At 63.6% G+C, this 57671-nt stretch carries 43 protein-coding genes and 1 tRNA gene (2 of these 44 only partly in view); 2 read left to right on the top strand and 42 right to left on the bottom strand.

The genetic code is table 11. From position 1 onward, the window contains the following. From KO539_RS26380 to KO539_RS26395, 4 genes are all read right to left on the bottom strand, one after another. Positions 1–89: the beginning of a LuxR C-terminal-related transcriptional regulator gene (locus tag KO539_RS26380; protein WP_219313164.1), read on the bottom strand. Its footprint begins 586 nt before the window's first position; the window shows 89 of its 675 coding nt (coding positions 1–89); its start codon is at positions 87–89; the stop codon falls past the left edge of the window. Then, the gene (locus KO539_RS26385) at positions 89–799 is read right to left on the bottom strand and encodes a winged helix-turn-helix domain-containing protein (RefSeq protein WP_219313007.1); all 711 of its coding nucleotides are present in this window, start codon (positions 797–799) and stop codon (positions 89–91) included. Before KO539_RS26385 ends, KO539_RS26380 begins: the two co-directional genes overlap by 1 nt. A 137-nt stretch (positions 800–936) precedes the next feature. Further along, a complete protein-coding gene (locus tag KO539_RS26390) occupies positions 937–1575 on the bottom strand; it encodes an NF038129 family PEP-CTERM protein (RefSeq protein ID WP_219313009.1) in 639 nt (212 codons plus the stop codon). Between the two features lie 10 nt (positions 1576–1585). Continuing rightward, the gene (locus KO539_RS26395; protein WP_219313011.1) at positions 1586–4600 is read right to left on the bottom strand and encodes an ExeM/NucH family extracellular endonuclease; all 3015 of its coding nucleotides are present in this window, start codon (positions 4598–4600) and stop codon (positions 1586–1588) included. Between the two features lie 417 nt (positions 4601–5017). On the opposite strand from KO539_RS26395, the gene KO539_RS30435 reads away from it, so the two are divergent. Next, positions 5018–5740 (top strand): PEP-CTERM sorting domain-containing protein, encoded by a 723-nt coding sequence (locus tag KO539_RS30435; RefSeq protein WP_257626494.1) that lies wholly within the window; start codon positions 5018–5020, stop codon positions 5738–5740. A 66-nt stretch (positions 5741–5806) separates the two neighbouring features. Here the strand turns inward: KO539_RS30435 and KO539_RS26405 are convergent, their stop codons facing one another. The 9 genes from KO539_RS26405 to KO539_RS26445 all read right to left on the bottom strand — a co-directional run bounded on the left by KO539_RS26405 (position 5807) and on the right by KO539_RS26445 (position 18564). After that, a complete protein-coding gene (locus KO539_RS26405; protein ID WP_219313013.1) occupies positions 5807–6841 on the bottom strand; it encodes a TIGR03790 family protein in 1035 nt (344 codons plus the stop codon). A gap of 74 nt (positions 6842–6915) precedes the next feature. Beyond that, on the bottom strand, positions 6916–8370 hold the full coding sequence (locus KO539_RS26410; RefSeq protein ID WP_219313015.1) for a mannose-1-phosphate guanylyltransferase/mannose-6-phosphate isomerase: 1455 nt from the start codon (positions 8368–8370) through the stop codon (positions 6916–6918). Between the two features lie 46 nt (positions 8371–8416). Beyond that, on the bottom strand, positions 8417–9571 hold the full coding sequence (locus KO539_RS26415) for a sugar phosphate nucleotidyltransferase (RefSeq protein ID WP_219313017.1): 1155 nt from the start codon (positions 9569–9571) through the stop codon (positions 8417–8419). Positions 9572–9618: 47 nt separating this feature from the next. Further along, on the bottom strand, positions 9619–10881 hold the full coding sequence (locus KO539_RS26420) for a glycosyltransferase family 4 protein (RefSeq protein ID WP_219313019.1): 1263 nt from the start codon (positions 10879–10881) through the stop codon (positions 9619–9621). Further along, the gene (locus KO539_RS26425) at positions 10862–12172 is read right to left on the bottom strand and encodes a nucleotide sugar dehydrogenase (RefSeq protein ID WP_219313022.1); all 1311 of its coding nucleotides are present in this window, start codon (positions 12170–12172) and stop codon (positions 10862–10864) included. The genes KO539_RS26420 and KO539_RS26425 overlap by 20 nt, the downstream gene beginning before the upstream one ends. Beyond that, on the bottom strand, positions 12169–14184 hold the full coding sequence (locus tag KO539_RS26430; RefSeq protein WP_257626495.1) for an alginate lyase family protein: 2016 nt from the start codon (positions 14182–14184) through the stop codon (positions 12169–12171). Before KO539_RS26430 ends, KO539_RS26425 begins: the two co-directional genes overlap by 4 nt. Before the next feature lie 7 nt (positions 14185–14191). Continuing rightward, on the bottom strand, positions 14192–16060 hold the full coding sequence (gene asnB / locus KO539_RS26435) for an asparagine synthase (glutamine-hydrolyzing) (protein ID WP_219313024.1): 1869 nt from the start codon (positions 16058–16060) through the stop codon (positions 14192–14194). Positions 16061–16086: 26 nt separating this feature from the next. Beyond that, positions 16087–17121 carry a glycosyltransferase family 4 protein gene (locus tag KO539_RS26440; RefSeq protein ID WP_219313025.1) on the bottom strand — a complete coding sequence of 345 codons (1035 nt, stop codon included), beginning with the start codon at positions 17119–17121 and terminating at the stop codon, positions 16087–16089. Positions 17122–17352: 231 nt separating this feature from the next. After that, positions 17353–18564, bottom strand: coding sequence for a glycosyltransferase (locus KO539_RS26445; protein ID WP_219313027.1), 1212 nt, complete (start codon positions 18562–18564; stop codon positions 17353–17355). A gap of 315 nt (positions 18565–18879) precedes the next feature. On the opposite strand from KO539_RS26445, the gene KO539_RS26450 reads away from it, so the two are divergent. Next, entirely contained in the window at positions 18880–19866 is a 987-nt protein-coding gene (locus KO539_RS26450; protein WP_219313029.1) for a hypothetical protein, read from the top strand. A 50-nt stretch (positions 19867–19916) separates the two neighbouring features. Here the strand turns inward: KO539_RS26450 and KO539_RS26455 are convergent, their stop codons facing one another. The 29 genes from KO539_RS26455 to ggt form a co-directional block, all read right to left on the bottom strand. Beyond that, positions 19917–22148, bottom strand: a complete 2232-nt coding sequence (locus KO539_RS26455; protein WP_219313031.1) for a heparinase II/III family protein — start codon at positions 22146–22148, stop codon at positions 19917–19919. Between the two features lie 199 nt (positions 22149–22347). Beyond that, complete coding sequence (locus tag KO539_RS26460) at positions 22348–23292, bottom strand: glycosyltransferase family A protein (RefSeq protein ID WP_219313033.1); 945 nt, start codon at positions 23290–23292, stop codon at positions 22348–22350. Further along, positions 23292–24710 (bottom strand): O-antigen ligase, encoded by a 1419-nt coding sequence (locus KO539_RS26465; RefSeq protein WP_219313035.1) that lies wholly within the window; start codon positions 24708–24710, stop codon positions 23292–23294. The genes KO539_RS26460 and KO539_RS26465 overlap by 1 nt, the downstream gene beginning before the upstream one ends. Beyond that, a complete protein-coding gene (locus tag KO539_RS26470; RefSeq protein WP_219313037.1) occupies positions 24703–26241 on the bottom strand; it encodes a lipopolysaccharide biosynthesis protein in 1539 nt (512 codons plus the stop codon). Before KO539_RS26470 ends, KO539_RS26465 begins: the two co-directional genes overlap by 8 nt. A gap of 27 nt (positions 26242–26268) precedes the next feature. Beyond that, positions 26269–26955 carry an exosortase-associated protein EpsI, B-type gene (gene epsI, locus KO539_RS26475; protein WP_219313039.1) on the bottom strand — a complete coding sequence of 229 codons (687 nt, stop codon included), beginning with the start codon at positions 26953–26955 and terminating at the stop codon, positions 26269–26271. Then, positions 26952–27860: an exosortase B gene (xrtB, locus tag KO539_RS26480; protein WP_219313041.1), complete on the bottom strand. Its 909-nt coding sequence runs from the start codon at positions 27858–27860 to the stop codon at positions 26952–26954. Before xrtB ends, epsI begins: the two co-directional genes overlap by 4 nt. Continuing rightward, positions 27860–28738 carry a chain length determinant protein tyrosine kinase EpsG gene (epsG, locus tag KO539_RS26485; protein WP_035828798.1) on the bottom strand — a complete coding sequence of 293 codons (879 nt, stop codon included), beginning with the start codon at positions 28736–28738 and terminating at the stop codon, positions 27860–27862. Before epsG ends, xrtB begins: the two co-directional genes overlap by 1 nt. A 13-nt stretch (positions 28739–28751) precedes the next feature. Continuing rightward, on the bottom strand, positions 28752–30149 hold the full coding sequence (gene epsF, locus KO539_RS26490; RefSeq protein ID WP_035825815.1) for a chain length determinant protein EpsF: 1398 nt from the start codon (positions 30147–30149) through the stop codon (positions 28752–28754). 41 nt (positions 30150–30190) lie between these two features. Next, positions 30191–30979, bottom strand: a complete 789-nt coding sequence (epsE, locus tag KO539_RS26495; protein ID WP_219313043.1) for a polysaccharide export protein EpsE — start codon at positions 30977–30979, stop codon at positions 30191–30193. A 56-nt stretch (positions 30980–31035) separates the two neighbouring features. Beyond that, positions 31036–31977 (bottom strand): EpsD family peptidyl-prolyl cis-trans isomerase, encoded by a 942-nt coding sequence (locus KO539_RS26500; RefSeq protein ID WP_257626496.1) that lies wholly within the window; start codon positions 31975–31977, stop codon positions 31036–31038. Positions 31978–32520: 543 nt separating this feature from the next. After that, entirely contained in the window at positions 32521–33903 is a 1383-nt protein-coding gene (locus KO539_RS26505) for an undecaprenyl-phosphate glucose phosphotransferase (protein WP_219313048.1), read from the bottom strand. 8 nt (positions 33904–33911) lie between these two features. Next, on the bottom strand, positions 33912–35150 hold the full coding sequence (epsL, locus tag KO539_RS26510) for an XrtB/PEP-CTERM-associated polysaccharide biosynthesis outer membrane protein EpsL (RefSeq protein WP_219313050.1): 1239 nt from the start codon (positions 35148–35150) through the stop codon (positions 33912–33914). 39 nt (positions 35151–35189) lie between these two features. Further along, on the bottom strand, positions 35190–35852 hold the full coding sequence (locus KO539_RS26515; RefSeq protein WP_257626497.1) for a CAAX prenyl protease-related protein: 663 nt from the start codon (positions 35850–35852) through the stop codon (positions 35190–35192). A gap of 176 nt (positions 35853–36028) precedes the next feature. Next, positions 36029–37921: an ATP-binding cassette domain-containing protein gene (locus KO539_RS26520; protein ID WP_219313052.1), complete on the bottom strand. Its 1893-nt coding sequence runs from the start codon at positions 37919–37921 to the stop codon at positions 36029–36031. A 172-nt stretch (positions 37922–38093) separates the two neighbouring features. Then, positions 38094–38168, bottom strand: a tRNA-Arg gene (locus KO539_RS26525). A 76-nt stretch (positions 38169–38244) separates the two neighbouring features. Then, positions 38245–39261, bottom strand: coding sequence for a hypothetical protein (locus tag KO539_RS26530; protein WP_219313054.1), 1017 nt, complete (start codon positions 39259–39261; stop codon positions 38245–38247). A 59-nt stretch (positions 39262–39320) separates the two neighbouring features. Further along, positions 39321–40793, bottom strand: a complete 1473-nt coding sequence (locus KO539_RS26535; protein ID WP_035825799.1) for an MBOAT family protein — start codon at positions 40791–40793, stop codon at positions 39321–39323. Positions 40794–41028: 235 nt separating this feature from the next. Further along, complete coding sequence (locus KO539_RS26540) at positions 41029–41802, bottom strand: PEP_CTERM-anchored TLD domain-containing protein (protein WP_257626498.1); 774 nt, start codon at positions 41800–41802, stop codon at positions 41029–41031. A gap of 119 nt (positions 41803–41921) precedes the next feature. Beyond that, positions 41922–42314: a RidA family protein gene (locus KO539_RS26545; RefSeq protein ID WP_219313170.1), complete on the bottom strand. Its 393-nt coding sequence runs from the start codon at positions 42312–42314 to the stop codon at positions 41922–41924. A 26-nt stretch (positions 42315–42340) separates the two neighbouring features. Further along, positions 42341–43492, bottom strand: a complete 1152-nt coding sequence (locus tag KO539_RS26550) for an acyl-CoA dehydrogenase family protein (RefSeq protein ID WP_219313056.1) — start codon at positions 43490–43492, stop codon at positions 42341–42343. A 1-nt stretch (position 43493) separates the two neighbouring features. Next, entirely contained in the window at positions 43494–44348 is an 855-nt protein-coding gene (locus tag KO539_RS26555; RefSeq protein WP_219313058.1) for an enoyl-CoA hydratase family protein, read from the bottom strand. A gap of 2 nt (positions 44349–44350) precedes the next feature. After that, a complete protein-coding gene (locus KO539_RS26560; RefSeq protein WP_219313172.1) occupies positions 44351–44872 on the bottom strand; it encodes a MarR family winged helix-turn-helix transcriptional regulator in 522 nt (173 codons plus the stop codon). Positions 44873–44906: 34 nt separating this feature from the next. Continuing rightward, complete coding sequence (locus tag KO539_RS26565; RefSeq protein ID WP_257626499.1) at positions 44907–45707, bottom strand: SDR family NAD(P)-dependent oxidoreductase; 801 nt, start codon at positions 45705–45707, stop codon at positions 44907–44909. Between the two features lies 1 nt (position 45708). Next, entirely contained in the window at positions 45709–48096 is a 2388-nt protein-coding gene (locus KO539_RS26570) for a bifunctional salicylyl-CoA 5-hydroxylase/oxidoreductase (protein WP_219313060.1), read from the bottom strand. After that, a complete protein-coding gene (locus KO539_RS26575; RefSeq protein WP_219313062.1) occupies positions 48093–49712 on the bottom strand; it encodes an AMP-binding protein in 1620 nt (539 codons plus the stop codon). The genes KO539_RS26570 and KO539_RS26575 overlap by 4 nt, the downstream gene beginning before the upstream one ends. A gap of 92 nt (positions 49713–49804) precedes the next feature. Then, entirely contained in the window at positions 49805–50515 is a 711-nt protein-coding gene (locus tag KO539_RS26580) for a response regulator (RefSeq protein ID WP_219313064.1), read from the bottom strand. An 86-nt stretch (positions 50516–50601) separates the two neighbouring features. Then, positions 50602–54801, bottom strand: a complete 4200-nt coding sequence (locus KO539_RS26585) for a two-component regulator propeller domain-containing protein (protein ID WP_374106494.1) — start codon at positions 54799–54801, stop codon at positions 50602–50604. An 84-nt stretch (positions 54802–54885) separates the two neighbouring features. After that, positions 54886–56055 (bottom strand): patatin-like phospholipase family protein, encoded by a 1170-nt coding sequence (locus KO539_RS26590; protein ID WP_034751717.1) that lies wholly within the window; start codon positions 56053–56055, stop codon positions 54886–54888. Between the two features lie 51 nt (positions 56056–56106). Continuing rightward, a protein-coding gene (ggt, locus tag KO539_RS26595; RefSeq protein ID WP_176388664.1) for a gamma-glutamyltransferase crosses the window boundary here: on the bottom strand, positions 56107–57671 show its 3' portion. It continues 211 nt past the right edge of the window; only the last 1565 of its 1776 coding nucleotides appear in the window; the start codon falls outside the window, past its right edge — the gene reads right to left on this strand; the stop codon is at positions 56107–56109.

Consider the following 57671-nt stretch of genomic DNA (forward strand, 5'->3'; position numbering starts at 1 on the left):
CACAGGAAAAAATCGCCGGGCACGGCGATGCCATGCGCGCCGAGTATCGCGTGCAGCAAGTATTCCTGTTCCCGCCCCGTCAGCAGCATCAGGCGCACACGGCGGTGTCAAGGGCATCCAGCGCCAGATAGCGGTAGCCGCTGCCGCGCACGGTTTCGATGCGGTGGCCGCAGCCGCCCGGCTGCAAAGCTTGCCGCAAGCGTCCCACGTGGGCGTCGACCGTACGCTCGTCGAGATAGGCGGCATGGCCCCACACCTGGTCCAGCAATTGCGCGCGGCTATGCACCCTGCCTGGATGGTCCATGAGGAAATGCAGCAGCTTGAATTCCACGCGGCCCAGGTTGACTGGCACCTTGCCGGCCGTCACGCGCCGGGTGTGCGGATCGAGGCACAAGGTAGCGGCAGTGGCGGTGCGCAAGACCGATGGCGCGCGGCGGCGCAGCAGCGCGTGCACGCGGGCCAGCATTTCACGGGGGCCGACAGGCTTGCACAGATAATCGTCGGCGCCGCTGTCCAGCGCCAGCACCTTGTCTTGCTCACTGTCGCGGGCGCTGAGCATGATGATGGGCAAGTCGCACAGCACGCCATCCTGGCGCAGCTGGCGCAGCAGCGCGATGCCGGATGCATCCGGCAGATCCCATTCCAGCAACAGCACATCGGGCGGGTCAGCGGCCAGCAGCGCCAGCGCGCCGAGCGCATCCACGGCGCAGCTGACCCGGTAACCGGCCCCCGCCAGGTTATGCGCCAGCAGCGCTTGCATGGCGGGCGCAGGGTCCAGCACCAGGATATGGCCAGGCATCGATGCATCTCCCAAAAAAGTTGGCAGCAGTCCATGAAAAACTAGACTGCCCGACAAGTTTTTGACTATGCATCAAGCGTAAAACAGTGGCCAATACAATTTAGTTTCCTGATTTATAGCTATTACGAATAAATAGACTAGGCGCGTGTGGCAGCTTGACGGCGGCGCAGGGCAAAACCGATCAGCGCCAGGCCGCCCGTCAGCATCATCCATTCCGACGCTTCCGGCACGGCCGAGATCGTCGCGATGCTGGCGTAAGTGCTGCCCGTAATGCTGGCGGGCAAGCTGCCGTTCAGCGGCGTCAGTTCGAATTGCACGAGGTTGCCATTTGCATTGCCCAGGTAAGTGGTGCCGGTGTAGTCGAGCAAGCCTACGCCAAACGTCGTGCCCGCGTTGCCGGCCGTGTTCAGGAAGTCGCCGCCGAAGACGACGTTGAAACCGAACTTGCCGCCCAGGGTCACGTTGTGGAACCAGTCGTTGTAGGCGCCGCTGTTACCAAAGGTCAAGGTGCCGGGCACGCTGCCGCTGACGTTGCCTTCCAGCGATTCCAGCGCGCCAAACGCGCCCGAAAAATTGCTCAGCACGGCGCTGGCGCCCGGCGCCGGGCTGTTGCCGGCGATAAAGGCGAAGTCGAGGAAGCCGGCGCCCGAGAACTGGCTCGTGTCGATTTCCACGCGATAGCCGAGCGGGTCCGCCAGTGCCACGCTGGAGCTGGCGGCCAGTATGGCGGCCAGCATGGCGCGGCGCAGGGTCAGATTAAGTGTCGTTGTCAACATGATGGTGTCCTTAGAAGTTGCCGGCATAGATGCTGGCCGAGTAATTGATCGTCACTTTCGACGGATTGCTGAAACTGACGGCAAACGAGGCCGTCGCGCCCGGCGCCAGGCTGGCCGCGTTGACGGTGACGTAGGCGGCGCCCGCATGGCTGCCCGTGGCATTGGCCAGGGTCACGCCGGCAGGCAAGCCGCCAAACACCACCTGGAACGGACCGTTGAGCGTGCTCGTGCCCGTATTGGTGAACGAGAACGTGCCCGTGTATTTTTGCGTCGCGCGGTTGTACGCCAGGCCCGAGCTCGCTTGCGCCACGCCGGCCGTGATGTCGCGGTAGGCAGGCTGCAGGTCCAGGCTGATGACGACGGGATCGTGGTCCGAAGCGCGGTAGGGCAAGCCGTCGTACAAGTCTTGCGGCTTGGCCGAGTCGATGTTGTAGTCGATCACTTCCGGCTCGTCCGCATTCACATGCCATTCGGCCACGCCGGCCACTTGCGGGCTCAGCGACGCACTGGCCAGTGCATGGTCGAGGTAGCCGCTCTGGCCGCCGAATACGTACGAATACGGCATGCCGGACGGCCGCACAAAACGTTCGAGTTCGTTGACGAAACCGGCGCCCGTGATGGCCTGGATCGGGTCTTCCGCGCCATACGAATTCAAGTCGCCGATGACCAGCACGTCCGCGTCGCCGGCAGCGGCCGCCACCTGCGGCACGAAGCTGCCCACCAAACGCTGGGCTTGCTGCACGCGGGTGGCGTTCCAGCAACTCTGGCTATCGTTCTGGTCCGCGTCCAGCCCGCTCGACGGGCAGCTGCCCTTCGATTTCAGGTGGTTGACGATCAGCGAGAATTTTTCGCCATTGCTTGCAAGGAAAGTTTGCGCCATCGGCGGACGGTTGTTGATGGCGTTGGCGTCCGACAAGGCGCCGCCCACCAGGCCCAGCTTGGCAGGCTTGTAGATCATCGCTACGCGGATGGCGTCCGTACCCGTGGCGGCCGGTTTCGGCACGACGGCATACGTGACGCCGCCGATGGCCGCGTTGAGCTGCTCAACCAGGTAAGTGACGGCGATTTCGCCATTGTTCTGGATTTCCATCAAACCCACCACGTCCGCATCGATGGCTTTCAGTTCGGCGACGATCTTGTCACGCTGGCGCTCGAACTCGGCCAGGTTGTCGGCGCCACGGCAATTGCTCTTGGTGGTCGACGCGCCCACGGTACAGCCCTGCCCCGTTTGCCCAAAGATATTGTTGCCATTCGTAAAGGTCGTAAAGAAATTGAGCACGTTGGCGCTGGCCACCTTGACGTTGCCGGATGGCAGTTCCGGGCTGCCCGTGCGCGGATTGTCGCGCGAGAATTGCGGCGTCTGCGTCGGCTGCAATTTGTAGGCGGCGCCGCCACCGCCGATGGCGCCGAAATCCACCACGCCCGTCAGGTCGGCCAGCGTATCGCCGCTGCGCACGGTATTGTCCTGGCCGATGTACGGAATGGTCGCCGGCGCCACGAAAATACCATCATCGAGCACGATCAGGTTGTGCGCATTGGCGGCGATCAAGGCTAGCGCCTCGGCGGAACCGGCCGGATGGCGATTGGTCGGCACTTCGCGCCGTCCCGCCGACAGGCTCAGCTCGCCGCGCGCGCCCAAGTAGGCGTTTTGCGACACGGTCAACGGTTGCGCAAAGCGCACCAGCATGCCTTCCACGGCGGCCAGGTTTTCGTTCGGCAGCATCACATTCGCCGGCACGATGCTGTGGCCGGCGCTTTGCGTGAGGATGGCCGTCACGTCCTTGAATTCCGTATAGGAATTTTTCGCGCCCGAGGGCGTGTATTCGACCACCGTGCCCGTCACGCGCACCAGCTCGCCCGGCTGCACGGTGGTCGCCGTCGCGCCCGTGTACACGAAGATACCGTCCGACGTCGATGGGTCGCCATCACCGGCCGCATCCTGGATGAAGAAGCCGGTGCCCACTTTCAGGGTCACCACGCCTTGCGTCGTTTGCACGGAGTTGGCGTAGGGGCTGCTGGCAGTGCTGCCCTGGATTTGCGGAATCGTGTGGCTGACGGCGGCCAGGCCTTGCACGGCGACATCGATCTTGCAGCTGGCGCTTTGCAGCTGGTCATTGCTGAAGCTGACGATGACGGGATAATTGCCCACTGGCACGCCAGCGGCCACCAGCAGATTCACGCTGGCGCTCTCGCCCGCCACGCCGGCCGCGCTGAAATTGGCCAGGCTGATGCCGGCCACGGCGGGCGAGCTCAAGGTGGCGGCATTCACGACGCCATCGACGTCGGACGCGCGCAGCACGGCGTTGCCGCCATTGCCCACGGCCAGGGCCAGGCTGGCCGGGCAGCTGGTAATGATCTGGTGCACGACGGGGCCGCCGCACACATTCAGCGGTGACGCCGTATTGCGCGGCGTCACGCTGCCGGTGGCAAAATCCACGCTGTTATCGTCCGTGTCGCCGCAGCCGCCATTCGCGCGCAGGATAGACAAGGTATTCGATGGTGCTTGTGCCACGGCCCCTTCAAAGCCGTTGGCCGTGCCGAAGCCGACCAGGTCGATGACGGCCGCGCCCGTGGGGCTGGCGCCCGTTTGCACCGTCTTGCCATTGCTCAGCAATACCTTGCCTGCCGTGCCGGACATGGCCAGGCTGCCTGTGGCGTCCGGCGTGGGCAAGTCTTGCGTGCCGCCCGTGCCCTTGGCTTGCTGGACCAGCAAATACTGGCCAGCTTGCAAATCGATAGCCGGCAAGGCCGTCACGGACCAGCTCGTGCCTGCGGCGGACGCGTATTGCACGCTCCAGTTGCTCAGGTTGACGGGGCTGGCGCCACGATTGAACAGCTCGATGAAATCGTTGCGGTACACGGCGCCCGTGTTGCCGCCGCCCCCATACACCTGGCTGATGACGATGTCGGAGGCGGCCAGGGCAGGCAGCGACAGGCTGGCCAGCACGGCGGCCATGACCGTCAGGCGCAGCGGTTTGCCCAGGGACAGGGGTGAAACGGACACGGCGGCAAGGTGGGAAGTCATGGTTTTCCTGGTCAGTAAAATGACAACGAACTTATGATTTGCATACGAATGTACATACTAAACAGGCTGCATGACGAGTTGATGACATTTCATTAAGCTGAACGGAGTAACGCGCAGCCAGGAGCACGGCTGGCGGCCGCATGTCATCAGTATCCTTTCAACAACGCCATGCCTTGCAAAGCAATCCCGGCCGTTACACGTCCGCACAATATGATATAATTCAAACAAATAAGTTTAGTTCCTGACAATCAATTGAACGGCAACACCAGACCCAGTAGTGCAGGCCCCACCCATGCCTGACCTTGAAACGCACTCCCCACCTTGCTCGCAACGCTAGCCTGGACGGGAGCGGCAACAATCGCATGTGGACACACGCGCCGAGCGGCGCACCCTTCCATGCTTTTTGAGAGATCGATCATGCCAACACCAATTTTTACGCCAGCCTCTTCCCGTCCCTTGCTGCTGGCCGCGGCCTTGATGTTCTTCGGCGCCAGCGTCCAGGCGCAAACAGCCGCGCCTGCGCAAAAGAATGAAAAGAATTGCCAGGCCAGCACGCAGTCGGCGAATGGCAATACGAAAGATGCCAACCTCGACGGCACCTACAGCGCTTGCAGCCTGTCCAACGGCTTCATCGGCGCAGGCACGCGCACCAACGACGGCACGAACAAGACGCCGGAATTTGACGGCATCGCGTCCGGCCAGGAATTCCGCAATTCGTCATCGGCCGAGAATAATCACCGCCTGGCCGCGCGCCAGTTGCCTGACGGTGCCGGTGCCGGCGAACCGCGCAAGGTGCGTGCCAGCAGCGACCGCGACTTCAGCTTTACCACGCGCGACTTCGTCGCTTCCGAAGAAAACCGCCCCTTCGATGACGCAGCCGGCTACCGTGGCCCGGGCCGTTCGTACCAGGGCCGCAGCGGCGACACCCAGGCACCATTGATCGTTTCGTCGTCGCTGGGTGAAAACTTGCCCACAGGCAGCAACGGTGTCGGCGGCGGCGGTTCGGGTGGCGGCTTCACGGGCGGCAGCATCCTCCCCGTGACACCGGAAATCCCGGCCGTGCCGGAACCGGAAACCTATGCCATGCTGCTGGCCGGACTGGGCCTCGTCGCCCTGGCGCGCCGCCGCAAGAGCAAATAACGTTGCACATTGCAGCATAAAAAAAGGCCCGCGAGGGCCTTTTTTATTATCTGGAAGAATCAGGTATCAACGCCGGAAGCCCGCATACGGGGCGGCCAGCGGGTCGCCGATGAACAGGCCCTGGGCCGGCCACAGCACGCTGCCCCAGTACGCTTCCAGCGCCGTGCTGCCGGACAGGTAGCGGCGCAGCAGCACCGTCGGATTGGGAAACTTCTGCCAATAGCTGCACGGTTCGCTGACGGTGCCATAGCTGGCCGTCGCGCCCGCCTCCAGCCAGCGCTGGCTGCTCATCTGGCTATTGCCCTGCAAGTCGCCGCCAAACGAGGTCAAATGGTCGGCCAGGGCGCCGGGCAGGAAACGCAGGGTTTCCAGCTTGGCCACCTTGGCCTGCCCCGTCTGGTACACCATGATGTCTTGCACCCCTTCCAGGCTGTCCGCCTTGAGGTTCTTGACGGTCAGCTTGCGCTGGCGCACGACGCCGGCAGGCGGAAAGAAACTGGCCCGGCTGTTGCGCGCCGCGTCGCTGGTGGTCAGATAATACGCGCTGGCGGCCGGCACGGAAAAGCCGCTGACGGCGCCCCGGTCCACCACGGCCTTGGCCTCTTCCACGAAATCGATGGGCAGCAGCATCGACAGCCGCAAGCCCAGCTGCGTGTAAGGCTGCGCCACCTCGCTGTTGAAATACGCGCTGGGCTTGCCGGGATCGCACGTTTTCGCGCATTGATCCGCGTCATAGCCCAGGGTAAAAGCGGCCGTGATGGCATTGCATTCGACGGCATACGGCGCGCTCCACACCATCAGCACGGCCTGGATCTCGGGTTTCAGCTGCGCATTGATGCGTTCCTTCAACTGCGCGAACTGGTCGATGCTGAGCTTGCGGGGGCGGTTGGGAATGTTGACGTGCGCCACATTGGCGGCCGGAATGCCGTGCGCCTTGCGGTAATACTCGCCCACTTCGATACTGTTGGGCTCGGCGTCGTTGATGACGATGGCCAGCTGCGACGCCTGCAATCCAGGCGGGACCGCAGGTGGGACAGGTGCGACAGGCTCGGCATGGGCGGCGGCGGCCAGCGCCAGCGAAAGACAAAGGAAGTTGCGCAAGGGTCGGTGCACCGGTAAGGGAGGGATCGGAGGCAGGCGGCCAAGGGCGCGGCTGCCCTCCGATTATAGCGCCATCAGGCGCGCTGGTAGACATCCTCCAGGCGCACGATGTCGTCTTCGCCCAGGTAGCTGCCCGACTGTACTTCGATCAGGTGCAAGGGCAGCTTGCCCGGATTTTCCAGCCGGTGCGTCATGCCGATGGGGATGTAGGTCGATTCGTTTTCCGTCAGTAAAGTCACCTTCTCGCCGCACGTCACTTGCGCCGTGCCGCTGACCACCACCCAGTGTTCGGCGCGGTGATGGTGCATCTGCAGCGACAACTTGCCGCCCGGATTGACCGTGATGCGCTTGACCTGGAAGCGCTCGCCGATATCGATGCCTTCATAACTGCCCCACGGGCGGTACACCTTGCGGTGCTGCACGTGTTCACTGCGTCCCGCCTGCTTCAAGTGGTCGACCACCTGTTTCACGCGCTGCACCTGGTCCTTGTGCGCCACGAGGATGGCGTCGTCCGTTTCCACCACGATCAAGTCCTGCACGCCCAGCACGGCCACCATGCGGCGTTCGGCGCGCACCAGGCAATTGCTCACGCCGTCGAGGTACACGTCGCCGCGCACCACGTTGCCGTTGGCGTCCCCAGCTTGCACTTCCCACAGGGCCGACCATGATCCCACATCGCTCCAGCCGATGGCGGCCGGCAGCACCACCGCATGCGCCGTATGCTCCATCACGGCATAGTCGATCGAATCGGACGGGCAGGCGGCGAAGGCCTGCTCTTCCAGGCGGCAGAAATCGAGGTCGCGGTAGCCGTCGCGCACGGCCGTTTCGCAGGCGGCCAGCATGGCGGGCTGGAATTGCCCCAGCTCGCCCAGATAGCGTTCGGCGCGGAACATGAACATGCCGCTGTTCCAGGAATAATTACCGGCGGCAAGGAACGATTGCGCCGTGGCCAGGTCCGGCTTTTCCACGAAACGCTCGACCTTGCAGCCCACGGCGCCCGGACTGACGGGCGCGCCGCTGCGGATGTAGCCATAGCCCGTTTCCGGCGCCGTCGGCACGATGCCGAAGGTGGCCAGCGCGCCATCGGCCGCCAGCAGCGCCGCCTCGGCGATGGCCTGGTGAAACGCAGCCACGTCGGTGATGACATGGTCGGCCGGCAAGACCAGCATCAGCGCCTGCGGGTCGATGGCCAGCAGGTATTGCGCGGCCACGGCCACAGCCGGCGCCGTGTTGCGCCCCACGGGTTCAAGCAAAATGCCCAGCGGCGGCAAGCCGATTTCGCGCAATTGCTCGGCCACCATGAAGCGGTGTTCATTGCCGCACACCACCAGCGGCGGCATGACCTCGAAACCGGCCAGTCCGCTATCGCCGGCACGGCGGTTGGGCAGGCTGGTGACGCGCAGCGCCGTTTCCTGCAGCATGGTCTTGTCCGTTACCAGCGGCAATAGTTGCTTGGGCAGCACGGCGCGCGACAGCGGCCATAAACGGGTGCCCGAACCGCCGGACAGGATGACTGGGTAAATTTTCATGGTTTCACTTCACAAACGGTTTATTGGGCAGCATTATTGGGCAGCATTATTGGGCAGCATACAGGGCCGGCGGCGTTTCGTCGCGGCGCAGGCTGCGCCGGTCGCGCGCATTGCCCCAGGCATCTTTCTCATAGTCGGAGACATGGCGCATCTGGCCGGCACGGTCGACACTATAATCCTTGAAGACGATCATTTCATCAAGCCGCACGCCAGGCAGCACGCGCGTGTACTCGAACAGCACGCTGCGCACCACTTCGGCGCCGCCGCAGACATGGCTGCCATGGCCGATCCAGGCCGGCCCGATGATGGTCGTGCCCGCCTCGATGCGGCAGCCCGAGCCGATGTAGACGGGGCCTTCGATGCGTGTGCCGCCGCTCCAGTCGATGCTGGTGTTCAGGCCGGCCCACACGCCATCGGCGATCTGGGTGCCCGGCACGTGCAACTGAGCCACTTTTCCCATCAGCACGCTTTGCAGCACTTCCCAGTAATCCTTGATGCTGCCGATATCGATCCAGTTGTACTGGCGCTTTTGCGCATAGAAGGGCAAGCCTTGCGCGACCAGCAAGGGAAACAGTTGCGAACCGATATCAAAGGGCTGGCCGGCGGGAATCAGGTCCAGCACGGCCGGCTCGATAATATAGATGCCGGTACTGACGCAATTGGACTGCGCATCGGCCTGCGCCGGCTTTTCCTGGAAGGCGCGGATGCGCCCGTCTTCGTCGCTGACCACCACGCCATAACTCGATACCTTGTCCCAAGGCACTTCCAGGGTGATGACGGACGCCAGCGCGCCCTTGCTGCGGTGCTCGCGCAGGGCCGCTTCCAGGTCGAGGTCGATCAAGGCGTCGCCGCACAGCACGATCGTCGTGTCGTCGAAAAAGCCGCCGAACTCCTGGATCTTCTTCATGCCGCCGGCCGAACCGAGCGGTTGCGGCACGACCTCGCCCGCATCGTTCGTATAGCCTTCGAACGAGTAGCCGATGCGCACGCCGAACTGGTGGCCTTCGCCGAAATACTCCTCGATCTTTTCATGCAGGTAGCTGACGTTGACCATGATGTCGGTCACGCCATGCTGCGCCAGGTGTTCCACCAGGTAAGCCATCACGGGCTTGCCCAGGATGGGGATCATCGGCTTGGGCAAATCATAGGTCAGCGGCTGCACGCGCGTACCCTTGCCTGCCGCCAGTATCATTGCTTTCATCGTCACAGCTCCATCAGGGTTGGGGATGGCGGTCCAGGCAGCGCACTTCAGCGGCCATCCTTGCTCAAGGTCACGGGAACGGCGGGCGCGGCGGCGGGAAACAGGCGCGCATACGCGGCCAGCAGCTTGGGCGCTTCATACTCCCACTCCAGCTCGTTGATCACGCGATGGCGGCCGAACGCGCCCATCTGCTCGCGGCGGGCCGGGTCGTCGAGCAATTCGACGATCTTGCGCGCCATGTCGATGGGATCGTTCTTCAAGGCATACAAGGATGCCTGCTGCGCCGACACCTTGCCCTCGACCAGATCAAACTGCACGATCGGTTTACCCAGCGCCATGTATTCCATGATCTTGTTCATGGTCGACTTGTCGTTCATGTCGTTGGCCACGTCCGGATTCACGCACACGTCGGAGGTGTTGAGCATTTCCAGCAATTGCTGGTCCGGCACGCGCCCCGTAAACGTCACGTAGTCGGCGATGCCCATGTCCTGCGCCATCTGCTTCATCTGTTCCAGCGAGGTGCCGCCACCGACCAGGCCGAAGTGCACATCCTCGCGCTTGAGGGTCTGCACGATGTATTGCGCCGCCTGCAGCAGCAGATCGATGCCTTCCTGTGCCCCCATCACGCCCACGTAGCCGACCAGGTAAGTGCGGCCCTTCTTGAGTTCCGGCACGGGCGGCAGCACGCGCAGGCGGTCCAGCTTGGGTCCGCTGCGCACCACGTAGACATCCTCGGGCCGCATGCCGCCACGCTCGATGGCGATCTTTTTGTACGACTCGTTGGTGGCGATCGACACGTCGGCGCTCTGGAACGACCAGCGCTCGAACAGCACCATCAGCTTGTAAAAGAAATCGCGCCGGCCGAACTTGGCTTCGTACAGCTCCGGATTGATGTCATGGTGGTCGAACAGGAAACGCTTGCCCATCGTCAACTTGAAGAAGCCGCCGATGAGAAACAGCAAATCCGGCGGATTGCAGGCGTGGATGACGTCGAAGCCGCGCGCGAAATGCACTTTCCACGCCAGGCGGAAGGTGTGGAACAGCGCCAGTGTATATTCGACCAGGTATCCCTTGGCTCCTTCCGCTTCCAGCGGCAGGTTGTAGCGGTAGATATGGATGCCGTCGATGGCTTCGTAGCGCGACTCGTAGCCCTTGCCCGTCGGGCAGATGATCGACACTTCGTAGCCATTCGCATGCAGGGTGGTCGCTTCCTGCCACACGCGCCGGTCGAACGGCGACGGCAGGTTTTCCACCAGGATCAGCACACGCCGCGGCTGGCCTGCCACGGTGTTACCAGCAGATGCCGTCATATTGCTCTCCACTTTGTTCTTTGCTGATGCGCACCAGATCGACGATGTGCTGGTGCGGCTGCAAGCTGGCAGGCACCGTCTTGAATTCGGCCGCGCCGTTGCCGATGACGATGGTGTCGGCAAAATCGAGCACATCCTGCATGTTGTCCACCATCAGCTTGGAAATGTGCGGGATCATGTTCAGGATGTAATCCTGGTTGGCGCCCGTCAAGGCGGCCAGGTTGACGTTCTTGTCGTACAGCTTCAGCTCGTAGCCCTTGCCCAGCAGGTATTCGATGACGTCGACCAGCGGCGACTCGCGCAAGTCATCCGTGCCGGCCTTGAACGAGAAGCCCAGGATGCCCACCTTGCGCGCGCCCTTGTCGACGATCATCTTGATGCCTTTTTCCACTTGCTTCTGGTTCGATGGCAGGATGGAGTTAAGCAGCGGCAAATCGAGGTCCAGGCTGCGCGCCTTGTAGGTCAGCGCGCGCACGTCTTTCGGCAGGCACGAGCCGCCGAAGGCAAAGCCCGGCTTCATGTAGTACGGCGACAGGTTCAGTTTGGTGTCCTGGCAGAAAATCTCCATCACCGTGTGGCCATCGATGCCGACGGCCTTGCAGATGTTGCCGATCTCGTTCGCGAACGCCACCTTGACGGCGTGCCAGGTGTTGTCCGTGTACTTGACCATCTCGGCCGTCTCGACATCCGTGCGCACCAGCGGCGCATCCATCTTTTCATACAGCTGCACCAGCAGCGCGCCCGCCTTTTCATCGGATTCGCCAATCACCGTCTTCGGCGGATTGTAGTAATCGTAGACGGCCGTGCCTTCGCGCAGGAATTCCGGGTTGTTGCACACGCCAAAGTCGACGCCGGCCACCTTGCCCGAGGCCGCTTCCAGGGTCGGAATGACGAGCGAGCGCATGGAGCCGGGCAGCATGGTCGAGCGTGCCACGACGACGTGGAAAGTATCCTTTTCACGGATGGCGGCGCCGATTTCCTGGCACACCTTGCGCACGTGGCTCAGGTCCAGGTTGCCATTGAGCTGCGAGGGCGTGCCCACGCAGATGAGCGACATGTCCGAGCCGAAGACGGCGTCGCGCACGTCGAAGGTGGCGCGCAAGTGCCCGCTTTTCACGGTGGCGTCGATCATCTCGCCGATGTCTTTTTCAATGATGGGCGTGGTGCCCTGGTTGATCAGTTCCACCTTGGTCCTGTTCGGATCGACGCCGATAACTTCGTGTCCATCCGTTGCCAGGCAACCAGCCGAGACGGCACCCACATAACCCAAACCAAATATGCTAATTTTCATGTTTTCCTCGTATTTTCTGACAGATCAGGGGTAGCCAAACTCAGGTGAAACTCCGTGCGCAAGGTGGCCGCGCCTTGCAGCCGCCCGCGCCAGACCAACACAGGCGCAGCCTGTTTTTCATCGAAGCGGTGCGAGATCCAGCCCAGGGGCGGATCGTCGCTGCCGCACACCAGTTGCACGGAAGCCTCCTGCAACGGCGGCAAATGCATGTCCAGCGCGAAGGCGTCGCCCGCCACGCGCACTACCTGGCCATCCAGCCGCACGCGGCAGCGGGGATCGAAGTGCCAGAACAGCTCCACCTCGTGCGCGCCCTGGCATGCGAGCACGTCATCGACGACGATCCGCGCGGCGCCAGGTGCCACGCGCACGTCGCGCCGGTGCAGCACGGCATCTTTCAAGCCCAGATAGCCGTCATGGCTGGCGCTCCAGAATTGCCCATCGGCATCGTCACGCCACGCCAGGCACTGTGCCCTGGCCTTGCGCAGCCACAGGAAGTTGCCACCGGACTCGGACTGGTCGCGGCCATCGATGCGCACGGTGTTGTGCGCGCTGGTGCCGCGGAAATAATCGCGCCACTGTTTTTGCGTATGGTAGGCATAGGTGCCCGGATCGACCAGCACCATCTGGCCCGCCACGGACAAGGTCAGCGACAGCGCATCGGCGTGGCCGTGCGCGGCGATGCCCAGGTAGCCCAGCGGGCCGGCATCGGCGATCAGGCGCACTTCACGGGGCGTGCCGAAGCCGGCGCCCATCACGTAATAGCCGCCATCGGGGAAGGCGCGCGGCAAGGTATCGGGCGCGGCGTCCGGCAAGGCGTCAAACGCCTGGCTCCCCGCCGCGCCCAGCAGCCACGCGCTTTTCTCGTCGAAAGTGCGCGCCCTGGCCTTGAAGTCGGCGCGCCCGAACAGGGCCGCGCCGCTGGCCAGCAGCGAGGTGTAGGGATTGGCGTCCGGCGCCTTGTCCCAGTGCGCCAGCAGCGCGTCGTCGGCGTCGCCGATCATCGGCACTTCGCCCGCCACATTCGTCATGGCGGCGATAAATTCCAGCATGGCTTCCAGGCGCCGCAAAAAAGCGTCCGAGCGCGGCCGGCCATTCGCGCGGCCCGCCAGCACGCACAGCAGCATTTCGTCGGCCACCGTGTGCTGATAATAAATGGCTTGCTCGCGGTTCACGCCATCCGGGCCATTCTGTTTCAGCGCCTGCGCTTCCAGCTCGCGTTCCGTCTGCGCCAGCCAGCCGGCGCTTTCCGGCCAGCACGGCCATGTGAGCGCGGCGATATGCAAGCCCGTCAATTCGCCAAACAGGTGGTTGTTGGCCGACGAGTGGCGCGAAAAGTGTCCCGCGATGAAATGGCAATGCTGGTAGATGCTGTCGAGCCAGCGCTGCAGGAAGGCTTGCCCTTGCGCGCCCTGGAACAAGGGGCTGTTGATGCCACCGAGCAAGTGCCACGCATGCGACCAGCTGACCAGGCGCAAGGCCAGTTCCAGCGCGCTGCTCCAGTTCGGCCCCAGCGGATACGGGCATTGCTGCCACCACGATTCGAGCAGAGCTTGCGCGCCGAGCGCATGGCGCAGGTCGCCGCCGAGGCGGTAGGCCATCGCCAGGTCGGCCACGGCCAAGTGGCGGTTCGGTTCCCACAGGCATTTGATATCGCCCACCACGGTTTCATCGCGGTAATTGAGCGTCTTGCCAAAATCCAGCGGCGCCACGGTGCCCGTCTTCGGATCGCGGTTCCATTGCGGCGGGAAACCCAGGTCCACATCGCGCTGAGCGAACACGTCGAAGCGGCCCGCCAGGATGCGTTCGGCCGCCGCCAGGTGCGGCGCGGCATCGATGGGCAAACCCAGCCACGGCGCGCCGAAACGCTGGCGCGCGGCCGGCGGCGGCACAGTCGCCAGGCCATAGCCGCGCGCCTGCAGCCGCTGCTGCACGGCATCGCGCACGCGGTGCGCCACCTCGGGCGCCCCCATGGTGCGCAAGCGGTTCAGTTTCCAGGACAAGTTGCTCAGCATGGACGTCTCACAGATACTGGCGGTGCCAGATTTCCAGGGTGAGCAAACTCCACAGCAGCTTCTCGTGGTTTTGCCGCCCGGTCACGTGCTCGGCCAGCACCTGCTGCAGGGCTTGCGCATGGTAATAGTGGCGCGTGCGCGACTCGGCGCCCGTCAAGTGTTGGTACAGGTAATCTTTCATGGGGCCACGGAACCATTCATTGACGGGCACGCGGAAGCCCACTTTCGGCCGCGACAGGATATTTTCCGGCAACAACTGCTTCATGGCTTCGCGCAAGATCCACTTGGTGCTGCGGCCGCGCACGCGGTACTCGTCCGGCAGGCTCGACACATACGCGGCCAGTTCGTGGTCCATGAAGGGCATGCGCGCTTCCAGCGAGGCGGCCATGGTCATGCGGTCGCCCCGCTCGAGCAGGTTGTCGGGCAGCCAGCTCAACTGGTCGAAGCACAGGATGCGGCGCAAGGCGCTGTTGCCGGCGCTGCCGCAGCCCAGCGATGGATCGCGCTGGCGCGACGGCGCCGGCATGGCCACCAGGCGCGCGCGTTCCTGGTCGGACATCATGCCGAACCAGCGCGGCATGCGTTCGTCGAACGCTTCCAGGCCCAGGTTGACGATGGCCGTCTTGGCGCGGCGGAAACGGTAGGGCAAGGCGCCGATGGCCGGCTCGATCACGCCGCGGCGCAGCAAGCCCGGCAGCATCTGGTAATGGCCCGCATAGCGCTCGTACACGTGTTTCGGGTAGCCGCCGAGGATTTCATCGGAGCCCTCGCCCGTCAATACCATCTTGACCGTCTTGCGCGATTCTTTTGCCAGCAGGTAGATGGGAATGTCGGATGGTTCGGCCACGGGGGCGTCGCGGAAGCGCACGAGGTCGGGCAGCAAGGCGATGACTTGGTCGACGGACACTTCCAGTTCATGGTGTTCCGTGGAAAATTGCCGCGCGATATCGGCCGCATACGCCAGCTCGCTGAATCCGCCCTCCTTGAAACCGACGGAAAAAGTTTTCACGGGCACGCCCGCATGGCGCGACATCAGCGCCACGATGGCCGACGAGTCGATGCCGCCGGACAGGAAGGCGCCGAAGGGCACGTCGGAAATCATGCGGATGCGCACCGATTCATCGAGCTTGTCGAGGAAAGTGGCGACGGGGTCGGCCGGCAACGGGGCCGTCAGGCGGGGCCGGCTGTCGGGCGGCGTGTAATACACGCGCTCGCGCAGCACACCGTTTTCCCACGTGGCCGTGGAACCGGGCGCCAGCTTGCGGATGCCCTGGAACAAGGTGGCCGGGCCCGGCACGTAGCGGTAGGCGAAATAATCCCAGATGGCGGCCTCGTCCGCTTGCGGCGCCACGTCCGGCAAGGCCAGCAGCGCCTTGATTTCCGAGCCGAAAGCCAGCTTGCCCTCGTGCTGCCACAGGAACAGGGGTTTCTTGCCGAACGGGTCGCGCGCCATGAACAGGCAATTCTTGCGCGCATCCCAGATGGCGAACGCAAACATGCCCCGGAAATGCTGCACGCACTCTTCGCCCCATTGCACGTAGGCATGCACGATGGTTTCCGTATCCGATGCCGTGCGGAAATGGTGGCCCAGGGCGATCAGCTCCTCGCGCAGGGGCTGGAAATTGTAGATTTCGCCGTTGAAGATGATTTGCACGTCGCCCGTCTCATTGCCCAGCGGCTGGTGGCCCGTGGCGATATCGATGATGGACAGGCGGCGGTGCAGCAAGCCCACCTGCCAGGCGCCGTCGGCCGTGGCCGCCTGGAGCACGCCCGTGTCATCGGGACCGCGGTGGGCGATGGCGCGCCCCATGGCGTCGAGCGCGGCAGGCAGGCCGGCAACGGACGAGGGGAAGATCAAACCGGCAATACCGCACATATAGGCTCGCTTAAAAAAGAATTCGGCTAGACTGCCGGCGGCGCCAGCAAGGCGCGGTAGACACGGCGGAAATCCTGCGCCAGGCGCTCGACCGTATAGGCGCTTTCAATGCGCTCGCGGCACGCTTGCCCCATGCGTTGCAACAGGGCACGGTTGGCGTCGAGGCGCACGATGGCGTCCGCCAGCGCCTGGGGATTGCGCGGCGGCAAGAACACGCCATGCACGCCATCTTGCATCACGTCGGCAATCGCGCCGACGGGACACACCAGCACGGGCGTGCGCGCGGCCATGCTTTCCAGCAGCGCATACGGCAAGCCTTCCTGATGCAAGGTGGGAAATCCGAACAGGTCGGCCTGGCGCCACACGGCTTCCTTTTCGGCGCCAAAGACGGGGCCGAGAAAGCGCACCGCCTCTTGCAAGCCCAGTTCGGCGACGCGCTCGCGCAGCGCCCCTTCGAGGGGGCCGCTGCCGGCCAGTGACAGCGTTGCCTGCACGCCAGCGGCGCGCGCCAGGCGCAGCGCTTCGAGCAGATCGAACAGGCCTTTGCTTTCCGCCAGGCGCCCCACGTACACGAGTGACAGCGGACGCTGCGGCACGAGCGGCCTGTCGCCAGGGTCGCTGCCCGCATCGATGGCGTTGGGGATCACGTCGAGCGCCAGCGCGGGATCGAAGTCGCGATAGCCCTGCAGTTCGCATTGCGCCAGCAGCACCACCACATCGGCCGCGCGCAGCACGCGCCGCAGCAGGCCCGTCAGCAATGGCTTGCCATTGAAAAACACCTGCGGCAAGGCGCCGCCATGCACCTGGTACACGACGCGCTTGCCCATGGCCTTGGCCAGCAGCAGATAGACGATATCGCGCCAATAGCTGCGCCACTCCATGGACGTGTTGATATGCACGATCTGCGGACGCTGCTTGCGCACGGCCTGCACGAACTGCACGGGACTCCAGGCAAAACGCAGCAGCTTGTGCAGGCGCGACTCGTTGCGGCCCTCGCTACCGACCTGGAAGTGCACCAGCTTGTAGTCTTGCGACAAAGAACTGTGAAATAGTTGATTCAAATGGGTGGTTACCCCGCTCACCGCAGTCAGTGCAGGTCCTAGCAGCATTATCGTAGTCATATTGGTATTATATGTTGTACTTTTGTAATTTAGACGCGAAGACAAATATATTTGCTGCATTGCGCTAATATCTACAACAATTTTCTTCCAGGGAACACGACCCATGGTGCATTCTGAGCGCCGTTTACGTGTTCGGCAACAACTTCTTGCCTGTCCATCCAAGCTTGGGCGTCAACTGCGCGCACTGGCAAGATCCTGGTAGCGCTGCGCCAGTGCCTGCGCCAGCACACGGTAGCTGCGCTGCGCCTCGATATAGGCGACGCCGGCCTGGGCACGGGCGCGCGCTGCGGGCACATCGGACAAGATGGCCGTCATCGCCGCGGCCATGGCGGCCGGTTCGCTGGCCGTCAGCCAGCCTGCGCCGCTGGCCGTCAGCACCTCGACCTGATCCGGACTGTCATTGCCCACGGCCGGCATGCGCAAGGCCAGATATTCGAGCAGCTTGGTGGGCGAACTGACATCGAACAGGGCGCCACGGGGGATATATGAGAGCGCGGCATCGGCCCCGGCCAGCAGGGGCCACGCCTGGTCCGAGGGCAGCCAGCCCGTCACGCGCACGGCATCGGCCAGCCCGGCGCGCTGCGCATAGGCAAGCAAGTCATCGACATCGGAGGGCGTATCGGAAGCGCCGATCAGCAGCAGGCAGGCAGCGGGGATGGTCTGGCGCACGATCAGCAAGGCGTCCAGCAAGCGTTCCAGCTGGCGCGACTGGTCGAGTGTGCCCAGGTAAGCCAGCAAGGGCACGCCCTCCCAGCCCCCCGGACGGATGGGCGCGATGGCTTGCGCCTGCAACACTTCCATGTCGACACCCATGGGCACGGCCGTGAGGCGCTGCGCCGCGATGCCGCGCGCCTGCATCATGCGCAGCATCGCTTCGCTTTGCACGAAGACGTGATTGGCGCGCGGCAACACAATACGGTACAGCAACCATTGTTCGAGCAATCCCTTGCACAGCACCAGGCGCGCGCGCAAGGTGGGGCGCTGCGCCAGGCTGCTGCGCGCGCGTTCGATGCGTCCCTCGCTGATCAGGTAGGACACCCAGTAATAGAACGGAATGCCCTTCAGGCGCGCCACCAGCAAGGCAAGCAGGCCCGTGGCTACCATGTCGCGCACCTGGACCGCATCGCAACTGGCGCGGCGGGCGCCCATCAGGGCGCGCAGGCAAAGCCACTGAAACGCCAGTTCGCGCAGGAGGCGGCTGTCCAGGAAGCGTCCGTGGCGCACCGAGCGAAAGCCCTGCGCCTGCGGCGCCTGTTGCGACGGCATGCCCACGATATCGCATTCGACGCCATGGCGCGGCAGGTATTTGCCGAACAGCACCGCCACATCGGGGCGAAACGTGGGCAGGCTTTCCGGCACCAGTTGCAAAATCTTCAGGGACATAGGCGGTTCGACGGCAAAAGAAGGTTGAGGCAGATACAATACGCCATGCGCCGAAGCATATCACGGCCTTACGAAATGATTAATTATATTGCATTAATAGCATCACGCCAAGCTTATGCTAGCAGCGGCCAGCAATGGCGCGGCACGTCACCGCAGCGTGGCATGCCGTGCATTGAAACAATATGTAGACATCTATATTAATGCTATTATTATAATGCTGTCGATTGCCAATCATTAATTCAGTGATAACGACCGCCGCAACGGCGCTGGCTGTTGTTTTAATGTGATAATGTCCATTTTTAATAAGGCGCAACAATGATCCATGTGCTGCTGTCGGAAGCCGGAACCTACCACGACATCGTCGAGCATCTGGCGGCGGGCGGCGCGCGCGTGACGCATGTCGGACCGGACGCGCAGGCGCACATGCGCAGCAAACTGTCCATCCTGGCGGCCATGCTGTCGCCATCGCTGTTGCGCACGCGCAAATTATGGAGCCGGCAAGACCGCCTGCTGGTTGTCGGCTGGCAAGCCCTGCCCGTGCTGGCGCTGATACGCGTGGGCCTGCTGCCGCGCCCGCAGCGCCTGCTGGTAATGGCTTGCTTCATCCATGGCGCGCGGGCACGCAACGTGATCAACCGGGCCTGGCGCCTGCTCAATTTCCCCGGACTGGAATTCATTACCTTTTCCAGCGGCGAAACGCTGAACCTGACCGACAACGTCGGCATCGCGCCCGCCGCCGTGCATTTCCACCTGTGGCGCCAGCATCTCGACGGCGCCACCGCGCCGTCCCAGCGGCAAGATGACGGCAGCATCTTCGCCGGCGGCTTTTCCAACCGCGATTACGACCTGCTGCTCGATGCGACGCGCGGACTGGGGGCGCACCTGGTGATCGTGGCGTCGGCGCAAAACCAGATCCCCGCGCAAGATCCGGCGCAGACGACGGTCCATCTCGACTTGCCGGAAGCGCAGTTTGAAATGCTGCTGGCACGCAGCCGGGTGGTCGCCATGCCGCTGAAAAGCCAGGGCGAAGCGTGTGGCCAGAGCGTGCTGCTACGGGTATTGCGCAATGGCAAACCACTGATCGCCACGCGCCACGAAGCCATCGAAGCGTATCTGGGGCGCGATTACGCCGGCTTCGTTGCCGCCGGCGACAGCGGCGCCATGCGCGAAGGCTTGCGCCGCGCCCTGTCCGACGATGCCTTCCGCGAAGACTTGGCCGGGCAAGTGTCGCGCGCCTATGAGCGCATGGAGCAGCGCGGCGGACCGGGCCAGGAAATCGAACAATTTCTGCTGGCGCCTTGAAAAAAATCCACTGCCGCAACAACGACAGTGGATTTTGCTGGAACCAGCGCTCAGTTCGGCAATGTCACCACTTGCTTGCCAACCGTCAGCGTGCGGGCCGTGCCGTTGCTGCCCAGCGTGATCAGCGGCTTTTTGCAGCCGACATCGAGCACCGTGAGGAATTCACCGCTCAGCGCCGCGGCCGACTTGATGAACACCCCATGCTCTTCATACGTACCAGGCTGCGGCGGAGGTCCCGTGCGCTTTTCGAAACGCGCACCGGTACTGACCGGCACCACGCACACCTTGCGGCCCTGATTCGTCACCGAGATGGCGCCGCCGGCGTCGACCACGATAGGCGCATACGTATGGAAGTTCCACTCGAACACGCGCGGCGTGGCCGATGTCACCTGGTCCTGCACCACCACGGCGTCCATCGTGCGCAAATACCACAGCTTGCGCAGCGCCGATTTGAGCTGGCCGCCATACGCCAGCGTGGCGTCGCCCGCCACATAGTCGACGGTTGCCTTGGGGGCAAAAGCGGTGATGCGGCCATTGCGCGCCATGGTCGTTTCATAGCCGTCGACCAGCTGGCCCTGGCCATTGTCGAACGTCAGGGCATTGTGCGCCTTGGTCTGGCGGTACCAGGAACTCCACAGCGGCGAATCGTACCAGTCATACCAGCCGCTTTCCGTCAGCAGGGGCACGCCCGCGCTGGCCAGCACAAGCCCATTCTGGTCGCCATGGCTGTGATTGAACGAGCCGTAGGGACTCGATTTGAAATACACCGAGGTACGCTGCAGATTGCCGATGTCGCTGTGCATGGCGGCCCAGCCGATGCTCGGGTAATACGCCGAGTTCGCTGGCGGCGCGGCCGTGGCGACCGTCGACACCGGCAACGGGTACGGCGCTTGCAGCGTGGCCAGCGAATCATCGGTGCGGATCAGGTTCTTGAAATACCACGCCGCGGCAGGCGTGGCGAAATGCGCGGCGAAACCCTTCATCATGCGGATTTCAGGCAAGGTCTCGTGCCCGTCGCCAAACACGTGGGTCTGCGAACCGGGGGGCACGAAATGCATCAGGTAATCGAGGAAGCCGCTGGCCCAGGGTTTGGTGAACAGGTCGACCTTGGTCGCGTAAGCCAGGGCGGGCCATATCTGCAGCGCGTAGTCGGCCTCATACTCGGCATACGCCGTGCCGTTGGCGAAACCGCCTTCCGGGCCGCTCCACACGCTGTAGGAACTGACAAAGGCGCGGAACGAAAAGTCGAACCAGTCCTTCGCCTCCGGGATATCGCCCAGCGACAGCGTTGAAATCAGCGTCAGGAAACCGATATTGCTGGCGGCGTGGGAATCGTAGGGATACTGGTCCAGGCGCCCCGTCTGTGCGGCCAGGTCGAGGTACATCGCATTCGTGCGTACGCGCACCTTCTCCAGCCACAGGGCGCGGCGCGGCGCATCGAGGGCGCTGCCCAGGTTGTCGACCGCCTTGATCAGGCTTTGCGCAATGGCGCGGTTGCCCTGGTCATGGTTGACAAAACTGGTGCCGCCGCTCGTGCTGAGCGCGGCATGCTGGTCGCCACGCTTGAGCGCCTCCACCAGATACTGGTTGTCGCCCGTCACGCGGTACAGCAGCGAGGCAGCCTCAAGCTGGCGTGCGCTCAGATTCGTGCGCGAAATGACGCGCGCATTCTGCGCCTCGTTGGCGGCAGTACGGACCTTGCCCGGCGACAAAGGCCATTCGGCGTCGGAAACGGGCGCGAGTTCCGTCATGTTGCGCTTGACCTCATTGCTCAGCCAGGTCAGCACCTGGCTGCGGTCGGTGCGCTTGGCCGCGCTCCAGTTCGCAAAAAAGGTCGCGTTATCTTCCAGGCCGCGCGGGCGCGGACGCAACACGACGGCAGCGCGCAAGGTGCTGTTTTCCGGCACTTCGAACACTTTCGAGGTGGCATTGATCACAAAAGTTCGCGGGCTCGACCATTCATTGCTCGTGCCCGGACGCACGCGCCAGGTGTACGTGCCATCCGCAAATTTCTTGGATGGCAGATACCAGTTGCGCGCCGACGTGAAGGTGCCGACGACGGCGCCTGCGGAGCGCACTTCAATGATGTAGGACGCCGGCGACTGCGGATGGCGCGACCAGCTGAAACTGGGGGGATTTTGCGGCTGGATCTGGCGGTTGTCCGGCAAGGTGCGGATGGCCAGCGGGTCTGTGGCCAGGGCCCAGTCGGCCTGGGCCTGGCCGCAAGCTGAACAGACGAGCAGCAGCGCCACCTTGACCAGCGTATATTTAGCGAATTTCATAGATTACCTTCTTAACATCAACTATCGAGCAAGATACCGCCGCTGCGTGGCGCATACGCCTCCTATCGAGGCTGCTTGCGAGACACAGGACGAACCGCCGTACAAGATCGGGTAATAGGCGAAGACACTGCGGAAGGCACTGCGAATACATGCAGCATATACCTAAAGTATTCTTACAAGCACTAATATTAGTTTCTTCTCAGCTACCAATGTGCGTTTCGCGCCACACTTGCCATTTTATGGCAAGCCTGGTCGGCAGCAGGCAACACAAGGCCAGGGCCACCCACCAGTGGCGCGACATGCCGCCGCTGGCGGCGCGGCGCAGCCCGGCCAGCGCTTCGCCGCGGCGGCCCCGCGCCAGCGCCGCGCGCGCCACGCTGACGCGCGCATCGGACACCAGCCGCAAGGCGGAACGGCGCGTCGGATTGGCCGCCGGCCAGGCCAGGGCACGCTGCTCCAGTCGCTCGAAGGTAGGCGCCAGCACATCGACCGATTCGATCGCGCACAGACTGCCGGCCACCTCGACACGGTAAGCCACCAGCTGTGCCGGCGTAAACACCAGCGTCAGGCGCTCGGCCAGCCGAAACCACAGATCCTGGTCTTCGCCAGCCGATTCGCCTTCCGGAAAGCACGGTTGCAAGGGCAACAAGTCGCTGCGCCAGATGGCCACGGAATTCGTGCAGAAAAACGGTCCGCCGCGGCGACGGCGCTCGAAAAAGTCGTCGAGCAGGCGCGTCTCGCGCACCGCCACGCCCTGGTAGCTGAGCGCCGCCAGGCTGCTGTCCGGTATGCGTTCGAAGCCGCAGGCGAAAAACGACCCCGACGGATGCGCGCGCGCCATCGCCACCATGGTTTCCAGATACACGGGGCCATACCAGTCGTCCGCATCGAGAAAACAGATCAATTCGCCACGCGCTTCCTCGATGCCGCGGTTGCGCGCGCGCGACACGCCGCCATTCGCCTGGCTCACCAGCCGCACGCGCGCATCGGCGCAGGCCCGCACGCGCTGCGCGCCATCATCGCTGGAACCATCATCAACCACCACCACTTCCCAGTCGGCATGGGTTTGCGCCAGCACCGAGGCCAGCGCCGCTTCGATATATGGCCCCTTGTTATACAGCGGCACAATGACCGAGCACAGCATCAAGCCATCCCCGGCACGCGCACCTTGCGCGCCCTGACCGCCTGCCGGTCGGCCACCGGATAATACGCCGTCAAGATAATGAGCAGCAGCAGGTGCGTCATCGCCTCTGCGGCGAAGCCCGTCAGCGACAGCGGCACTTCGCTGATCGAACGGATGGCAATGAGCACGAACAGGGCCATCGACAGGCCCTGGCTGGCACGGGCCGTGCGCGCGCAGGCATACAGCAGTGCCATGGCATACAGCACCAGGCCGATGGCCCCGATGGTGCCAGCGCTGGCCAGACTCTGGTAAAACTGGCTATGCGCATGGGTGGCGTAGGGCATGCCGATGCTGACGCGGAACGCGTCATCCCACAGCGGCAAGCCGTAGCCGAACACGGGATTTTTGTGCCATTCCTGCAGCGCCACCTGCCAGATCACGTCGCGGCCCGTCAAGCTGATCAAGTCAAAGCCTTCGTTGCTCGAGGCAAAGCGCGCCAGTTTGGCGTCGAGATTGCCGAACATTACCATCAGCATGCCCAACGTGCACAACAGGATGAAGCAGAAGATGCCGATGATCGACAATTGCGGGCGGCGGTAATCGAACAGCCGCTCCTTGATTTGTTCACGGAAACCGAAATACGCGACACAGGCAAAGCACAGGAAGCAGGCGATCCAACTGGTTTTCGATTGGGCCAGCAACAGGCTGCCCAGGCCCACACCCCAGGCGAACAGGTTCAGCAGGTGCGAGGCATAGGGCTTGCGCCACAGGCACAACAGGAACACCACCACCATCGGTCCCAGGCTGTTGGCGTGATTGGCCAGGCCCGTATAGCGAATGCTGAGGAAGGGAATCAGGCCGTGGTAACTCTTGTTGATGACCATGTTCGGCTTCCAGACAAACACGGCCGCGCTGAGCACCAGGAACAGCAAGGTGGCGTTGCGCATCGAAATGACGCTCAGGTCGACCTCTTTCGGCGTCATCAGCAGCGCCGCATAGCCGGCCAGGAACATGTACAGGTATTCATGCGAGACACTGGTATGGCGCCCCAGCAGGGCCGGACTGACAATATTGCTGAGGAAGTACACGAACAGCGCCCAGAACAGCAGCATCGGCATCGGCTGGATCTTGTCGCGCGAAGTCAGGCGGTGCAATATGCGCTCGCCGCAGGCAAAGATCACGAACAGGGACGTGAGCCGGCCAAACCAGGCGCTGGCCGGGTTGCGCACCATCGCCTGCATGCCCATCTGGAGCTCATCGCCAGAGATATCGCGGTTCGACAAAATGGCCGCCACGGCGATCGACAGCAGTACCGGATAGAACACATAGGGCACCAGTCCCGTCTCGCGCTTGTTGCCCCAATGAATGCTCAAGGCGATCACGAACACCACCACCAGCGCGGCGACCACGGCAAACAGGCCAAACAGTATTTCACTCATGTAGTTCTCGCGTATCCAGTAAGTTGTCGCGCGCGCCACAGCGGGCGCGCAGATAAGAGACCACCCTGGCCGGCAGCGGCGGGCTGAAGCGGGCCAGCATGCCCACCGCGCGCATGCCCAGCAGTTCGGGCCAGGCCAGCACGGCCAGCAGCAGGGTCAGGCCGCCGAACAGCGCGCCGCCCAGGAATGCCGGCAGCGGATGGCTGCCGCCCAGGCCGCCCAACATGGCGCCGCCCCAGCTGCCGGCGGCGGCCAGCAAGCCCATCGCCAGGCCGCGCGCGGCCAGTGGCGCCAGTTCGCCCAGCCCCACCTGCAGGCGCAGGCACGCCACCGTGCCCACCACCAGCGCGCGCGCCAGCAGGGTGCCGGCGGCGATCATGGCGACCACCGCCCCGCCCTGCTCCGCCCACAGCACCAGCGCCGCGCCGGCCAGCACGATCAGCGGCAGCTGCAGCAGGCTTTCCAGGTGCTTGCCGCCCGTATTCCATAAAATCGGTGTCGACATGCCCCACGTGATGTACGCGGGCATGGCCAGCGCCAGGATGCTCAGCACGATGCCCGACTCTTGCCACACCTTGCCGTACAACACGCCGATCAAGTCCGGCGCCGTCATCGCCAGCAGCACGAACAGCGGCAGGATGATGATCCAGATGGTTGCCAGCACCGACAGATAGGTGTCGCGCAAGCGCGGCAAATCGTCCTGCAGCTTGGCGCCCGTGGCCAGGAACGCCGGCTGCAAGGCGCTCAGGAACAGCGAATTGGGCGTATTGGCCAGGTTGTAGCCGACCGCATACACGCCCACCGCGTGGGCATTCAGGAAGCGGCCCAGGAACACGCGGTCCATATTGTTCAGGCACCAGTTGCACAGATTCGTCACGAACACCGTCACGCCCACATTCGTCGAACGCCGCGCGCCCTCGTACCACAGCAGCGGCTTGAGCGAAAAGCGCGTGCGCGCATACGTCAGCACCAGCGCCATGGCCGCCTGTCCCAGCCAGGCGCACACGAGCGTCCACACGCCGGCGCCCGCATACGCGAGCGGCAAGCCCACCAGCAGGTAGCCGACGATGTAGCTGCTCACCTGGATGATGTTGAGCCAGCGGAAATCGAGGGCGCGCCGCAGCAGGCTGCTGCCCGGCGCCGTCAGCGCATTCAGCAGGCATGTCAGGCTCATCCACGCGATCACGGGCGCGATGCGCGGCTCCTTGAAATACGCGGCGATCCAGGGCGCCATGAAAAACAGCAAGGTCATGGCCGCCAGGCCCGTCAGCGCCTGCCACGTCACGGTAAAGCGCACGTCTTCCTCGCTGAGCGTGCGGTTCTGCACCAGCCCCCAGGAAAAGCCGAAATCGGCCAGGAAGTTGCTAAATGTCAGCACGATCAGTCCCATGGCAAACAAGCCGTAGTTTTCCGGCCCCAGCAGGCGCGCCAGCACCACTTGCGTGACCAACTGCAGGCCAAACATGAGGACCGTGCCCATCGCCGCCCACTTGACGGCGCTGACGCTTTTCTTGTTGATGTCGCTACTCATGATTCTCGCTATCTGCTTCGCTGCGCCTCAACGGGACGGCGCGCCGATCAGGCGGCCACGCTCCGCCGGCGGCATGCTGGCCAGCAAGCCATTGACGAAATCGGCCTGCAAGCGGTACGCGCGCGGCAAATCCGTATCGATGCTCGATACGCGGAACAGCATGGCGTCGGCGACGGTGCCCGTCAGGCCGTAGCGCAATTGCTCCAGGCGCTGCTGCATGCCGACCTTGCTGATCTTGTCGCCGATGGTGATCCAGTACGTGATGGGTTCGCTGCGGTTGCCATTCACGGCCAACAAGCGCTTCACGGGCAGGCTGCCGTAGGCCGAGGCCAGCTCGCCGTATTCGTCGCGCTCGACCTGGAAACCCTGCGCCGCGTAGCACACTTCCGGCTTGTGCACGCCCATGTTGTCGCTCTGGTCGCCGCCGTAGGCGATCGACAGCATCACCCGTTCGCCATGCGCGTTGATGTAGGTGCGCGACAAGGTCTGGTTGTAGATCTTGTTCAGGCGTTCCTGGGTTTCCGGATCCACCTGCAGCGGCACGATGGAACTGTCGACGCGCCACTCGCCGAACGCTTGCGGTATCGCCGTTTCCAGCGAAAAACTCGGGCGCTGGTCGGCCATCTTCACGGCCGGCGCCACGCCGTGGCTGAGGATGGCCGCGCCCAGCAGCAAGGCGCCCAGCAGCATGTTCATGCGCAACGCCGCGTTCATGTCGACGCTCCCACGGCTGGCGCGCGGCCCGCCTGGCGCTTGCGCACGATCCACTGCAGCAGGCTGTCGACACTGAGGATCAGCAGCAGCGCGGAAATGAACAGCACCATGCCGGCAAAGCCATGCAGGAAGCCCTGCCCGGCCGCGTCGCCGAAGTAATACGTGATCAGGGTCAGCACGATCACGCGGATGACATTGGCGGTAAAGGAAATCGGCACGATCAGCAGGGCCAGCACAATGTTGCGGAACGGTGAAGTATGCCGCACCAGGTTCAGGTAAAACAGGCCCAGCGCTTCAAGCGTGAGCAGGGTCTGCAAGCCGGCGCAGGCGTCGGCCACCAGCAGCTGGTACTGGCCGATCTGCAGGATCACGCCATTGCGGGCGATCGGATAGCCGGCCAGGAAAAGCAGGTGTTCGGTCACATACGAAACGGCCATCTTCATCGGCATGGTCAGGGTCGTCACCAGCGGCAGCGGCAGCGGCACCATGAACAGCATGAAAAAGAAGGGAAACCACAGCATGCGCGCGGCAATCCAGCCGCGCTTGAGCAGCAGCAGGGCCAGGCCGGTGCCGATCAGGGCGAGGATTTCCAGCGACAGGATGTGCTGCGAACGGCCCAGCACATACAGCAGCAGCGCGGCGGCCAGCAAGGGCCAGCCGGCGCGGGCCGGACGGGCGCCGGCGCTCTGCGCCAGCATCTCGGGCCATTTGCGGTAGATCAGCCACAGCGACAGGGCCAGGATGATGGGACCGTGCGCCTGCTCCTCGGTCGACCAGATGCCGCGAAACAGCCCGACCAGGCTGGGCGCGAGCATGGCCAGGAAGCCCAGCGCCAGCGGCAGCCAGTCCGGCACGGTGGACCGGCCGGCCCGTGCCGGCGGCATGGCATGGCCAGGCGCAGTCATCAAAAGTCGACCATCACGGAACCGACCACCTGGGCGCCGCTATGCGTCATTTGCTCGGCCATGGCCGCCACTTCCGCCATCGGCGTCTTGTTCTTGCGCGCCACCAGCAGCACGCCGCCGGCACGCGCGGCCACGGCCAGCGCATCGGAACCGGTGGCATACGCCGGCACGTCGTAAAGCACCACGTCGTAGCGGCTTTCCAGCTGCTTGTTGAGCGTGACGAAGGAGGTCCGGCTGAGCAATTCCTGCGGATTCGGCGGCAAGGTGCCGGCGGCCAGCACCGACAGCGCGACAAACGATTCCACCTTGGCGATGATATCGAGTTCGGCGCGGCCGGCCAGCACGTCGGACAGGCCCTGGCGTGTCTTCAGGTCGAAGATTTCCTGCTGGCGCGGCGCGCGCAGGTTGGCGTCAACCAGCAAGGTGTGCTCGCCCAGCTGGGAAAACACCACAGCCAGGTTGGCGGCGAACAGGCTGGCGCCGTCGCCCGGCTCCATGCCCAGCACCACCAGCGACTTGCTGCCGCGGGCGAACCAGCGCAGCATCAGCTGGCTGCGCACGGCGCGCAGGGTTTCCACCTGGTGGCTGAATGGCTGGTAGGCGGCCACCAGTTCCTGCGGATACTTGCCGGCGCCCGGCTGCAGATACGGGTAGTCGAACTGGCGCGCCAGCACTTGCTCGATATCGGCTTCCGTGATCAGGCCCAGGCGCAGGGCCGCTTCGCCGAAGCGGATGCCCAGTTCCTTTTGCATGCGCAGCACGCGTTCGGCGTTTTCCGGCGTGATCTTGCCCGATTCGAGCAACAGGCCGCCTATGCTGGAATCGGCGCCGCGCACCAGGGGTGCAGTGGTATTCAGAAGGTGTGGACTTGAAGTCATGATAGGTTCCATCTCAGTTCAGGCGCAAGCGGCGCGGCAGCATACCGCGCATGCGGCGCTGTTTCGGTTTCCAGTCGACCACGCCGAACACGGGAATCTGCAGCACTTCGCTCAGGTCCTGGTCGGAACGGATACGGCGGTCCAGCAATTCGGCCAGCAGCGCGATGCCGCAGCCCAGCATGAGGCCGAGGAAAATCGACAGCAGCACGTTGCGGGGAATCTTCGGGCTGTCCGGCTCGATCGGCGCCGTGGCCGGGTTGAGCATGGCGATATCGGACTGCTCAGCCTGGCCTTCGATGCGCGTCTGCGACAGGCGCTGCGAGGTCACGTCGAAGGCGCGCTGGGCGCTTTCCACATCCTTGCTCAGCACGCCCATTTCATCGCGCGTCCGGTTCAGTTCCAGCACCTTGGCTTTTTGCGCGGCCAGAGCGGCGCGGATCGCGCCTTCGCGCTGCTGCAGGATCTGCGCATTGTTGCCCACGCTTTGCGAGGTGGCGCGCGTCTGCTCGGCCAGGTCGCGGCGCAGCTTGTCCACTTCCGCCTTGGCGCTCTGGTATTGCGGGTGATTGCGGTCCAGGCGCTGGCCCAGCTCGGCCAATTTACCCTCGGCGTTGCCCAGGCCCAGCTTCAGACTCTGGATCAGCGGATTCGACGCCACATCCGGCGATTCGGACAGGTTGCCGCCCTGCGCCATGCGCTGGCGCGAATTGGCTTCCATGGCCTGGCCCTGCGCCAGTACCAGTTGCGCCGACAGGTCGTTCAGGCGGTTCGATTCCACGTCGAGGCGGTTGTCGACGCTGACGATGCCGTTATCCTGCTGGTATTTCGACAAACGGCTTTGCGCGCGCTCGACGTTATCGCGCAGCAATTTGGTCTGGTCATCGAAGTACGTCGTCGCCTTGCGCATCGGGTCGACCTTCAGCTGGATGCTGACCTTTTGATACTGTTCCGCAAAGGCGTTCGAAACGGCCGCGACGAATTGCGGGTCGGCGCCCTTGAAGCTGACATCGACCACGCTGCTTTCGCGCGACGGCATCACTTCGAGTTTCTTCAGCAGCAAATCGGCCAGCCAGTCGCGCACCGTGCCCTTGCCTTGCGCCGCGTCATTGAACTGGGCGATCACGGCGGGGCTGCGCGCCAGTTCCAGCTGGTCGACGACGCGCAGGGCGACGTTCTTGCTGCCGATAATATCGACCTGGGTAGCCATGTAGCCGGGCAGCAACTGCCCCGGCATGGTCATGCCCGTCAGAGGATCGACGCCCTTGTAGTTCATCAGCAAGGTGCTGGTGGCCTTGTAAGTCTTCGGCAGCACCAGGCTGACGCCCAGCGCCAGCGCCACGGTGATCATCAAGGTCAGCAGCACAATCTTCTTGCGTGCCCGAAGGATCAGCAATAGTTGGGTGAGGTTCATTTGGAAACTTTCAATACAAAAAGGTAGGGAGCCAGTTGCTCTTAGAACAGGCTTTCCTGGACATACACGACATCGTCGACGCGCAGCAGGTCGTCATGCTTGACCGGCAACACTTCCATCTGGCCGGCCGCATTGCGGCGCTTGACGCGCACGCCGCGTTCGGTGCCGCGCAACGTCAGGCCACCACCCACGGACAGGGCTTGCAGCACGGTCATGTTGCGTTCCAGGCGGAAGGCGCCCGGACGCTGCACTTCGCCGTAGATATAGAAGCGCGGCGAGCGTTCGACGTAAATGATGTCGTTGCCGCCCACTTCCGTGTCGCCCTTCAGGTCGCCGTTGCGCACGATGTCGAGAATATCGGCCACGTCGCGCGTGGCAGTGCCGCCACGCTTGCGGATCACGGTGATCTGGTCGGCGCCGTCAGGACTGACGCCGCCGGCCATGGCCAGCATGTCCATCACGCTGCGCTTGCCTTCCACCGGATAGCGGCCCGGGCGGTTCACCTGGCCCAGCACGGACGCCTGCTGGCTTTGCAGGCTGGTGACGATGATGTTCACTTGCGCCTTGCGCAGGAAGCCGCCGCTCTCGAGCAGGCCGCCCAGTTTCTTTTCCGCTGCCGAGGTGGACAGCCCACCGACGGCCACGGCGCCCACCAGCGGGAAGGTGATTTCCCCCGCTTCGCTGACGCGCGTTTCCAGGCCCAGATCCGGGTTGCCGTAGACGGAAATTTTCAGCACATCACCAGCCCCGAGGGGGACATCGGCTGCACCGGCCATGCCTGCGGCGAGGGCCAGGAAGGCCGCCATCATCCAGTTTGCGAGTCGTTTCATGATTACAGATTCCCGTTGGTAGATTGCTGATGTTTAACTACTTGTTGATACGTCACTTATTTCAATCCCGCTACGCCGCGCTCGTTGGCTTCATGTGCGCTGTTCGCCGGCGCCGCTGCCGCTGGTGCCGCCGCTGCAGTGGCAGATGCCGAGGCCGCCGCATCCTTGTTGAAATACTCGATCTTGGCGCTGGCGCGCAGACGCTTCAGTTCCGCTTCGGCCGCATCCTTGTTCTTCTTGTTGGCCAGGAACTGTTCGATTTGCGGCGCGGCCGCGTCCAGGCCCACCGGGCTATCCTTGATATCGGCCAGGGCGATGAGCAGGCTGCGCTCGCCTTCGCGCACGATGAACAGCTGGCCCTTGGGCATCGATTGCAATTTGCCGCTCAGTTCGGGCGCCAGGTCGGCGCTGGTGCGCGACACCTGGGTGCGGCCAAACGCGATCTTGTGTTCGTCGAGCCATTGCGCCACATCTTCCAGCGACTTGGCGCGGTCCATGACGGCCTTGAGTTCATCGTTCAGCGCCGCCGTCGGAATGACCAGTTCGCGCAAATCGAATTGCTTGCGCTGGCTGAAGAACAGGGGGTTTTTCGTGAAATACTCTTCCACTTCGGCCTTGCTCGGGCGGGTCGCCGCGCCGATGCGCTTTTGCATGTATGCCTGGGCAACGATCAGCGCCTTGGCGCGCTCGATGGCCTGCATGACTTTCGGATCGCGGTCGACCTTTTCCTTCGCCGCTTCGTTCTGCAGCAACTGGCGGTCGATCAGCGACTCGAGCAACTGCTTGCTGGCCGCGGCCTGCTGCGGCGCCTGCACGCCGGCCCGCTGCAACTCTTCATTCAACTGCAGGACGGTGATTTCTTCGCCGTTCACGCTGGCCAGCGCCTGGCCAGCCTTTTTTTCCTTGTTGCCGCAGGCCGACAGACCGGCGGCGGCCAGCAGGACCAGGGCGGCGCACAACAGACGTGGCGCGGGACGGGAATGAATAAAGTGGTTCAAGCGAGCTCCTTCGGATGACGGGTATGACGGCTGGAAAAATCCGGCGCGGTGTGCCGGCTGCATGGCCAGGCTGCACTACTCAGATTCCTCCGAAAAATAGTTATTCGTCAAATAATTAATAATATTGTAAACATAATACACACAATGCATGACGACAAGCAAAATATTTGCTTAAAAATCTACTAATGAGATATAAAAACAACTATTTCCGCAGTCTACTTCATTGCAAAAAATTATGTATTGCACGGTACAGACTGACTTTAACAATGATAGTTGGCGCGTGCCGTCCCTGACGGCTGCCCGTCAGGCTGACGCTACGACCGGCAGGGGCAAGGCCGGATACTGCACCCATCGTCGGACCCTTTCCAAGAGGAAAGTAATGGCGCATGGCCGGCACGACTCGTGGCAGGGTGAGCGCGGAGTGGTCGCGTGATGCGCTGGTGCTCTATGCTGCTACTCTAAAGATGCTCCATTTTAACGCGTATTGACTCCGTGCAAAGTATATTCAAACGCTATTTTTTCCTGCCGGCAGCATACTGGCGCTCAATGGGCGTTCTCGCGCGCCAGCACCACTTTCACCGTGCGCGCGATAATCCACAGATCCAGCCACAGCGACCAGTTGCGCAGGTAATCGAGGTCGAAATGGATGCGCGCCTCCATCTTGTCGAGCGTTTCCGTCTCACCCCGCAAACCGTTGACCTGGGCCCAGCCCGTGATGCCGGGCTTGACCTTGTGGCGCAGCATGTAGCCCTTGATCAGCTTGCGGTACTGCTCGTTGTGCACCACCGCGTGGGGACGCGGGCCGACGATGCTCATGCGGCCCTGCAGGACGTTGAGAAATTGCGGCAGCTCATCGAGCGAGCTGCGGCGCAGGAAGGCGCCGACGCGCGTCACGCGCTGGTCGTTCTTGGTGGCCTGCACCACCGTATCGCCGTCTTCGCCCACCGTCATGGAGCGGAACTTGTAGACGACGATCTCTTCGCCATACAGGCCATAGCGGCGCTGGCGGAAAATCACCGGCCCCTTCGAGGTGCTCTTGACGGCGATGGCGATGACCAGCATGACCGGCAGCAGCAGCACCTGGATCACCAGCCCCAGCACGATGTCGCTGCCCCGCTTGACCATGCTGTTAAAACCCGTAAACGGTGATTCGCGGATGGCGATCACGGGCATGCCGCCCACGTTGTCGAAGCGCGCCTGCATCAGGTCGAAGATGTAAATATCGGGCAAGAAATACACGGAAGCCGTCGTATCTTCGAGCTCGTCGAGCATCTTGCGGATGCGCGGCTGGGCCGAAATCGGCTGGCTGATGAAGATCATCTTGATGTTGTGTTCGCGCACGTAGGTGGCGATATCGTCCATGCGCCCCAGCATCGGTTCGCGCATCTTTTCCGGCCAGCGGTCGTCCGTGCGGTCGTCGAAGAAGCCATGCACCTGCATGAACAGGTTGGCATTGCGCTCGACGGTGGCGGCAAACTTCAGGCTTGCGTCATTGGCGCCGATGATGACCACCGAGCGTACTTCGCTGTCGCCGTCCGGACGCAGGCTGAACCTGCGCCCGGCCAGGTGCCCGGCCAGCAGCACGAAGGGCGTGAGGACAAACCAGGCCAGCACCACCTCGGTATCGAAATGATAGGCCAGGCCCGTGGCCGAACCCAGAAAAATGAGAATCAGCGCGACGATCGTCCAGCCCACGAGAATATCGCGCGCATACGCCAGCATGCGGCCGCTGCGCCAGGTGCGGTAGGGGTCGACGTGCTGGTACACCGTCGACGAAATGAAGACGGCCAGTATCATCAGCACCAGCGTATAGCCGGTGAATGGCGAACCCGACAAAACCGTCATCAGGTACAGCAAGCCCATGATGATGATCGGGTCGAGAACGCGCTGGAAAAACGAAATCAGGGGTATATCATTGACAGTCATGTTGATCTTTAAAACTGGACGCTGCCATTGAAGGAAATGCCCTTGGCCCGATAGCTGCCGCTATCGATGATGGCGACGCCTTCGCGCCGCTCGTGGAACAGACGCACGCCCAGCTGGATTTTCCGGTGCGGCGCATACGTGGCGCCCAGCGAAGCCGTGCGTGTGGTGTCGCGCCCGTCGCCGGGCAGCAGCAGGCCGCTGACGGCTTCGAAATCGCGCCGTTCCTGGCGCAGCTGGGCATCGACGCGCACCTTCGAGGTGGCCGTCCATGTGGCGCCCAGGCTGCCCCCCGTGTTCAGGCTGCTTGTCACCAGCGAATTGTCGACGGAACCGAATTCACGCCAGACGATGCCCGTAAAATTGACCTTGCCCAAAGGCTTCCAGTACACGCTCAACCGGCCATTCGTGCCGCTGGTGTCGCGCCCGGACAGCAAGTTGTTGCGATGGCGTACCCAGCCACCGAGGAATTCCACCTGCGTGATGTCGCTGTAATCCCAGAAGACATTGGCCTTGATCTCGTCCTGGCGATAGCCGTTGCCGTACACAGTGGCATCGAACGCGCCGCGGTTCGGATACTTTCCATTCAGGTGGCGCAACTGCAGGCCGACGCGGCTATTGCTGCGCGCCAGGTAGTCGACGCCCAACTCCGTCGCGTCTTCCGTCCAGTTGGAAAACGATTGCGACGGCAAGTCATACGAGTAGCGGTCGCGCGACAGGCCGCCGCGCACGCGCCAGCTGGGGTGGAAGCGCCAGGCGCCATTCACGTACTCGCGGCGCTGCGTGCGCAGATTGCGCACCGTGCTCTGGAAGTCGCTGAACGGTGTCAGGGTCTGCGAATAACTGGCGCCCACATGGCCTTCGAGGTGGTTGGCGATGTGCCACTCCAGGTCGGCCAGATAATCCTTGCCATCGTAGTCGAACTGGCTGAAGCGGTTGAAGCTCACCTTCGACCACTTGGCCTGGCCCGTCAGTACCTGGCGGCCGATGGGACGGTTGAACAGGAAGCCCGCCTGCAGCATCCTCGACGTATCCGAACGGGGACCGGAAAAACCGGGCACGTCGTCCGGCAAGCGCATCAGGTTGTCGTCGTACGAATACGAGGTGGCAACGAAAGGCTTGATGGTGTCGCTGATGTCGGCCAGGGCGGCGCCGCTGGCCAGGGTGCCCAGGAGGAACAGCGCAGCCGGCAAACGCGGGCTGGCCATGAAGGCTGCGGCAACGGCTTTTTTACGCAAGGAATTCAACATGGTTTTGTCTTTGAAAGATCACACAGTTGATAGGCAATACTACCAGTAAATCCAATGCCCACCAGAAATAATCCAGAGCCCCAGCACGCCGTTCGTCACGCCATGCGCGAGGATAGGCGACCACAGGGACTGGCTACGCATGTACAACAAACTATATGCCGCACCGGCCACCATGCCGGCCAGCCACAAATTATGTTCAAAGCCAAACAGCAACACGCTGATGGCGAAGGCCTTGGCGCTGGCCAGTCGCGGATCGGCCCGCAAAAAGTCCGGCCTGTCGATCCAGCGCAGCAGGAAGGAACGCCAGAACAGCTCCTCCATCACGGGCACCACCAGCGCCGCGCCGGCGATGCGCAGCACCACCAGGCTCCACTCGATGCGGCCATCGGTGCGGGGATCGAAGCCGTCCGGATTGCCGATGCGCATCCAGCTGGCGTCGAGATTGATCCACAGCAGAAAAACAACAACACCGCTGACCAGCGCTCCGAGAATGGCACGCGCGCCCAACGGCGTCCACAGCAATTCCGTGTAACTGCGGCGCCAGTACAACAACAGGCCCAGCACGACGGCTATCTTGACGGCGTACAGCCAGCGCAAGTCCTGCGCGGCAACGCCCAGGCGGCCGAGCACGTCGGCAATGACTATGAAGGAGAGATAGGCCAGGAATGGCACTACCCGGGGCAAGGCGGCGCGGTCAGACATGCTGCTGCGCATCGGAGGTGGAACCGCGCGCCGGACGCGGTGGTCCGGAGCGCATGTTTTTCATGACAAACATGCATCCCCCGATGTAATAAATATAATTATATAATTATATCAAGCTGAACCGTTGCCGTGGCAAATAATCCTGACTTAATTACAACAGGGTATGCAAAAAAGCATCAACTATTGGTGCGCGCCTCGATCAGTTCCCACTTTTCCAGCGCTTCCAGCAGTTCGCCTTCGATCTCGGCCACGCGCGCGTTCAGGCGCTTGCCTTCGGCTGGCGTCTTCTTGTAGAAGTCCGGGTGGGACAGTTCGGCGGCCAGCACCGACTGCTCATCTTCCAGCTTGGCGATCAGTTTCGGCAACTCTTCCAGTTCGCGCTGTTCCTTGTAGCTGAGCTTTTTCTGCTTGGCGGCCGGCGCGGCAGCCTCGACCTTCACGGCCGGCTTGCTGGCGGGCGCCGTGGCGATCGGCAAGGTGCGCACGCGCTCCCAGTCCGTGTAGCCGCCGACGAATTCGCGCCACTTGCCCTCGCCTTCGGCGACGATCACTTGCGTGACCACGTTGTCGAGGAAGGTGCGGTCATGGCTGACGAGGAAAACGGTGCCGGTGTATTCTTCCAGCAACTCTTCCAGCAATTCCAGGGTATCGATATCCAAGTCATTGGTCGGCTCATCGAGCACGAGCACGTTGGCCGGCTTGGCGAACAGGCGCGCCAGCAGCAAACGGTTGCGCTCGCCACCGGACAGCGACTTGACGGGCGAACGGGCGCGTTCCGGCGCGAACAGGAAATCGTTCAAATACGTCATCACGTGACGGCGCTGGCCATTGATCTCGACCCAGTCGCTGCCTGGCGCGATGGTTTCCATCAGGTTCGCCTCTTCGTTCAGCTGCGTGCGCATCTGGTCGAAATACGCCACTTGCAGCTTGGTACCCAGGCGGATGCTGCCCGTGTCCGACTCTTCCTGGCCGAGGATCATCTTCAGCAAGGTGGTCTTGCCGGCACCGTTGGCGCCGATCAGGCCAACCTTGTCGCCGCGCAAGATGGTGGCGCTGAAATCCTTGACGATGACCTTGTCGCCATAAATCTTGGAAACGTTTTCCAGGTCCGCCACGATCTTGCCCGAGCGTTCGCCGGCCGAGACGTCCAGCTTGACTTGTCCCTGCTGGTCGCGGCGCGCATTGCGCGTCAGACGCAGCGCTTCCAGACGGCGCACGCGGCCTTCGTCACGCACGCGGCGCGCCTTGACGCCCTTGCGTATCCACACTTCTTCCTGCGCCAGGAACTTGTCGAACTTGGCGTTTTCCACTTCCTCGATTTCCAGCTGCTCCGCCTTACGGGTCTGGTACGCCGTGAAGTTGCCCGGGTACGACAGCAAGCGGCCGCGGTCGAGCTCGATGATGCGCGTGGCAACGTTGTCGAGGAAGGAGCGGTCATGGGTAATGAACAGCACGCTGCCCTTGAAGTCGCGCAACAAGCCTTCCAGCCACAGGATGGAGCTGAAGTCCAGATGGTTGGTCGGCTCATCGAGCAGCAGCACGTCGGGCGCCGACACCAGCGCGCGCGCCAGCGCCACGCGCTTCTGCATCCCGCCGGACAGGGTTTTCATCAGCATGTCGCCCGTCAGGTTCAAACGGTCGAGCACGGTTTCCACCTTGTTCGGCAAGCTCCACGCATCTGCCGCATCGAGTTTGACCTGGATGTCGTGCATGCGTTCCATCAGTTCGTCGTCATTGCCCTGGCCAAACTGGCCCGTCAGCGCATCGTATTCCTTCAGCCACGCCTGCGATTCGCCCATGCCGGAAGCGACGGCGTCGAACACGGACATGTCCGGGTCGAATTGCGGTTCCTGCTCCACATACGCGATCTTGATGCCTTGCTGCATCACCAACAAGCCGTCATCGAGCTTGAACTTGCCCGAAATAACCTTCAACAGCGACGATTTACCCGTGCCGTTACGGCCGATCAAGCCGACCCGCTCCGTGGTTTCCAGTGAAAATTCCGCGTGATCGAGCAGCGCGACGTGACCGAACGCAAGTTGCGCCGATGAAAGAGAAATGACAGCCATAATGAGTAAGAGTGCTCGGGCGCCGTCTCGCGCACACCGCGTGGTGTGCAAAACAGCCGCCGATTAGATGAATGAAGCACGCATTGTACCGATAACTCGGACTTCAATCGCCATCGACCAGTAATTACCGCCTGGATGATCACAGGCTGCCGACGCGCGTTGCGTGGAAACGTGGTGTCGCCAGCAGGAATCGAACCTGCATTTAAGTCTTAGGAGGACCTTGTACTATCCATTGTACGATGGCGACACGCGCAGCGGCATTATACAGGCTAGTTCCGGCCATTGACAGTCCGGCAATCGGGCGCGTGCGTGGGGCCGGCGCCTCAGTGTCCTGCCACCTGGCGCAATGGCGCTGGCAAACCGTGCGATGCCGAAGGCAGCAAGGGCAGGATTTGCTGCGCCGCCAGATTGTGCGCCACGGGGTTCCAATGGCCGTCCGCCGGCAGGAAATCCATGCGCTCGCGCTGTTGCTCCCAATGGCGCGCGAATATGGGCTGCATGTCCACCACCTGATAGCCATGTCGTATTGCACTCTGGATAAAAAATGTGCGATCACCGGCTTTCCAGTTCGGCACCGCCTTCCGCGGCGCATACAGCATGTTCCGGTCAGCATCGACCACGAAGATAAAGCGCGTATCGTCAGCGCCGCCCAGCGCGCGTAATTGCGTCATGTAGTATTCAAGCGCGGCAGCGCGACGTGCATCAGGTGCGCCGGCGGCCAGCTCCTGTACCGCGCCAGGGGGACTGCGGCGCAACTGGCTCATCAACCAGTCAGGAAATTTCAAGTTGTAATAGATATAACGGACCAGGGCCGAATAGGAAACTAGCCGCTTGACCTTAGACTCGACATACGGAACGTGCACCAGCTTGATATTGTTTCCCTCGCTGACAAACATGCTATGGCCCCGCTGTGCTGGCGCCAGGATGTCGAGCATGTCCATCGGCTCGACAAACATCACCACCGTGCGCGGATGCAGCTGCGCACGCGTATAACGCAACACTTCCAGCGCATCGGCAAACCCGTTTCCCGAGGCGGAGGCGGCATACACGCCGCCGCCCAGTGTCTGAGCCAGCCGGCCTTGCAGGGTTTCCGGATACTCCAGCATCAAGCTTTCGATAAAGCTGTCGCCGATGACAAGAACGGCCGCACCATCCTTAAAATCAGGAGAGTTGGTAAAGCCCTGCCGATTCGTCTTGCCATGCCGGGCATTCGCCAGCGCCCAGCCGTGCGAATACACGTAGTCCTGCTGCGGCAGATAGCGGGCATACGGGCGCTGCTCGCTGCTCTGTTCCATGCGCAGGCCGGACACCACCGGCAGGCATTGCAGCAACGCTTCCAACACCAGTGCCGTACCCAGGACACCCAGGCCTATCGCAAATATAGAGCGCATATGATTTATCAGAAATTAAAATACAAGAATTCAGAAACGCCACGCGTCTCACTAATTGCCAGCAAGACCAGGCACAGCATCAACATGGCCCCCAACAGGACGCTGCCCCGGTCACTTTCCAGGCGCTGCTCCGTCGACACGCGCAAGCCTCGCCCCAGCAGCTCATACACATTCGGCATGAAAAAAATGATGGCGGCACAGACGCCCAGCCACCACAGGCAGGAACTCAGCTGCATGATGCGGTTCACACCCAGCATGCTTTCCTGCATGGCGGGCGTCAGCGTGCCGCCGCACATGGCCTGCAGCACATCCAGCGCCGCGTCGATGGAACTGGCGCGAAAAAAGACCCAAGCCAGCACCACGGCAAAAAAAGTCGCCAATGCGCCGCCAGCGCGTACCACCAGGTTGCTGCGCTGGCCCAACAGGTGGCGCAGCGCATGGTTGACGATGAGATAAAAGCCGTGCAAGCCGCCCCATACCACGAAGGTCCAGTTGGCGCCGTGCCAGAGTCCGCCCAGCAGCATCGTGATCAGTAGATTGCGGTAACGCAAGAACCCGCCCTTGCGATTCCCCCCCAGGGGGATATACAGATAATCGCGCAGGAAATTGGACAGCGTGATGTGCCATCGGCGCCAGAAATCGATGATCGAGGTCGCCTTGTATGGCGAGAAAAAGTTAATGGGCAAGATGATGCCGAACATATAGGACAAGCCGTAGGCCATGTCGCAGTAAGCCGAGAAGTCGAAATACAGCTGGAAGGTATATGCCAGCGCACCGGCCCAGGCCTCCAGCATGCTCAAATGGGCGTGATGGAGGTCGAAGACGGGAGCGACGTAGCGCGCGATCCCATCGGCCAGAATAACTTTCTTGAACAAACCAACCGTGAAGAATGCAAGGCCGACGATCAGGCGCCCGCGACTGAAAACATGCGATTCGGCCTGCACGAACTGCGGCATCATCTCCTTGTGATGCAGAATGGGACCAGCGATCAGGTGCGGAAAGTAGGTCACAAATAAACCATAGCTTTCTGGCTGGTAGTCCTTGACTTTTCCGGCGTGGCAATCGACGAGGTAGGCGATTTGCGTGAAGGTGAAAAACGAGATGCCAATGGGCAAGGTAATCCCCAGCGGCTGAAATGGCGCTCCCGTCAGGGTGGCAACATTGCTGATCACAAAATCAAAATACTTGAAAAACACCAGCAGCGACAAATTGAAGGCCAGTCCGGCCCACAGCCAACGCTTTGCCTCGCGCTTGCGGCCCGTCTCCTGACGCTTCGAGACGACTCGGCCAATAGTGAAATTACAGCAGATTGACAACAGCAGCAGCGGCAGGTAGGCGACGTCCCAGTAGCTATAGAATGCAAGCGAGGCCAGCAACAGGAAAATTATGGATAGCCGCAGCGAATACTTTGAAATGAGAAAGTATCCCAGCAACGCCAACGGCAAAAACACCAGAAAGAACGGAAATGAATTAAATAACACGGCGCGATTCCATAAAGTTGCTTACACGTAACGCTTCGGCGACCAGTAAGCGCAAGTCTAAACGCTTGATGCCGATATTTGTTTATTATTATTTTTAACATGAGGATGAGACGAGTTCTTGCCCGCACGACGCGCCATCATGCGCCGCACGGCCGCAATCACGCGCGCCATCGCCGTCAGCCAGTCCTGCGCACCATGTTCCGCCGCACTGTCGATCCCGTAAAAGCGTTCTGTCTTACTTGACACGCCTCGTTGCAAACGGCGGCACGCTCAATTTCCTGTGCCGCACGGTAGCTGTACCGACAAGCAACAAGCCGGCCAGCAACAGCTGCAACATCGCCGGCTCAGGCACGGCGCTGACGCTAAATACTTGCATGGCGCCAAACGTGACGTTGGGATAGGAGCCGTACGGCGTTCCATCGAGCAAGCTTGCGCCAAAGATGCCATTGACCGGGTCGATGTACGAGTAGCGCGAAGAAATGCCGTTCGTGCTCAGGTCCGCCGACATGCCCAGGTCGGCGCCGATGCCGAAGGTGGGGCCGGCGTTGATGTCATTGAAAGTCTGATACGCCCCCACCGAGTCCAGCGCGTAGGTTTTCGGCGTTTGCCGGAAATGCTGGCCCGAGGTCAGGTTGAAGATGAAGGCCGTGCGGTCGCGGTCTTCCGGCGTCATGTTGTAGTTGCCCGACGAATTCCAGCTTTGCGGGTTGTAGCCGCCCACCAGCCAGGTCTGGCCGGCGCTGTTGCTCGCCTGCATCACGGAAAACGTGCGTCCCTTGCCATCGGCCGCCAGGTGGAAATCGCGCGAGGTGTCGCCCGCCGACTTCGTGTAGATGGCCGTCAGCGCCAGCGGACCTTCGCCCAGCCAGGCGGACAGCTGCGCTTCCTGCGCGCCGTTGAGCAAGGATTGCGCCGAGGCGGCAGGCAAGGCACCGATGCACAGCAAGGCGCCAGCGAGCAAGGTGGCGGACCGCACCGCCTTGATTTTCAGCATGATTTGTTGGTGCATCGCTCCCCCTGTGTAGTTGCCGCGAATTTTCGGCATATCAATATAGCACAGGATGATATATTAATTGCATTAATTAATTTCAATTGAAATGCAGTTAATGCAATAGTTTATTGCCACCATCATGGCGGCAGCACGGCCGTCACCTCGATTTCCACCCTGGCGCGATCCTCGATCAGGCCGGCCACCTGCACGGCCGTCATGGCAGGAAAATGCTTGCCGATCAGCTCGCGATACGCGACGCCGATTTGCGGATACGCCGCCACGTATTCCTTCTTGTCGAGCACATACCAGTTCATGCGCACGATGTGCTCGGGCAAGGCGCCCGCCTCCGCCAGCACGGCGACGATATTCTGCAAGGCCTGGCGCACCTGTCCCGCAAAATCGTCCGTATGGAACTGGCCCTGCGCATCCCAGCCTATCATGCCGCTGACGTACACCGTGCGTCCGCTGGCGACCACGCCATTCGCATAGCCGCGCGGCCTGGCCCATCCAGGTGGTTGTAACACTTGCATATTGCTTTCCTCGTTGTTGATGCTGCTCATGCGTTCCCCGCCTCGCGCAGCAATTCGCGCGCGATGATCAATTGCTGTACTTCGCTGGCGCCCTCGTAGATGCGCAAGGCGCGAATTTCGCGGTACAGGCGTTCGACCGGATGGTCGCTCACCACGCCCATGCCGCCGAACAGCTGCACCGCCGCGTCGATCACCTGCTGCGCCGTTTCCGTGGCCGTCAGCTTGGCCATGGCCGCTTCCTTCGTCACCTTGCGGCCCTGGTCGCGCTGCCAGGCGGCGCGGTAGGTGAGCAAGGCGGCCGCATCGATGCCGGTGGCCATCTGCGCCAGTTTCGCCTGCGTCAGCTGAAAGTCGGCCAGGGTCTGGCCAAACATCTGGCGCTTTGTCGCGTGGCGCAGCGCTTCATCGAAGGCGCGCCGCGCAAAGCCCAGCGCGGCGGCGGCCACCGACGTGCGAAACACGTCGAGTGTCGCCATGGCCACCTTGAAGCCCTGCCCCGCCTCGCCCAGGCGCTGCGACACGGGCACGCGGCAATTGGCAAAGCGCAGGCGCGCCAGCGGATGCGGTGCGATCACGGCGATACGCTCGGCGATTTCCAGGCCGGGATTGTCGGCGTCGACGATGAAGGCGCTGATGCCGCGCGCACCGGGCGCCTCGCCCGTGCGGGCGAACACCACGTAAAAATCGGCGATGCCGCCATTCGAGATCCACGTCTTTTCGCCGTCGAGCACATACTCGTCGCCGTCGCGGCGCGCCGCGCACGCCATGGCCGCCACGTCGGAGCCGGCCTGCGGTTCGGACAGGGCAAAGGCCGCGATGCGCTTGCCGCTGGCCACGTCCGGCAGATAGCGCGCCTTGTTGTCCAAACTGCCAAACAGGCCGATGGCGCCGGAACCGAGTCCCTGCATGGCAAAGGCGAAATCGGCCAGGCCATTGTGGCGCGCCAGGGTTTCGCGCATCAGGCAAATGGCGCGCGTGTCGATCTTGCCGTCGGTGCCGGTGGCGTGCGCGAGCCAGCCACCCTGCCCCAGTTGCGCCACCAGCGCGCGGCAAGCCGCATCGACGTCGGCACCATGCGCGTCGTCCAGGTGCAGCGTCGCCCAGGCATCGAGCTCGCGTTCGAGTTCGGCGTGGCGTGCCTCGAAAAACGGCCAGTCCAGATAGCTCATGTCACGCATGTCAGTTACCCTCGAATTGTGGTTTTTCCTTCGCCACGAAAGCGTGATAGGCGCGGTGAAAATCGTTGGTGGCCATGCAAATGGCCTGCGCCTGGGCTTCCGCCTCGATGGCTTCATCGACGCCCATGTTCCACTCCTGCTGCAGCATTTTTTTCGTCATGCCGTGGGCGAACGTGGGGCCGCTGGCCAGACCGGCCGCGAACAGCTGCGCCGCCTCGGCCAGCTCCTCGGGTTCGACCAGGCGGTTGAGCCAGCCCCAGCGTTCACCCTCTGCGCCGCCTAGGGAGCGCCCCGTGTACAGCAGCTCGGCGGCGCGGCCCTGGCCGAGCACGCGCGGCAGCAAGGCGCAGGCGCCCATGTCGCAGCCGGCCAGGCCCACGCGGGTAAACAAAAAGGCCGTCTTGCTGCGCGCCGTGCCGAGGCGGATATCGGAGGCCAGCGCCAGCATGGCGCCGGCGCCCGCGCAAATGCCGTCGATGGCAGCGATGATCGGCTGCGGGCAGGCGCGCATGGCTTTCACCACGTCGCCCGTCATGCGGGTAAAGGCCAGCAAGCCTGGCATATCGAGCTGCGTCAGGGGACCGATGATGTCGTGCACGTCGCCGCCCGAGCAGAAATTGTCGCCACTGCCCGTGATGATGACGGCCTTGACGTCGTCCGCATGCGCCAGCGCGCGAAACAGCTCGCGCAATTCCGCATACGAGTCAAAAGTGAGCGGATTCTTGCGCTCGGGCCGGTGCAAAGTCAAGGTGGCGACGCCTGCGTCGACGGAAAACAGAAAATGCCGCGCGGCGTAGCCGGCCAGGCTGGCGCGGTTGCCTGGCAGGTCTTGCGGCTGGCCGGGTAGATGGCGCATGCTCAGTCCTTTATGGGGGTGTTATTCAACTGCTGTTTCATGTGCGACAGCAGGTCGATCAAGCGGGTTTTGTCGTCCGGCGTCACACCGTGCAGCAGTTCGGCGATCCAGCCTTCGTGCACGCGCGCCATCTCGTCGAACGCGCGCCGGCCCGCCGGCGTCAGCTTGACGCTGTAGGAACGGCGGTCTTTCGGGTCGACCACGCGCACCACCAGCTTTTCCTGTTCCAGCTGGTCGGTGATGCCCGTGATATTGCCGCCCGTGACCATCATGCGCTTGGACAGTTCGCCCATGCGCAAGCCTTCGGGAAAGCGTTCAAGCTGCGCCATCAAGTCGAAGCGGGGCAAGGTGATGCCGAAGGTGGCGCGCAGGCGCGTGCGCACCTCGTTTTCGATTTTTACGGTGCATGACAGCATGCGCAGCCACAATTTCAGCGACTGGTGATGGTCCTGCGTCAGCCGGCTCGCCAGGTCCAGCACCGGTTCTTCCGGTACGGCTTCGTCCTGCACGGCTTCGTCCTGCATGTTATCGGGTTCTTTATCCATGGTCTTCACTCAGTTACATGACTTCGCCGCCAGCGACGGCGATCGATTGTCCATTCATGGCGGCCGACGCGGGCAGGCATAGCCACGCCACGGCATCGGCCACTTCGCGCGGCTGCACCAGCCGCTGCTGCGGATTGGACGCCGCCAGTTCCGCGCGCGCCGCGTCTTCGCCGCGCCCCGTCTTGCGCACGATGTTTTGCACGGCCTGCGCCACCATGTCCGTTTCCGTGTAGCCGGGGCAGACGGCGTTGACGGTGACGCCGCGCGGCGCCACTTCCAGCGCCAGCGCGCGCGTCAGGCCGATCACGCCATGCTTGGCGGCGACATAGGCGCTGACGTAGCGATAACCCTTCAGGCCCGCCGTCGACGCCACGTTGACGATGCGGCCCCAGCCCGCTTCCAGCATGGCCGGCATGGCGGCATGGCAGCAGTGATACACGCCCGTCAGGTTCACGGCCAGCATCTGCTGCCAGATGGCGGCATCCGTCTTGCCGAACGGCGCCGCATGCGCCTGGCCCGCGTTATTGATCAATATATCGATGCGGCCGAAATGCGCGGCCGCCTGCGCGAAGCCCGCCTGCACGGACGCTTCCACGGCCACGTCGAGCACGCAGACGGCGACCCTGCCCGCGTGGCCCGCCTCTTCCAGCTGCATGCGCGCGCGCGCCAGCCGCGCGCCATCGCGCCCGGCCAGGGTGACCCTGGCGCCCGCGTCCAGCAAGGCGCCCGCGCAAGCGAAGCCGATGCCGCTGCCGGCACCCGTCACCAGCGCGTGTTTTTCTAACCGCGTGTCCATCAATGCTTCCTTGCTCATGTCATCCTTCCAGCAGCCGCGCGGCCACCTGTTGCGGGGTCAGGCCCGTATTGGCGGCGGCCAGCTGGCGCTCGCGCTGCAGATTGCGTTCCAGCTGCTGCTGGCCCGGCCGGTATTGTTTCGGCCACGCTGCGCCTGTCCCTGCACCTGCACCGCTGTAGCCGATGCGCGCCATTTCCGTCAGGGTCCAGGCCGGGTTGGCCAGGTGCGGCCGGCCCACGGCGCACAGGTCGGCGCGCCCGGCGGCGATGATGCTGTTGGCGTGATCGGCCTCAAAGATCGAGCCGACGGCCATGCTGGCGATGCCCGCCTCGTTGCGCACGCGGTCGGCGAACGGCGCCTGGAACATGCGCCCGTACACGGGCTGTTCGAGTTTGCTCACCTGGCCCGAGGAACAGTCGATCAGGTCGGCGCCGGCCTGCTTGAACAGGCGCGCGATGCGCACCGCGTCGTCTGGCGTGATGCCGCCTTCGACCCAGTCGTGGGCCGAGATGCGCACGCTCATCGGTTTATCCTGCGGCCAGGCGGCGCGCATGGCGCGGAACACGCGCAGCGGATAGCGGCAGCGGTTTTCCAGGCTGCCGCCATAGTCGTCCGTGCGGCGGTTGGTCAGCGGCGAGATAAAACTCGACAGCAGATAACCATGCGCGCAATGCAGTTCCAGCCAGTCGAAACCGGCGACGGCGGCGGCCAGGGTGGCGCGCACGAAGTCCTGTTCGATGCGCGCCAGGTCGCTTTCCGTGGCCGCACGCGCCACCTGCGACACGCCCGCCAGGTATTGCTGTTCCGACGCCGAGGTCAAAGGCCAGTTGCCGTGCGTCAAAGGCAGGTCGATGCCGTCCCACATGGGCCGCGTCGAGCCTTTCGCCCCCGCGTGGCCCAACTGCAGGGCGATCTTCGCATCGCTGTTCGCATGCACGAAATCGACGATGCGGCGCCACGCCTGCGTGTGCGCTTCGCTGTACATGCCGGGGCAGGCGGGCGTGATGCGCGCATCGGCCGACACGCACGTCATCTCGGCAAACACGAGACCCGCGCCGCCCATGGCGCGCGCGCCCAGGTGCATCAGATGATAATCTCCCGCCACGCCATCGACGGCGCTGTATTGCGCCATGGGCGAGACGGCGATGCGGTTTTTCAGCAGTACGCCGCGCAGCCGGAAGGGCGTGAGCATGGGTGGCATGGCTTCGTCCGGCAGCGCCACGCCAGCCTGTTCGCCCGCGCGCCGCGCCAGCCACCGTTCGTAATCGGCCACATACGCAGGGTCGCGCAGGCGCAGGTTTTCATGCGAAATGCGCTGGCTGCGCGTGAGCATGGAATAGGCGAATTGCGGCGCTTCCATGGCGCTGTAGCGCTCGACGTTTTCAAACCACTCCATGGAATTGCGCGCCGCGCTCTGGATTTTCAGCACCTCGACCGCGCGCGCCTGCTGGTAGGCGGCCAGCGCGGCACCAGCTTCCGCATGCTGGCCGAAGCAGCGCGCCAGCTCGATCGCGTCTTCCAGCGCCAGCTTGGTGCCCGAGCCAATCGAGTAATGCGCCGTGTGGGCGGCGTCGCCCATCAGCACGACGGGCACGCCGTCCTGTACATGCACCCACTGTCGGCAGACGATGCGCGGGAAGGTGATCCACTGGGCCGAGCCGCGCAAGTGCGGCGAATTGCTCAGCAAACCCTGCCCGTCGAGCTCCTCGGCGAACAGCGCTTCGCAAAAGGCGATGCCCTCTTCCTGGCTCATGGTATCCAGGCCCGCTGCGCGCCACACGTGTTCGGGCGTCTCGACGATGAAGGTGGAAGTCTCGCCGTCGTATTGATAGATATGCGCCTGGAACCAGCCGTGCGGCGTCTGGCGGAAGGCAAACGTAAACGCCTCGAATTTCTTGCGCGTGCCCAGCCAGACGAAGCGGCAATGGCGCTGCTCGATCTCGGGCTGGTAGCTGGCCGCATAGCGCGTGCGGATGCGGCTGTTCAAGCCGTCGCTGGCGATCACCAGGTCGGCGCCGTACTGCTGCGCGATGGCCTGATCGTCCTGCACTTCCGTCTCGAACACCAGTTGCACGCCAAGTTCCTCGCAGCGCGCCTGCAGGATGTTGAGCAGGCGCTTGCGGCCGATGCCGCAAAAGCCATGGCCGCCCGAGCGCACGGTCTGGCCCTTGAAGTGGATCTCGATATCGTCCCAGTGGTTGAACGCCTGCAGGATGGCGCGCGCGGTCGGCTCGTCCGCGTTGGCCAGGTTGCCCAGGGTCTGGTCGGAAAACACGACGCCCCAGCCAAACGTGTCATACGGGCGGTTGCGCTCGATGACGGTGATGCGGTGATCCGGGTTCTGCTTTTTCATGAGCAGGCTGAAATACAGGCCGGCGGGGCCGCCGCCGATGCAGACGATATTCATGGCGTATCCGTGCGAAGTTTGAAGCGCTGCAGCTTGCCCGTTTCCGTGCGCGGCAGGGAAGGCAGGAAGCGGATGGCGCGCGGGTATTTATAGGGGGCGATCTGCTGGCGCACGAAATCCTGCAGTTCGGCCGCCAGCGCATCGCTGGCCTGGCTGCCGTCTTTCAGCACGATGTGCGCTTCGACGATCTGGCCACGCTCAGCATCGGCGCGCCCGACCACGCCGCATTCGGCCACGGCCGGGTGGCGCAGCAGCGCCTCTTCCACTTCCGGGCCGGCGATGTTGTAGCCGGCCGAGACGATCATGTCGTCGCTGCGCGAGCGGTAATAGAAGTAGCCGTCGGCATCCATCTCGAAGGTGTCGCCCGTCAGGTTCCAGCCATTCTGCACATACTCGCGCTGGCGCGGGTCGGACAGGTAGCGGCAACCGGTGGGGCCTTTCACGGCCAGGCGGCCCGTCACGCCGGGCGGCTGCGGCACGCCCGCATCGTCGACGATGCACGCCTGGTAGCCGGGAATGGCCTTGCCGATGGCGCCGCGGCGGATGCCCTCGCCCGTGGCGGAAATAAAGATGTGCAGCATTTCGGTCGCGCCGATGCCGTCCGTCATGGCCAGGCCCGTGGCCGCCTGCCAGGCATCGCGCGTGGCCAGCGGCAGCGCCTCGCCGGCCGACACGCACAAGCGCAGGCTGCGCACGTCGTGGCTGGCCGCCAAGGGCGCCATCTGGCGGTAAAAGGTGGGCGCCGTGAAGCAGATGGTGGCGCCGTAGGCGCCGATGGCGCGCAGCAGGCTCTCGGGCGTAAGTTTTTCCAGCAGCACGGTGCAAGCGCCAAAACGCAGCGGGAACAGCAGCAGGCCGCCAAGGCCGAAGGTGAACGCCAGCGGCGGCGTGCCGATGAAGATATCGCCGGCGCGCACCTGCAGCATGGAGCGGGGAAAGCAGTCGCAGATGGCCAGCAGGTCGCGGTGCATGTGCATGGTGCCTTTGGGGACACCCGTCGTGCCCGAGGTAAAGCTGATCAGGCAGACGTCGTCGGCCGCCGTATCGCACGCGGCAAACGGTGCGGCGTGGGCCGCCATGCGCTGCTCCAGTTCCGCGTCATCGGCGCCAAAGCACAGCATGGCCGGCAAGCCGGGCACGCCATCGAGCTCCGCGCGCAAGCCTTGCGCGCACAGCACGGCATTGACTTCCGCCTTGATGATAATCGTGGACAGCTCGCGCGCGCGCAGCAGCGGCATGGTGGGCACGGCGATGCAGCCTGCCTTCAGCACGGCCAGCAGGCAGGCGGCCATCATGGGGGTATTCGCGCCGCGCAGCAGCACGCGGTTGCCGGGGATCAGGCCCAAGTCTGCGCGCAGCACGTGGGCGATGCGGTCGACCTGGCGCGCCAGCTGCGCGTAAGTCCAGCGCTGGCCGTCGGCGAGGATGGCGGTGCGTCCACCGCCGCCATCGGCCACGGCCGCATCGAGCAGCGCGGCGACGCAATTGAGGCGCGCCGGATACTGCAACTCGGGCAAGTCCAGGCACAACTGCGGCCAGAGCGCGCGCGGCGGCAAGTGCGCGCGCGCGAAGTCATCCCGGGGAGATGCGGTGGTAGGCGAAGGGTCGCTGCTCATGCTCATCCTGGCTGGTGACGGGCGCGTGCAAAGGCCCGGAAGCAGATACTTTAAACCTAAAGTATTTTTCCGGCAAGCGGAAAACAGCGGATTCAGCCAGCGCCGTCCGGCTTCTGTGCCAGACGCGCCTGCTGCGCCACGCTGCGCGCCAGCGCGGCCAGGGCCGTTTGTATCTGGCCGCCGTCGAGCACTGCGGCCTGCAGCAAGGCCATCATGCCCGCTTCCGCGCCGTGCAGACCCAGGGTGCGGCAACCTAGATGCAGCCGTTCGAGCTGCTGGCGCGCCTGGGCCGGTTCGCCGCGCGCCAGCAAGGCGTCGACCTGTTCGCTGGCGGCGACTATCTGTCCCTGGAAGCCCGTCAGGTAGGCCAGCAGGCGTTCGCTGTCGATGCCCAGGCGCTGCAAGGTGTCACGCGGCGCCTCGGCCGGCAAGGCGGAAACGTCGAAGCAGGCGTCGATATGCTGGCGCACCTGCTCCGGCTGGAAGGGCTTGACGATGTAGCCGGCGGCGCCAGCCTGCACGGCGTCGCGCACCGTGTCCTGGTCATTCGCCGACGACACGAGCACCAGCGGCATGGCATCGAGCGCGCTGTCGGAGCGGATTTTCTGCAGCAGCTCCATGCCGGACAGGCGCGGCATGCGCAAATCGCAGAAGCACAGCGACGGACGCAAGCCGCCTTCAAGCTGCTCCCACGCCGCCGCGCCATCTTCGGCTTCCACGATATCGTGCACGCCGCAGCTGTCGATCAGATGCATCAATACCATGCGCGACACGACATCATCGTCAACCACCAGTACTTTCATTGCTTTCTCCATAGGCGGCAGCGTCACGGTGCCTGGCCATATTCTACCCAGTTTGGCCGCGCGCTCGATGGCCGGCATTGCCTATTTTACATTTCCTTGCCCGAAACGGCTATTTGCGCCAACAGTGCGCGCAATTGCGGCAAATGCAGGGCCACTTGCGTCCAGCGCCCGCCGTCCGCCGCCTCCTCCATTTCCGTGCACAGCATGTGCAGCTGCGTTTCATCGAGATAGGCGGCGCTGCCCTTCAAACCGTGCAGCAGGCGCCCGGCGTTGTCCTTGTCCTGCGCCGCCAGGGCGGCGTCGAGTTCACGCAAACGCCCCTCCAGGTCGGCGAGGAAGGCGACGCGGATGCGCCGTTGCAGTTCGCCGCTGCGGATGGACTGGGCAGGCGCCGGCACGGGAACCGCCGGCGCGATGCCGAACAGGGCGTCGAGTTCGGCCTGCCCGCGCGCGGCGGCGCGCGGCGCATCCGACGGCATGCGCGGCAACATGAAACCGCGCTGCAGCTGGCGCTCGATGGCGCGCGCCAGCAAGCCATGCAGCACCGCCTCGTCCACCGGTTTGCTGAGGAAATCATCCATGCCGACGCCAAGATAACGGTTGCGGTCTTCATCGCTGGCGTTCGCCGTCAGGGCCACGATCATCAGTTCCTGGTCGCGCACGGGCTGGTCCGGCCAGCCGCCCACGCGGATCAAGCGCGTCGCCGTGGCGCCGTCCATCTCCGGCATGCGCCCATCCATCAGGATCAGGTCATAGCGCGTATGCACGCAGGCGGCCACCGCCAGCACGCCGTTGGCGACGACGTCGACCCGGTGCCCCAGTTCCTCGAGCATGACGCGGATGATGATCTGGTTGGTGGGGAAGTCTTCCGCGCACAGCACGCGCAACTGGTGGCTGTGCGGCGCCAGCGCCACCTGCGGCACCAGCGGCGGCGCCACGCCGTCGGCCAGCGGCAGGGTGAAGGCAAAGGTGCTGCCCTGCCCCGGTGTGCTGGCCACCTCGATCTCGCCCTCCATCAATTCGACCAGCTGGCGGCAGATCGCCAGGCCCAGCCCCGTGCCGCCGTAGCGCCGCGTGGTGCTGGCGTCGGCCTGCTCGAACTTCTGGAACAGGCGCGCCATCGCGTCCGCATCGATGCCGATGCCGCTGTCGCTGACCGTAAAGCGGATCAGGTTGACACGCCGTCCGCCACTGCCGCTGGCCACGCCGGCCCGCTCGACGCAGACACTGACACCGCCGCGCTGGGTGAACTTGAAGGCATTGCCGACCAGGTTGACCAGCACCTGGCGCAAACGGGTCGGGTCGCCCACCACGAACGGTGGCAGGTCGGGCGCGAAATCGATGGAGAAACCGATGCTGCGCGCGGCCGCCTGCTCCTCGAACAGGCTGACGACCGTCTCGATCGCCGCGCCGAGCGCGAAGTCGATGTTTTCGATACTCAGCTTGCCCGCCTCGATCTTGGAAAAATCGAGCAAGTCATTGATGATCACCAGCAGCGACTGGGCGTTGGCCTGGCCGCGCAGGATCTGCTCGCGCGTGGCGTCGTGCAGCTGCTCGTCGCGCAGGGCAAAGCCCAGCATGCCGATCACGCCGGCCAGCGGCGTGCGCATCTCGTGGCTCATGTTGGCCAAAAATTCCGACTTCTGGCGCGTCGCATCCTCGGCCTTGCGTTTGGCCTGGCGCAGGCTTTCCTCGTTTTTCGTCAGGCTGCTGTTCACTTGCGCCAGCTTTTCCGACTGGGCCAGCACTTCGATTTCCTTGCTCTGCAACTCGGCCGTGCGCTCGCTGACCTGCTTTTCCAGTTCATTCTGCTGATGCCGCAGCGCGCGCACGCGCTGGCGGTAGGCGCCATAGATGGCGCCCAGCAGCAGCGCCGCCATCAGGGTGCGGAACCACCAGGTTTTCCAGAACGGCGGCAAAATCGTGATGGCCAGGGTGGCGCCGCTCTCGTTCCACACGCCGTCCTTGTTGGCCGCCTTGACGCGAAACACGTAATTGCCGGCATCGAGGTTGGTATAGGTGGCAAAGCGCCGGCCCGCATCCGTCATGACCCAGTCCTGGTCGAAGCCTTCGAGCCGGTAGGCGAACATATTGCGCTGCGGCGCGGCGAAATGCAGGGCCGCGAATTCCAGCGAAAAGACGCTTTCGCGGCTGGTCAGCACCAGCTGGCGCGTATGGTCGATGGCCGTCCTGAGCACGTGCGCGAACTCGCCGCGGCCGATGGCCACCGGCTTGTTGAATATCTGCAGTTCCGTGATGGACACCAGCGGCGGCACGCGGTTGTCGTGGATATCCTGCGGCACGAACGCCGTCATGCCGTTAAAGCCGCCGAAATACATGGTGCCGTCGGACGCGCGCAGGGCCGCGCCATCGAAGTACGAGCCTTCCACGGTGCCGTCGGCGCTGTCGTAGTTGCGAAACAGGCCGCTGCGCATGTCGAGCCGCGTGATGCCGCTATTCGTGCTCAGCCACAGCTGCTCGTTGTCGTCGCCGAGGATGCTGGCGACGGCATCGTCGGCCATGCCATCCTTGCGCACGAAGCGCCGGAATCGGATCTCGCCCTTGGCGTCGACGTCCATGCGATTCAGGCCATTGGCCGTGCCCACCCACAGCACGCCGCGCTTGTCTTCGTGCAGGAAATGCACTTCGTCGTGGCTCAGACTCTGCGGGTTTTGCGGATCGTGGCGGAAATGGCGGAAGTGGCCAGTGGCGCGGTCGAGCAAGTCCAGGCCGTGGAAGGAGCCGATCCACAAGCGCCCCTTGCCGTCTTCCAGCACGGGCCGCACCATATTGTCGGACAGGCTGTTCGGGTTGGCCGGGTCATGGCGGTAGGTGGTAAAGCGCTTGGTCGAGGGGTCGAAGCGGTGCACGCCGCCGCGCGTCGAGACCCACAGCATGCCGCTGCGGTCGCTCACGATATTGCGGATGGTGTCGCTGTTCGGATCGCCGGCGGCAAAGCGCATGGTGAAAAAACGCCCGAGGGCCGGATCGAAGCGGTGCAAGCCCGTCGAGCCGCCCACCCACAGCACGCCGTCCGGCGCCTTGTACAGGGTGGTGACCTGCTCGTCGCGCGACATGCCGGGCGAACTGCGCAGGTCGAACAGGCGCGAGCTGCCGTCGCGCGTGTCGTACAGTTTCAGGCCGCCCTTGGTGGCCAGCCACAGCTTGCCATTGCCCGCGTCGGCCACGGCGCGCACTTTCTTGTCCGCCAGCGCGCCCACGTCGCCGGGCGCGCGCGCCATGCGCGAAAAGCCGCCGCTGCCCAGGTCGACCCGGCTCACGCCGTTGTACCAGGAGCCGACCCAGAAGGTGCCGGCGCGGTCGCGGTACAAGGATGACAGCTGGTTGTCGGCGACGCTGAACTTGTCGCCCATCTGGTGCCGGTACTGCAGGAAGGTGTCGCTCTCGGGCAGCCAGCGGAACAGGCCATCGGCATTGCTGCCCAGCCAGACCGTGGCGTCAATGTCCTGATACAGGCTGGCCACGCGGATGGCGGAAAAGCCCTGTTTTTCATTCAGGCGCAGGCGTGACTGCGGTGCCTGCCCGGCGGCGCCCAGGCGCCAGCGCTCGGCGCCGGCCATGGTGCCGATCCACAGGTTCTGCTGGCGGTCGATCAGCAGCGACTGGATGACGTTGTACTTCGAGCCAGGCTCCGTGTCGACGGCAAAGTGCTCGAAGCGGTCGCTGCCCGGCGCCAGCATGTCCAGGCCCGTGACCGTGCCGATCCACAGGCGCTGCTGCGCGTCCAGCGCCAGCGCCTTGATTTCATTGTCGCCCAGGCTGTGCGGCTTGCCTTCTTCATGGTGCCAGGTGCGGAAGGTACCTGTGGCCGGATCGAAATGCTGCAAGCCGTCCGAGGTGGCGATCCAGAAGCCGCGCGCGCCATCGTCGAGGATGGCGTGGATATGCCGGTTGCCGTTGCCGCGCTTGCTCTTTTCGGCCGGGGCGTAGTGGATGAAGGTCTGGCTGGCGGCGTCGAAGCGGTCCAGTCCATTGTCGGTGCCGACCCACAGCTGGCCCTGGCTATCGACGTGCAGCTCGCCCACCCAGTTGTCGGCCAGGCTGGTCTTGTCGCCTTCGATATTTTTGTAGACGACCATGCGGTAGCCATCGTAGCGGCTCAGGCCAGACTGGCTGCCGAACCACATATAGCCCTGCCGGTCCTGGGCGATGGCCAGCACCGATTCCTGCGCCAGGCCCTGCTCGACGCTGAGCTGGTCGAAACGCAGGGTGGGCGCGGGCGCCGCCGCGGCCCAGCCGCTCAACAGTAGACTGAGTAACAACACCACATCGCAAACACGTCGAAATACCAGCACAGTCGTCCTGTCAAAAAAAACGCGAAAAACCCGCACGCCGCTCCAAGGGCCGTCTCAGGAACCAAAGAACGCCAGGACATCATCCTTGCGGGCTTGCGTATCGCGCTGTCCAAGACGGATCAGCTCGTTAGTATACGTCGATTCGAACAATAAATACGATGCCAGCGCCGCGCCGCGCGCTTCGGCCGCGCCGATACCGGACAACATGGTGCGGATGGGACGCGGCAAACTGCCGATATGCCGGCTGGCGATGGCGTCGAGGCGCTCGGACGGCGCGATGACGAGCAACTCCACGGGACGCAAGGCCGTCTTGCCCAGCAACTCGGGCGGCAGCATCGACAGAGTCAGGTTGATGCGGTTCAGGCGTTCGATGTCGACGGCCAGGCCATCGAGGAAAATCGACGACAGCGCATGGCCGGCGATCTGCGCCAGGCTCGGGTAGCGCGCCGCTTCGGATGCGGCCGGCGCCGGTTCCGTCATGCGCCCCGCGCCCACCACCAGCACCTTGTTCGCGCCCAGGTGGATCGCCGGCGAGATCGGCGCCAGCTGGCGCATGGAACCGTCGCCGCAGTATTCGCGCTGGCCGCCCACGTACAGGGGCACGGCGGGGAAGATGAAGGGGATGGCGGCCGAGGCGAGCAAATGCTCCACGCCGATCTGGTCCGGCAGGGCCAGGCGCTGCGTGCGCACCCAGGGCGCGATATCCTCGGCCGTCTGGTAAAACGTCATGTGGCGGCTGCCCGAATACGACGACGCCGTCACGGCCAGCGCATGCAGCAAGCCATCGGCCAGGGCCGCGTCCAGGCGCGGCAGGTCGAGCATGCGGTGCAGCAGGCTGACCAGCGGGGTATTGTCGAGCAGGGAACTGGGCGGCGACGCATGCCACTGGCGCAGCAGCCAGCCGAATGACAGCAACGACAGCCAGCGCGCGCCCGAGCGGATCACGCCCAGCGAGTCGGCGCGGTAGACTTGCTCGACTTCGATGTGCTGCCACACGTCGAGCAGCTTTTGCACGCCTTCGCCGAAATTGTCGGCGCGGCAGGCCAGCGCCGTGGCGTTGATGGCGCCGGCCGAGGTGCCGCAGATGATGTCGAACGGGTTGCGCGCCGGCGCCCAGCCCGCTTCCCACAGTATCGCCGAAATCGCCTGCAGCACGCCCACCTGGTAGGCAGCACGGGCGCCTCCTCCCGTCAGTATCAAGCCTGTTTTATTTTGCATTCCCATGCCGGCAGATTAGCAGGGTCTGGATGCTTTGTGGAAAAGATTAGGGGGTGATTAATCTCCGCGTACCATGCCCTCCCTGCGTGGATCCGCCCCGCCAAACCAGAAATCCTTGCCATGCGCATTCAGGCGCATGATGCCCTGCAAGCCCGAGTTCTGTTCGATGACACGCACCTCGTGGCCCATGGCCTGCAGCGCCTCGACTTGCGCGGCCGGCGCGCGGCCTTTTTCCAGTTCCGTCGGGCCGTTGCGGCTGCCGAAGTTCGGCAGGCTGATCGCCTGCTGCACGTTCAAGCCCCAGTCCATGGTGCCGACGAGGACCTTGGCGACATAATTGATGATGGACGAGCCGCCGGGCGAACCCGTCGCCAGCACCAGCTTGTGCGTGCCCTTCTCGAACACGAGGGTGGGCGACATGGCGCTGCGCGGACGCTTGCCCGCTTCGACGCGGTTGGCGATCGGGCCGTCCGCATCGCGCGAATCGAACGAGAAATCCGTCAGCTGGTTATTCAGCAAAAAGCCGTCGACCATCTGGCGCGAACCGAACGCGTCTTCCACGCTGGTGGTCATCGACAGGCCGCCCCCAAACGCGTCGACGGCCACCAGGTGCGAGGTCGACGGGCGCTGCAAGGCGTTGTCCATGCCCCACGCCACCTGCATGCCGGGCGGCGTGCCGGGTTTGGCTTTGCCCATGGATTTATCGCCGATCAGCGAGGCGCGCTGCGCCAGATAGGTTTTATCGAGCATCGAGGCGATACCGTTGCCGGGCAGCGGCACAAAGTCCGTGTCGGCCACGTAGCGGTTGCGGTCCGCGTAGGCCAGGCGCCCCGCTTCCGAGAACAGGTGGATCGCTTGCGCATCGAGTACACCGTCGACGGGTGCATACGGGCGGATATCCTTCACTTCCAAGATGCCCAGCATCTGCGCGATGGCGATGCCGCCCGACGATGGCGGCGGCATGCCGCACACCGTCCAGGCCTTGTAATCGCTGCAGACGGGCTCGCGCACCTTGGCCTTGTAGCCGGCGATGTCGGTCGCCGTCAGCTTGCCCGGATTGGTCGGATGCGACGCCACCTTGGCGGCGATGTCGCGCGCGATGCGGCCGTTATAAAAAGCGTCGGCGCCGCCGCGGGCGATCTCGCGCAAGGTGCGCGCCAGCTGCGGGTTTTTCAGCACGTGGCCGACGGGCCAGGCCTTGCCTTCTTTGTCATAGAAATAGGCGGCAGCGACGGGGTCGCGCTTCAGGGCCTGGTCCCAGTTCAGCAAGCCGTTGAGGCGCTGGCTGACGGGAAAGCCGCCGTGCGCCAGCTTGATGGCGGGGCCGAACAGGGTGGCCCACGGCAGCTTGCCGTGTTCCTTGTGCGCCAGTTCCAGCATGCGCAGCACGCCCGGCGCGCCCACGGAACGCCCGCCCACCACGCCCGTGGCGCGCGAAACGGGGCTGCCGTCCGCATTCTGGAACAGGTGTTCATCGGCGGCGGCAGGCGCCGTTTCGCGTCCGTCAAACGCCTGCACGCCCTTGGCCGTGGAATACAGCAAAAAGGCGCCGCCGCCGATGCCCGACGACTGCGGCTCGACCAGGGTCAGTACCAGTTGCGTGGCGATGGCCGCGTCGATGG

It is taken from the genome of Janthinobacterium sp. NKUCC06_STL (assembly GCF_019345455.1).
Taxonomy (GTDB): Bacteria; Pseudomonadota; Gammaproteobacteria; order Burkholderiales; family Burkholderiaceae_D; genus Janthinobacterium; species Janthinobacterium rivuli.

Bases quoted from the DNA above. Each gene is read 5' to 3' on its own strand.
- xrtB (WP_219313041.1), bottom strand. From the start codon at position 27,860: ATGACTGCGCCTGGCCATGCCATGCCGCCGGCACGGGCCGGCCGGTCC.
- epsI (WP_219313039.1), bottom strand. From the start codon at position 26,955: ATGAACGCGGCGTTGCGCATGAACATGCTGCTGGGCGCCTTGCTGCTG.
- KO539_RS26580 (WP_219313064.1), bottom strand. From the start codon at position 50,515: ATGAAAGTACTGGTGGTTGACGATGATGTCGTGTCGCGCATGGTATTG.
- epsL (WP_219313050.1), bottom strand. From the start codon at position 35,150: ATGTTGAATTCCTTGCGTAAAAAAGCCGTTGCCGCAGCCTTCATGGCC.
- asnB (WP_219313024.1), bottom strand. From the start codon at position 16,060: ATGTGCGGTATTGCCGGTTTGATCTTCCCCTCGTCCGTTGCCGGCCTG.
- KO539_RS26430 (WP_257626495.1), bottom strand. From the start codon at position 14,184: ATGCTGAGCAACTTGTCCTGGAAACTGAACCGCTTGCGCACCATGGGG.
- KO539_RS26560 (WP_219313172.1), bottom strand. From the start codon at position 44,872: ATGCAGGACGAAGCCGTGCAGGACGAAGCCGTACCGGAAGAACCGGTG.
- KO539_RS26385 (WP_219313007.1), bottom strand. From the start codon at position 799: ATGCCTGGCCATATCCTGGTGCTGGACCCTGCGCCCGCCATGCAAGCG.
- KO539_RS26450 (WP_219313029.1), top strand. From the start codon at position 18,880: ATGATCCATGTGCTGCTGTCGGAAGCCGGAACCTACCACGACATCGTC.
- epsF (WP_035825815.1), bottom strand. From the start codon at position 30,149: ATGAACCTCACCCAACTATTGCTGATCCTTCGGGCACGCAAGAAGATT.
- KO539_RS26395 (WP_219313011.1), bottom strand. From the start codon at position 4,600: ATGACTTCCCACCTTGCCGCCGTGTCCGTTTCACCCCTGTCCCTGGGC.
- KO539_RS26415 (WP_219313017.1), bottom strand. From the start codon at position 9,571: ATGAAAGCAATGATACTGGCGGCAGGCAAGGGTACGCGCGTGCAGCCG.
- KO539_RS30435 (WP_257626494.1), top strand. From the start codon at position 5,018: ATGCCAACACCAATTTTTACGCCAGCCTCTTCCCGTCCCTTGCTGCTG.
- epsG (WP_035828798.1), bottom strand. From the start codon at position 28,738: ATGACTTCAAGTCCACACCTTCTGAATACCACTGCACCCCTGGTGCGC.
- KO539_RS26515 (WP_257626497.1), bottom strand. From the start codon at position 35,852: ATGTCTGACCGCGCCGCCTTGCCCCGGGTAGTGCCATTCCTGGCCTAT.
- KO539_RS26470 (WP_219313037.1), bottom strand. From the start codon at position 26,241: ATGAGTAGCGACATCAACAAGAAAAGCGTCAGCGCCGTCAAGTGGGCG.
- KO539_RS26460 (WP_219313033.1), bottom strand. From the start codon at position 23,292: ATGCTGTGCTCGGTCATTGTGCCGCTGTATAACAAGGGGCCATATATC.
- KO539_RS26555 (WP_219313058.1), bottom strand. From the start codon at position 44,348: ATGCGCCATCTACCCGGCCAGCCGCAAGACCTGCCAGGCAACCGCGCC.
- KO539_RS26455 (WP_219313031.1), bottom strand. From the start codon at position 22,148: ATGAAATTCGCTAAATATACGCTGGTCAAGGTGGCGCTGCTGCTCGTC.
- KO539_RS26520 (WP_219313052.1), bottom strand. From the start codon at position 37,921: ATGGCTGTCATTTCTCTTTCATCGGCGCAACTTGCGTTCGGTCACGTC.
- KO539_RS26420 (WP_219313019.1), bottom strand. From the start codon at position 10,881: ATGACGGCATCTGCTGGTAACACCGTGGCAGGCCAGCCGCGGCGTGTG.
- KO539_RS26590 (WP_034751717.1), bottom strand. From the start codon at position 56,055: ATGGGAATGCAAAATAAAACAGGCTTGATACTGACGGGAGGAGGCGCC.
- KO539_RS26445 (WP_219313027.1), bottom strand. From the start codon at position 18,564: ATGTCCCTGAAGATTTTGCAACTGGTGCCGGAAAGCCTGCCCACGTTT.
- KO539_RS26550 (WP_219313056.1), bottom strand. From the start codon at position 43,492: ATGCGTGACATGAGCTATCTGGACTGGCCGTTTTTCGAGGCACGCCAC.
- KO539_RS26575 (WP_219313062.1), bottom strand. From the start codon at position 49,712: ATGAGCAGCGACCCTTCGCCTACCACCGCATCTCCCCGGGATGACTTC.
- KO539_RS26425 (WP_219313022.1), bottom strand. From the start codon at position 12,172: ATGAAAATTAGCATATTTGGTTTGGGTTATGTGGGTGCCGTCTCGGCT.
- KO539_RS26390 (WP_219313009.1), bottom strand. From the start codon at position 1,575: ATGTTGACAACGACACTTAATCTGACCCTGCGCCGCGCCATGCTGGCC.
- KO539_RS26545 (WP_219313170.1), bottom strand. From the start codon at position 42,314: ATGCAAGTGTTACAACCACCTGGATGGGCCAGGCCGCGCGGCTATGCG.
- epsE (WP_219313043.1), bottom strand. From the start codon at position 30,979: ATGAAACGACTCGCAAACTGGATGATGGCGGCCTTCCTGGCCCTCGCC.
- KO539_RS26410 (WP_219313015.1), bottom strand. From the start codon at position 8,370: ATGAAAATTTACCCAGTCATCCTGTCCGGCGGTTCGGGCACCCGTTTA.
- KO539_RS26540 (WP_257626498.1), bottom strand. From the start codon at position 41,802: ATGCACCAACAAATCATGCTGAAAATCAAGGCGGTGCGGTCCGCCACC.
- KO539_RS26565 (WP_257626499.1), bottom strand. From the start codon at position 45,707: ATGAGCAAGGAAGCATTGATGGACACGCGGTTAGAAAAACACGCGCTG.
- KO539_RS26465 (WP_219313035.1), bottom strand. From the start codon at position 24,710: ATGAGTGAAATACTGTTTGGCCTGTTTGCCGTGGTCGCCGCGCTGGTG.
- KO539_RS26505 (WP_219313048.1), bottom strand. From the start codon at position 33,903: ATGACTGTCAATGATATACCCCTGATTTCGTTTTTCCAGCGCGTTCTC.
- KO539_RS26570 (WP_219313060.1), bottom strand. From the start codon at position 48,096: ATGAATATCGTCTGCATCGGCGGCGGCCCCGCCGGCCTGTATTTCAGC.